The following is a 54,403-nucleotide window of genomic DNA, read 5'->3' on the forward strand; positions in this document are numbered from 1 at the left end:
ACGAGTGCGGGCCGCCGACACGTCCCTAGCTCACCGCCCGACCGTGCGACAGGTCCCTAGGTCACCGCCCAGGTGGGGGGAGGAGGGGCGGTCGCAGCGCGGTGTCGGGGTGGCGCACCTAGCCTCGAGGCATGACGATGCGCGTGTGGGCTCCCGAGGTCGAGCAGGTCCGGGTGCGCGTCGAGGGGGTCGACCACGAGCTCACCCGCGACGTCGGCGGCTGGTGGTCCGCGGACCTCCCCCTCCCGCACGGGACCGCCTACGCCTTCCTGCTCGACGACGACGAGACGCCGCTCCCCGATCCGCGCTCGCGGTGGCAGCCCGACGGCGTCCACGCGGCCTCCCGCGCCTACGACCACGACCGCTTCACGTGGACCGACGACGCCTGGCGGGGTCAGGCCGTGCGCGGCTCCCTGGTCTACGAGCTCCACGTCGGCACCTTCACGCCCGGCCGCACCTTCGACACCGCGATCGAGCGGCTCGACCACCTCGTCGACCTGGGCGTCGACCTCGTCGAGGTGCTGCCGGTCAACGCCTTCGACGGCCCGCACGGCTGGGGCTACGACGGCGTCCTGTGGGGCGCGGTGCACGAGCCCTACGGCGGACCCGACGGGTTCAAGCGGTTCGTCGACGCCTGCCACGCGCGCGGCCTCGGCGTCGTGCTCGACGTCGTCTACAACCACCTCGGCCCGTCGGGGGCCTACCTCGACCGCTTCGGGCCGTACTTCGCCGGCACGACCGACTGGGGTGCCGGCCTGAACCTCGACGGTCCGCAGTCCGACGAGGTGCAGCAGTACGTGCTCGACAACGCCCGCGACTGGTTCGAGCACTTCCACGTCGACGCGCTGCGGCTCGACGCCGTGCACGCGCTGCGCGACACGCGGGCCTACCCGCTCCTGGAGGCGCTGTCGGTCCAGACCGCGGAGCTCGCCGAGCGCCTCGGACGTCCGCTCTCGCTCGTGGCGGAGTCGGACCTCAACGACCCGCGCACCATCACCCCGCGCAACGTCAACGGGCTGGGCATGGACGCGCAGTGGTGCGACGACGTGCACCACGCGCTGCACGTGTGGCTGACCGGCGAGACGACCGGCTACTACGAGGACTTCGCCGCCGACGACGCCCTGACGAAGACCCTGCGGGGCGCGTTCTTCCACGACGGCACCTGGTCGTCGTTCCGCGAGCGCACGCACGGGCGCCGCGTCGACCGTCAGGCCGTGCCGGGCACCGCCTTCGTGACCTACGTGCAGGACCACGACCAGGTCGGCAACCGCGCGACGGGTGACCGCCTGTCCGCCACCGCGTCCCCCGGCCGTCAGGTCTGCGGCGCCGCGGTCGTGCTGCTCGGCCCGTTCACCCCGATGCTCTTCATGGGCGAGGAGTGGGCCGCCGACACCCCGTGGCAGTTCTTCGCCTCGTTCCCCGACCCCGAGCTCGCCGAGGCCGTGCGCACGGGCCGCCGCCGCGAGTTCGGGCGCCACGGCTGGGGCGAGTCCGACGTGCCCGACCCGATGGACGTCGCGACGCTCGAGCGCTCGACGCTGCGCTGGGAGGAGACGGAGGCACCCGGGCACGCGGAGGTCCTCGACGCCTACCGGTCGCTCGTGGCCCTGCGCCGCGCGCACCCCGAGCTGCGCGACCCGTCGCTGGCCGCCGTCGAGGTCGAGCACGACGGCCCTCGCCTGACGCTGCAGCGTGGGCCGTTCACCGTGGTGGTCGACCGCGACGCCGAGACGGTCGAGGTGCGCCGCGACGACGCGGTGGTCTGGTCGTTCTCGGGAGGCGGGCCATCGCCCGCGGGGGCAGAGTGAGTGCCATGACCGACATCCCGCAGGAGGACCCCCGGATCTCCGAGGATCCCGAGGACGACCCCAAGCACAAGACGACGGACCCCGGCACCGAGTCCGAGCCCGACGACCCGGACGCCCCTGCGCCGTTCACCGGCCCGTACGCCTGACACACCCCTGACACACCGTCCCTGACACACTGGGCGGATGGTCACCCAGGGGCACGAGACCCAGGTCCTCGCCGGTCGACCCTTCCCGCTCGGCGCCCACCCCGAGGCGGGTGGCGTGCGGTTCGCCGTGGCCAGTCGGGTCGCCGACCGCGTCGAGCTGTGCCTGGTCGACGACGACGGCAGCGAGCGGCGGATCGAGCTCACCGAGCGCACCTTCGGGGTCTGGCACGGCCTGGTGCCCGGGGTGCTCCCCGGTCAGCGCTACGGCTACCGCGTCCACGGGCCCTACGAGCCGCGGACCGGCCTGCGCTGCAACCCGCACAAGCTCCTGCTCGACCCGTACGCGCGCCGCATCAGCGGGTCGCTGACCGACCTCGACGCGGCGCTCGGCTACGCCGACGACCCGGAGGGCGAGGAGATGTCGACCGTCGACTCGCTCGGCTCGGTCCCGCTCGGTGTCGTGACCAGCCCCGGCGGCCCCGACACGGGGGTCAAGCCCGAGGTGCCGTTCGAGGAGACGGTCGTCCACGAGCTGCACGTGAAGGGCTTCACCCAGCAGCACCCTGACGTCCCCGAGCACCTGCGCGGCACCTACCTGGGCCTGGCGCACCCCGCCGTCGTGGAGCACCTGCTGCGGCTCGGCGTCACCGCGGTCGAGCTGCTGCCGGTCCAGGCGTTCAGCGACGAGCCGTCCCTGGTCCGAGCCGGTCGCCACAACTACTGGGGGTACTCGCCGCTGGGCTACTTCGCGCCGCACGCGGGGTACGCCAGCGAGCCCGGACGTGAGGTCGAGGAGTTCCGCACGATGGTGGCCGCGATGCACGCGGCGGGCATCGAGGTCATCGTCGACGTGGTCTACAACCACACGTGCGAGGGCGGGCCCGACGGACCGACGCTGAGCTTCCGCGGCTACGAGGCCCCGGCCTACTACCTGCACGACGAGGACGGCCACATGGCCGACATCACCGGCTGCGGCAACACGCTCGAGGCGTCGTCGCCCACCGTGATCCGCCTCGTGACCGACTCGCTGCGGTACTGGGCCACCGAGCTCGGCGTCGACGGGTTCCGCTTCGACCTGGCCAGCACGATGGGACGCCCGAACGGCGGCCCGTTCGACCGTGACTCGGCCCTGCTGACGGCCATCGCGACCGATCCGGTGCTCTCGCGCTGCAAGCTCATCGCCGAGCCGTGGGACGCGACGGGCGAGGGGTACAAGGTCGGCGACTTCGGCGCGCAGTGGGCCGAGTGGAACGGCATCTACCGCGACACGGTGCGCGACTTCTGGCGCGGGCGCTCGGGCGGCGTCGACGACCTCGCCTACCGCCTCTCCGGCTCCTCGGACCTCTACGACCACACCCTGCGCCGGCCGTGGCAGTCGATCAACTTCGTCAACGCCCACGACGGCTTCACGCTGCGCGACCTCGTCTCGTACGACCACAAGCACAACGAGGCCAACGGGGAGGAGAACCGCGACGGCACCGACGACAACCGGTCGTGGAACCACGGCGTCGAGGGCGAGACCGACGACCCCGCGATCCGCGAGCTCCGCGCCCGGCAGGCCCGCAACCTGCTCGCGACGCTGCTGCTCTCGACCGGCACGCCGATGTTCGTGGCGGGCGACGAGCGCTGGCGCACGCAGGGCGGCAACAACAACGCCTACTGCCTGGACGACCCGACCTCGTGGGTCGACTGGACCGCGACCGACGAGTCCGAGGCGTTCCTGGCGTTCGCCCGCCGCGTGATCCACCTGCGCGCCAAGAGCCCGGCGCTGCGGCAGGCGCAGTTCTTCGACGGTCGCACGACGCCGACCGGCCGACCCGACCTGATCTGGATCCGCCCCGACGGCCAGGAGATGACCGAGCCCGACTGGCTCGACGAGGGCCGCCAGACGCTCGGCATGTGGATCGACGGCTCGCACAGCCAGTCGCGCACCCGCGAGGGCGTGCTGATCAGCGACCACTCCTGGCTCCTGCTCCTGCACGCGGGCGCCGACCCGGTCGAGGTCGCCCTGCCCGGACCTGAGCTCGGCGAAAGCTTCCGACCCACGCTCGACACCGCTGCCCCCGACGGAGAACCCGCCTGGGAGGCCCCGCTGCCCGCCGGCAGCCTCCTGACCCTGGGCCCCCGGTCCCTCCTCCTGCTCAAGGCCCCCCGCTCCGACTGACGCCCCCAGATGTGCTGGGTCGGGGGTGCCGCTCGTCACCGTGTGGGGGTGGGGGCGCTGGGGAACACTGAGGGCGTGACCAACCGTGCCCGCCTGATCCCCGTCGCCGAGCCCCGTGACGCGGAGGCGGCCGTCCTGGTGCTCCACGGCGGCGCGAGCCGGCAGGGCAACCCGATGGTCAGCCCCACCCAGCTCTCGGTGCTGCGCATGATCCCCATCGCGCGGCGGGTCGCGCGCACCGGTCGCAAGCGGCTGGCGGTGTACCGCCTGCTGAACTCGACCCGCGGGTGGAACACCGACCACACCCCCGTCGACGACGCGCACTGGGCGATCGACCAGCTGCACGAGGGTCGTACCGAGCACCTGCCGGTCGGGCTCGTCGGCCACTCCCTCGGCGGCCGCGCCGCGCTGCTGGCGGGCGGTCGGCCCGAGGTCCGCAGCATCGTGGCGCTGAACCCGTGGGTCTACCCCACCGACGGTGGTCTCGACCTCTCCGGCCGTCGGGTGCTGATCGCCCACGGGACCGACGACCGCATCGCGATCCCGGCGAAGTCCGAGGCCGCTGCCCGGAACGTGGCCCGCACCGCCGACGTCACCTTCGTGCCGGTGGAGGGCGGGAAGCACGCGATGCTGCGGCACCACCGGACGTTCGACCGGCTCGCTGCCGACTTCACGGCGGCCACCCTGCTCGGCACGGGCGCGACCGGCCACCGCTGACGACCCGCTGGGATCGCGGTCTCCCCTGACTCTCGGTACGTTCGAGGGTGAGGGAACCGCCAGGCACGCTGCACCACCACCGAACGACGACATCGACGAACGGGGAGGCTCGCCCATGACCGCACGGATCGGGATCGACGACGTCAGGCCGGTCGCCGGCGACGGCACCCATCCCGCCAAGGCCGTGGCCGGGGAGCACGTGCCCGTCACCGCCACCGTCTGGCGCGAGGGCCACGACGCGGTCGCCGCCAACGTCGCCTGGCGCGGCCCGGGCGAGCGCCGCGACCGCACGACCCGCATGACCGAGATCGGCACGGGCCTGGACCGCTTCGGCGCCACGATCGTGCCCGACACGGAGGGCCTCTGGTCGTTCCGCGTCGACGCGTGGAGCGACCCCTGGGCCACGACGACGCACGCGATCGAGGTCAAGCTCGCTGCGGGCCAGGGCACCACCGAGCTCGCGAACGACCTCGAGCTCGCGGCCCGACTCCTCGAGCAGGTCGCCGCGCTCAAGGAGCGCCGCGCCGAGCAGCCCGCCCTGCAGGGGGCCGCCGACGCGCTCCGCCACGCCGACCTGCCCCTCGGAGCCCGCGTCGGCCCCGCCCTGTCGGACGAGGTCCGTGCCGTGATGCACGACCACCCCGTGCGCGAGCTCGTCACGAAGGGCCCGGTCCGCCGCGTCTGGGTCGATCGCCAGCGCGCCGCCTACGGCTCCTGGTACGAGTTCTTCCCTCGCTCCACCGGCGGCGTCGACGCCGCCGGCACACCCGTCCACGGCACGTTCGCGACCGCACGGAGCGAGCTCGAGCGCGCCGCGGCGATGCAGTTCGACGTCGTCTACCTCCCGCCGATCCACCCCATCGGCGAGGTCAACCGCAAGGGCCCGAACAACACGCTGACCCCCGGCCCCACCGACGTCGGCTCGCCGTGGGCCATCGGCGCGAGCACGGGCGGCCACGACGCCATCCACCCCGCCCTCGGCACCGACGAGGACTTCCGCGCCTTCGTCGCCCGCGCCGGCGAGCTGGGTCTCGAGGTCGCGCTCGACCTGGCGCTCCAGGCGGCGCCCGACCACCCCTGGGTGACCGAGCACCCCGAGCTCTTCACGACGCTGCCCGACGGCACGATCGCCTACGCGGAGAACCCGCCGAAGAAGTACCAGGACATCTACCCGATCAACTTCGACAACGACCCGGCGTCGGCGCAGGCCGAGATGCTGCGCGTCACGCTGCACTGGGTCGAGCGCGGCATCCGGATCTTCCGCGTCGACAACCCGCACACCAAGCCCCCGAGCTTCTGGGCGCAGCTCATCGCCGACGTCAAGGCCGAGCACCCCGACGTGCTGTTCCTCGCCGAGGCGTTCACGCGTCCCGCCCGGCTCTGGGGCCTGGCCCGCCTCGGCTTCACGCAGAGCTACACGTACTTCACGTGGCGCACGACCAAGGAGGAGCTCACGGAGTTCGGCGAGGACCTGCGCGAGCACTGGGACGAGGGCCGCGGCAACCTCTTCGTCAACACGCCCGACATCCTCCCCGAGCACCTCCAGGTCGGCGGACCGGGCATGTTCGCCCTGCGCGCCGCGCTCGCCGCCACGCTCTCGCCCACCTGGGGCGTGTACGCGGGCTACGAGCTGTACGAGCACGAGGCGGTGCGCCCCGGGAGCGAGGAGTACCTCGACTCCGAGAAGTACGAGCTGCGCCCTCGCGACTTCGCGGGTGCGCTGGCCGAGGGCCGCTCGCTCGAGCCGTGGCTGACCCGCCTGAACGAGATCCGCCGCGCGCACCCGGCGCTGCAGCAGATGCGCACCCTGCGCTTCCACGACGTCGACCACGACGCGCTGATCGCGTACTCCAAGCACGACCCCGCCAGCGACGACACCGTCGTCGTGGTGGTCTCGCTCGACCCGCACGAGACCCGCGAGGGCACGCTGTCGCTCGACCTGTCCGCCCTCGGGTTCGCCCCCGACGAGCAGCTCGTGGCTCACGACGAGGTGACCGGCGAGACCTACACGTGGGGCCCCCGCAACTACGTCCGGCTCGACCCGACGCGCGCCTGTGCGCACGTCGTGAGCCTGACCCGACGACTCGAGGAGCCGCCCGCATGACGACCCAGCACGAGGACACCGCGCCCGACCACGCGCTCGAGGGACTCGAGGACACGCCGCACACCGGCGAGGCGGTCGAGGCCGACGGCACGCTCGTCGAGCCCCAGGCCGACGACTTCGCGCACGCCGAGCAGGCGCCGAGCGATCCGGAGTGGTTCAAGCGCGCCGTCTTCTACGAGGTCCTGGTGCGGGCGTTCGCCGACTCCGACGGCGACGGCACGGGCGACCTGCGCGGCCTGGCCGGCAAGCTCGACTACCTCGAGTGGCTCGGCGTCGACTGCCTGTGGCTGCCGCCGTTCTACGCCAGCCCCCTGCGCGACGGCGGCTACGACATCAGCGACTTCCGCGCGGTCCTGCCCGAGTTCGGCACGGTCGACGACTTCGTGCACCTGCTCGAGGAGGCGCACAGCCGCGGCATCCGCGTCATCACCGACCTCGTGCTCAACCACACCTCGGACGCCCACCCGTGGTTCCAGGCGTCGCGCCAGGACCCGGACGGCCCGTACGGCGACTTCTACGTGTGGTCCGACGACGACTCCGCGTACAGCGACGCGCGCATCATCTTCGTCGACACCGAGTCGTCCAACTGGACCTACGACCCCGTGCGCGGACAGTTCTACTGGCACCGCTTCTTCAGCCACCAGCCCGACCTGAACTTCGAGAACCCGGCCGTGCGCGAGGCGATGCTCGACGTCCTGCGCTTCTGGCTCGACCTCGGCATCGACGGCTTCCGGCTCGACGCGGTGCCGTACCTGTTCGAGGAGGAGGGCACGAACTGCGAGAACCTCCCCCGCACGCACGAGTACCTGCGCGAGGTGCGGGCCACGATCGACCGCGAGTTCCCCGGCCGCGTGCTGCTGGCCGAGGCGAACCAGTGGCCGGCCGACGTCGTGGAGTACTTCGGCGACCCGGCCGTCGGCGGCGACGAGTGCCACATGGCGTTCCACTTCCCCCTGATGCCGCGCATCTTCATGGCGGTGCGGCGCGAGTCGCGCTTCCCGATCTCGGAGATCCTGGCGCAGACGCCGCCGATCCCCGACGGCACGCAGTGGGGCATCTTCCTGCGCAACCACGACGAGCTGACCCTCGAGATGGTCACCGACGACGAGCGCGACTACATGTACCGCGAGTACGCCAAGGACCCGCGGATGAAGGCCAACATCGGCATCCGCCGGCGGCTCGCGCCGCTGCTCGAGAACGACCGCAACCAGCTCGAGCTGTTCACCGCGATGCTGCTGAGCCTGCCGGGCTCGCCGGTGCTCTACTACGGCGACGAGATCGGCATGGGAGACAACATCTGGCTGGGCGACCGCGACGCGGTGCGCACGCCGATGCAGTGGTCGCCCGACCGCAACGCGGGCTTCTCGCGCTCCGACCCGGGCCGCGTGTACCTGCCGCCGATCATGGACCCGACGTACGGCTACGAGGCCATCAACGTCGAGTCGCAGCAGGGCAGCAGCGCCTCGCTGCTCAACTGGACGCGCCGCATGATCGCGGTGCGCAAGGAGCACCCGGCCTTCGCCGAGGGCGAGTTCGTCGACCTCGGCGGGTCCAACCCGAGCGTCCTGGCCTACGAGCGCCGACTCGTGCGCGAGGACGGCGAGCTCGACGTCGTGCTGTGCGTCAACAACCTGTCCCGGTTCCCCCAGCCGGTCGAGCTGAACCTGGCCGACCACGAGGGCCGCACCCCGGTCGAGCTGACCGGCCGCGTGCGGTTCCCCCGCGTGGGCGAGCTGCCGTACCTGCTGACCCTCCCGGGCCACGGCTTCTACTGGTTCCAGCTGGCCGAGACCGACGACGAGGGCGAACGGAGGAGCATGGCATGACCTCAGACATCACTCCCGGATCACCCGGCGTCGGATCACACCGCGCGGAGCCGGCCGGACCCCAGGACGACCTGGTCACCCAGATCGCCGCCGCCCTGCCGGAGTGGCTGCCCACGCAACGGTGGTTCGGCGGCAAGGACCGCGAGATCACGGCCGTCCGGCCGCTCGCGGCGACCGACCTGCCCGCCGGCGACGACGTGCTGCTCCTGCACCTGGTGGTCGAGGTCGAGCAGGGCGACCGTCGCGAGCCGTACCAGCTGCTGATCGGCCACCGCGACGACCAGGTGCCCGACGTGCCGGCGTCCGCCTCGATCCCTCTCCCCGACGGCCCGGCCGTCTACGAGGCGTCCGGCGACGCCGACCTGACGTGCCACCTGCTCGACCTCATCGCCGGCAGCACCACGGTCGACGGCCTGCACTTCGCGCCCGAGCCCGGCGCCGAGCTGGAGTCGGGGCTGCGCGGGCACCCGATCAGCACCGAGCAGAGCAACACCTCGATCGTCTACGGCGGCCAGTACATCCTCAAGCTGTTCCGGAGGCTGACCCCCGGGACCAACAAGGACCTGGTGCTGCACCGGGCCCTCCGCGAGGTCCAGTCCGCGCACATCGCCGACCCGCTCGGCTCGATCTCGGGCGAGCTCGCTGGCGACTCCGTGACGTTCGGCATGCTGCAGCGCTTCATGTCCGACGCTGCCGACGGCTGGGTCATGGCGACCACCAGCGTGCGCGACTTCCTGGCCGACGCGTCCGACCTGCCGCCGGGGGACCTCGGCGGCGACTTCTCGGGCGAGGCCTACCGTCTCGGCCGGGCCGTGGCCGACGTGCACGCCGACCTCGCGCGAGCGCTCGGAACGCGCGAGGCCGACGCGGCCGAGCTGGCCGCGACCGCCAGCGCGATGGTCGAGCGGCTCGAGCGCGTCGCCGCCAGCGTGCCCGAGCTCGCCCCCCACGCCGACGGGATCAGCGACGTGTTCCGCGCGGTGGCCGAGGTCCCGACCCCCGTCACGGCGCAGTCGGTCCACGGCGACCTGCACCTCGGCCAGGTGCTCCGCACGCTGCAGGGCTGGCTGCTCCTCGACTTCGAGGGCGAGCCCGCCGCCGACGTCGCGGAGCGCGCCACGCTCCGCTCCCCCCTGCGCGACGTGGCCGGCATGCTGCGCTCGTTCGACTACGCCGCCCAGCAGCTGCTCGTGGGCCAGGCCGAGGACGAGCGCGAGGCCGAGCGGGCCGCCGCCTGGGCCCGGCACAACCGCGCCGCCTTCTGCGACGGCTACGCCAAGGTCGCCGGCCACGACCCGCGGGACCAAGCCGCGCTCCTGCGAGCGTTCGAGCTCGACAAGGCGGTCTACGAGGTCGCGTACGAGCACGCCAACCGACCCGACTGGCTGCTCGTGCCGCTGGCCTCCATCGACCGACTCACCACCGAGGGGAGCTGACCACCGTGACCGGGATCGGCGATCTCGACCTCCACCTCTTCGCCGAGGGCCGCCACGAACGCCTCTGGGAGGTGCTCGGCGCGCACGTGCGCAGCACGGACGCCGGACCGGGCACGTCCTTCGCGGTCTGGGCCCCGCACGCGCAGGCCGTGCAGGTCGTGGGCGGGTTCAACGGCTGGGACGGCGGCGGCCACGCGCTGCAGGCCGTCGGCGGGCCCGGCGTGTGGGAGACCTTCGTGCCCGGCGTCGGCGCCGGGGAGGCCTACAAGTTCCGCATCCAGGGGCCCGACGGCTCGTGGCACGAGAAGGCCGACCCGATGGCCTTCGGCACCGAGGTGCCGCCCGCGACCGCGTCGATCGTGGTCGATCCGGCCCACGCGTGGCAGGACGCCGACTGGGTCGCGCAGCGCGACGCCACGACCTGGACCGACGCGCCGATGAGCATCTACGAGGTCCACCTCGGCTCCTGGAGGCAGGGGCTCGACTACCGCGAGCTCGCCGACGCGCTGGCCGACCACCTCGAGGCCACGGGCTTCACGCACGTCGAGCTGATGCCCGTCGCCGAGCACCCGTTCGGCGGGTCCTGGGGCTACCAGGTCACCTCGTACTACGCGCCCACGTCGCGCTTCGGCAGCCCCGACGACTTCCGCTGGTTCGTCGACCGTCTGCACCAGCGCGGCTTCGGCGTCATCGTCGACTGGGTGCCCGCGCACTTCCCGAAGGACGAGTGGGCGCTGGCGCGCTTCGACGGCACCGCCCTCTACGAGCACCCGGACCCGCGCCGCGGCGAGCAGCCCGACTGGGGCACGTACGTGTTCGACTTCGGCCAGCCGCAGGTGCGCAACTTCCTCGTGGCGAACGCGCTGTTCTGGCTCGAGGAGTTCCACCTCGACGGGCTGCGCGTCGACGCCGTCGCCTCGATGCTCTACCTCGACTACTCCCGCAACGACGGCGAGTGGGTGCCGAACGAGCACGGCGGGCGCGAGAACCTCGAGGCCGTGCAGCTGCTGCAGGAGCTCAACGCGACGGTCTACAAGCACCACCCCGGCGTGGTCATGGTGGCCGAGGAGTCGACCGCCTGGCCGGGGGTCAGCCGGCCCACCGAGGGCGGCGGTCTGGGCTTCGGCTTCAAGTGGAACATGGGCTGGATGCACGACACGCTGTCCTACCTCGGCAACGACCCGGTGCACCGCTCGTACCACCACGGCGAGATGACGTTCGCGATCGACTACGCGTTCACCGAGAACTTCGTGCTGCCGCTCTCGCACGACGAGGTCGTGCACGGCAAGGGCTCGCTGTGGGGGCGCATGCCGGGCGACGACTGGAACAAGGCCGCGGGCGTGCGCTCGCTGCTGGCGTTCATGTGGGCGCACCCGGGCAAGCAGATGCTCTTCATGGGCGGCGAGTTCGGGCAGGAGGGCGAGTGGGCCGAGTCGCGCTCGCTCGACTGGGCGCAGGCCGACGCGCCGCTGCACGCCGGGGTGCTCGCGCTGGTGTCGGACCTCAACGCGATCTACCGGGAGGCGCCCGCGCTGTACTCGGCCGACACCGTGCCCGAGGGCTTCGGCTGGATCGACGCCTCCGACACCGCGGGCAACGTGGTGCTGTTCCAGCGCATCGGTCGCGACGGGTCGCGGCTGGCGTGCCTCGCGAACTTCTCCGGCAGCCCGCACCACGACTACCGTGTCGGGCTCCCGCTCGCCGGGACGTGGCGCGAGGTGCTGAACACCGACGCCGAGCTCTACGGCGGCTCGGGCGTGGGCAACCTGGGCCTCGTCGAGGCCGAGAGCACTCCCTGGCACGGCCAGCCGGCCTCCGCGCTGGTGCAGCTGCCACCGGCCGGCGTGGTCTGGCTCGTGCCGGACACCCCCGAGCCCGGCAAGCGCCGCCGCACCCCCTGACCCCGCCCCATCCCGCCGTGGGCGGGGCAAACGGACGCTCACTCACCGACCCGGGCTAGCCTCGGAGGATGGGCACGCACGCACTCCTGATCGGCGCCGGGGACCTCGGGACCGACGTGGGGCTGCGGCTCGCGGCGCTCGGTCACGAGGTCACGGCCGTGCGCCGGCGCGGTGACCTCGTGCCGTCGCCGATGCGCGGCATCTCCGCCGACCTGACCCGGGAGCGCCCGGACCTCGCCGGGGTCGAGGCCGACCTGCTGGTCGTGGCCCTGACGGCACGCCCGCGCAGCGAGGAGGCGTACCGCGCGACCTACGTCGACGGCATGACCCGCGCCCTGGAGGCCCTCGCCGCGACGGGGCAGAGCCCGCGGCGCGCCGTCCTGGTCTCCTCGACGGGGGTCTACGGCGACGCCCCACCCGATCCGGTGCTCGACGAGGACTCGCCGGCGGTCCCAGCCGACGGCCCGGCCCGGATGCTGCTCGAGGCCGAGCGGACGTTCCACCGGCACCTGCCCCAGGGCACCGTCCTGCGGCTCTCGGGCCTGTACCGCGGCGAGACGGCTCGCCTCGTCGACCAGGTGCGCACCGGCACGTTCGACGACCCCCACCGCTGGACCAACCGCGTGCACCGCGACGACGCCGCCGCAGCCGTCGTGCACCTCCTGACGCGCGCGGAGCAGCCCGCGTCCCTCTACGTCGGCACCGACGACGAGCCGTCGCTCCTCGGTGACGTCGCGGCGCACGTCGCGCGTCAGCTCGACGTGCCGAGCCCCGAGCCTGCGGACCCGGCGCGCGGCCACGGCAAGCGGCTCTCCAACGCCCGGCTGCGGGCGAGCGGCTGGCGACCGGCGCACCCGACCTATCGCGAGGGCTACGTCGTCGAGCCGCGCGACTGACCGGACCGGGTTACGTTCGAGGCATGACCAGCACGCACGTGCCCAGCACCTCGGACCGCACCCAGATCCTGCCGTGGGCCGTGCTCGGCGCGGCGCTGCTCCAGGTCGTGGCACCCCTCGTCACGCTCCTCGGACCCGGCACCTCGCCCGGCGGCGGGTCCGGTCCCGACCTGCTGATCACGCCGGTCGGATGGGCGTTCTCGATCTGGGGCGTGATCTACACCCTCGCGATCGCCCAGGCGGTCGCCGAGCTGCGCGCCGGCACGACCGGCAGCTCGCCGCGGCGCCAGGTCGCCCAGGTGGTGCTGTACGTCGGCGGAGCCGTGTGGATCGGGCTCGCCGGGCTCGACAGCAGCGTCGCGACGGCCGCCGCCCTGCTCGTCATGGCCGGCGCCGCGCTCGTGGCCGTCGTCGCCGTGGTCCGCGAGCCGCTGGCCCCGCGCTGGTTCTCGCTCCTGACCCGCGCCTCGGTCGGCCTGTACGCGGGCTGGGTCACCGCTGCCCTGTTCCTGAACCTCTCGACCGCCGCGGTCGACGTCGCCGGGCTGGACGCCGGCCGGGCCTCGTGGCAGATCGCCGTGCTGGTGGTCGCGGCGGTGACTCTCGTCGGCTTCACGGTCGTGACCGGCGGCACGCTCGGCTACGTGCTCGCCGGGGTGTGGGCCCTGTTCGGCATCACCGTCACGGCACGGAGCGACGGCAGCGACGCGATCGCCTCGGCCGCCGTCGCGGGCGCCGTGGCGCTGGCCGCCGCCGCGCTGGTGACGAGGCTGACCGCCCCGCGCTCCCCCGCTCGCTCCTGACCTAGGAGGTCGGCACCACGCCGTCGGCGCGTGCCGCGCCTCGCGCGCGCAGGGCGATCGCGCCGATGACCGCCGAGCCGAGCACCCCGAGGGCGGCGGCGGCCAGCACCGCCAGGTGCCACCCGGCGAGGACGTCGCCCGACCCGCGCGTGCCGATCACGACGACGAGCGTGATGCCGCACGCCGCACCGAGGTAGCGCGCGGTGTTCGACGCTCCGCTGGCCATCGCGGCCTGGTCCAGCGGCACGCTGACGACCGCCTCCCGTCCGAGGACGGCGTTGAGGAGCCCGGTCGCGACACCGGCCAGCGCCATCGGCAGCACGAGCCCGACCGACGAGTCCGCCAGCAGCGCGAGCAGCATCGCCGCCGACTGCAGCAGGAGCAGGACGCTGATCGCGCCCGGGCCCTGGGGGCTGACCGGGAGCCGCCGCAGCAGGATCGCCGACAGCGTGCTGGCCACGGCCCACACGAACGGCGGGATGCTCGCGACCCTCAGCGAGTCGCCGTAGCCGGCCTGCGCGACGGTCGGGAGGAACGACGACATCGCGATGATCGAGAGCCCCACCGTCAGCGACCCGAGGATCGACGCGAGGAAGCGCGGCCTCTGGAGCAGGTCCGGGTCGACCAGGGGCTGGCGCGTGCGCCGCTCGGTCAACCCGAGCGCCACGAAGGCCACGACCGCGACACCGACCAGCAGGCTCGAGAGCGCGCCCCAGCCCGACCGCGCCTGCGTCAGGGCGCCGACCGCCGCGACCATCACGAGGGCCAGCAGGACCATGCCCGGGACGTCGAGGCGCCGCGGGGTGGCCGAGCGCGATTCCGGCACGATCCGCGCGGTCGGGAGCAGGAGCACCAGCCCGGCCACCGCCGTGACGACGTAGTTCTCGCGCCAGCTCGTGCCGATGTCGAGGGCCGCCGAGAGCAGCGCACCCCCGGCGATGCCGCCGCCGATGCTGGCGCCCCACGTGGCGGTCGCCCGCTGGAGCGCGGGTCCCGGCGGGTGCGCCTGGGCGAGGACCGCGAGACCACAGGCGAGGATCGCTCCGCCGCCGACGCCCTCGACCACGCGGGCCGTGATCATGACGCCCGGGTGCCAGGCGGCCGCGGCGAGCACGGCACCGACGACGAGTCCCGTGAGCCCCAGCAGGTAGATGCGGCGACGGCCGTAGCGGTCGCCGAGGACGCCGGTCGCGAGCATCCCGCCGGCCAGGCCGATGCTCATCGCGCTGAGGATCCACGCCTGCGCCGCACTGCCGCCACCCAGGTCGCGGATCGTCGGCGGCAACGTCGCCAGCGGGGTCACGTAGGTGACGAGCACCAGGGCGGTCCCGGCCGCGACGACCGGGAGGAGGCCGGCCCGAGGCGCCTGGCTCATCAGGACGCCTCGGCGGTGTCGAGGTGCATCGTCAGGTCGGCACTGCGGACCGCCTCGCCGCACGCCCGGCAGGTCAGGACGGGCTGGTAGTCGTGGCCGCAGGAGTGCTCGACGCGCAGCGGCGGACCGTCCTCGCCCGCGAGGTGGCGGTCGCCGAACTCGCGCAGCATCGTGAGGATCGGCCCGAGCCCGCGGCCGAGATCGGTCAGGTGGTACTCGAAGCGCGGCGGGTGGTCCTCGTACTGCACGCGCTCGACGAGGCCGTTGGCCTCGAGCTTGCGCAGGCGGTCGGTGAGGATGTCGCGCGGCGCACCGGTGTGCCGCACGATCTGGTCGAAGCGGTGGCTGCCGAGGTGGAGCTCGCGCACGACGAGCATCGTCCACTTGGCGCCGATGAGGTCGAGCGTCCGCGCGACGGAGCACTCGCGCACCTGGGAGGTCATGCTGGGCACGCTACCTCAGTTGGAAAATCCAACCAACTCCGGATGCGCTCACCGCCCCACCGATCCGTGCGACGCTGGGGCCGTGAGCCAGCTGCGCCGATCGGTCGTCTCCACGGGCGACCTCACGTTCGACACCGTCCAGACCGGCGACACCTCCGGGACGCCCGTGATCCTGCTCCACGGGTTCCCCGCGACCTCCGCCACCTGGGCCGAGGTGCTGCCCGCACTCGGCGAGGCGGGCTGCTGGGCGGTCGCACCCGACCAGCGCGGGTACTCCCCCGGCGCGCGCCCGACCGATACCGAGGACTACGCGACCGACCGGCTCGCTGCCGATGTCATCGGCCTCGCGGACGCCCTCGGCATCGACACGTTCCACCTCGTGGGCCACGACTGGGGCGCCAGCGTCGCCTGGGTGGTCGCCGCGACCCGCCCCGACCGGGTCCGGTCGCTCACCGCCGTCTCGGTGCCGCACCTGGGCGCCTACGGCCGAGCGGTGCGCGAGGATCCCGAGCAGCGCGCGATGTCGGCGTACTACGCCGAGTTCCGCCGCACGCCCGACATGGCCGAGGTGCTCCTGGCCGACGACGCCCGCCGACTCCGCGAGGTCTACGGCGACCTACCGGCGGGCCACGTCGAGACCTACCTGCAGCACCTGGGCGAGCCGGGAGCCCTCGACGCGGCGCTGCAGTGGTACCGCGCGATGGGTTCCGACCTCAGCACCCTGCCGCACGTCACGGTGCCGACGACGTTCGTCTGGAGCGACGCCGACGCCTTCATCGGACCCGTCGCGGCGGCCGGCTGTCCCGAGTTCGTCGACGGCCCGTTCCGCTACGTCGAGCTGACCGGGGTCTCGCACTGGGTGCCCGAGACCCGGCCCCACGTGGTCGCGACCGAGGTCCTGCGGCACGTCAGCGGTCGATGAGCCGCTGCATCGCCTCCGGGTAGCGGTCGCCCACGACGGTCACGGCGTCGGAGGCAGCAGCGAGATCGGCCAGGTCGGTCTCGCTCAGCTCCAGCGCCGCGCTCCCGAGGTTCTCGTCGAGCCGGGAGAGGCGACGGGTGCCCGGGATCGGGACGATCCAGGGCTGCTGGGCCAGCAGCCACGCGAGCGCGACCTGGCCCGTCGTCGCTCCGAGGCGCTCGGCGACCGCCGCGACCCGGTCGACCAGCTCGAGGTTGGCCGCGAGCGCCTCGGCCTCGAAGCGGGGCATCGTCGCGCGGATGTCGCCCTCGCCGAAGCTCGACTCGCGCGTGACGGCGCCCGTGAGGAAGCCGCGCCCGAGCGGGCTGAACGGGACGAAGCCGATGCCGAGCTCGGCCAGGAGCGGCAGGATCTCCTGCTCGGGCTCGCGCCAGAACAGCGAGTACTCGCTCTGGAGCGCCGTGACGGGCTGCACCGCGTGGGCGCGGCGGATCGTCTCGGTGCCCGCCTCCGACAGGCCGAAGTGCCTCACCTTGCCGGCCTCGATCAGCGCGGCGACGGTGCCCGCGACGCCCTCGATCGGCACGTCCGGGTCGACCCGGTGCTGGTACAGCAGGTCGATCGTCTCGATGCCGAGGCGGCCGAGCGAGCCGTCGACAGCAGCGCGGATGTCGTCCGGGCGGCTCGTGAGCCCGCTCTGCTTCCCCTCGGCGTCGAACGCGAAGCCGAACTTCGTGGCGATCACGACCTCGTCGCGCACGGGGGCGAGCGCAGCGCCGACGAGCTCCTCGTTGTGGAACGGCCCGTAGACCTCGGCGGTGTCGAAGAACGTCACGCCGTGCTCGACGGCCTCCCGCAGGAACCCGATCATCTCGTCGCGCGGCGGCAGCGCTCCGAAGCTCTGGCTCATGCCCATGCAGCCGAGACCGAGCGCCGAGACCTGCAGGCCGCTCTCGCCGAGCGTGCGTGTCGTGGGTGTGGTCATGTCAGGCCTCCGGGATCTCGCGGCCGAACCGTTCGAGGGTCACGACGTCCGGGTCGGGACCGCCGCGCTGGCCGGTGTCGAGGCGGTCGATCGCCGCGAGCTGGTCGGTCGTGAGGTCGAAGCCGAGGACGTCGAGGTTCTCGACGATGCGCGACGGCGTGACCGACTTCGGGATGACCTGGCGACCCTGCTGCAGGTGCCAGCGCAGCATGACCTGGGCCGGCGAGCGCCCGTGCGCCTCGGCGATGCCGCCGATGATCGGGTCGTCCAGGACGCTGCGCCGCTCGTCACCGAAGCCGGGGTAGAACGTGATGCCGCCGATCGGCGACCACGCCTGGTTGAGGATCCCGCGCTCGTCGTCGTAGGCGAGCAGCTCGGACTGGCGGAAGTACGGGTGCACCTCGATCTGGTTGACCGCCGGCACGACCGAGGTCTCCGCGAGCAGCTTCTCGAGGTGCTCGGGCATGAAGTTGCTGACGCCGATCGCGCGCACCTTGCCGGCCTCGAGCAGCTCCTCCAGGGCGCGGTAGGCGCCGATCGTCAGGTCGTAGCGGCTCGGCAGCGCCTGGTGCAGGATCAGCAGGTCGATCTGGTCGACGCCGAGCTTGCCGGCGCTCTTGTCGAAGGCGTGCAGCGTCTCGGCATGGCCGAAGTCGCTGATCCAGATCTTCGTCTCGACGAAGATCTCCGAGCGGTCGACGTCGGACTCCGCGATCGCCTCGCCGACCTCGCGCTCGTTGAAGTACCCCGCAGCCGTGTCGATGTGTCGGTATCCGGCGTCCAGCGCCGCGTGCACCGCGGCCTTGGTCTCGTCCGGCGGCGTCTGGAAGACGCCGAGCCCGACGGCCGGGATGGTGACGCCGTTGTTCAGGGTGAAGGTGTCCATGGGTCGAGCCTCTCTCGCAGGTGGTGGGATCAGGGGGTCACGAGGACCTCGAGGGCCTCGCGGTCCTGCATCGCGGCGTACCCGGCGGGGACGTCGTCCAGGCCGACCGTGCTGTTCCGTCAGCGCTGGGCGCGCAGTCCGCCCGCTCGCCGCCGGAGTGAGGCGCGGCAGGTAGAGGACAGAGGCTGTCCTCTACGTGGAGGAGGCTGGTTCGACCAGCGACCGCCGGTCGTCGGACCGACCGAAAGGCCCCTCATGTTCTCCGTCCTCCCCGACCTCAGCTGGACCGGTTTCGCCCTCGCCACCGTGGCCTCGATCGCGCTCGCGGGGCTGTGGTTCGCCGTCGTCATCGCCAAGCCGTACCTGGTGGCCCTCGGCCGCACGGCCGACGAGCCGCCGGCGGGCCAGGTCCACCCGCTCGTGACGAACGCCGGGCCGCTCGTGTGCCTGGTGCTCGTCACGTTCACGAGCGCGGTGCTGCTCGAGGCGCTCGGCGTCACGACGGTCGCGGACGCCGTGACGTTCGGGCTGGTCGTCGGTGTCGGCTACCTGGCGGCGATGACCTTCCAGATCGCGATCAACCCGAGCTTCCCGCGACCGCTGATGTACGGCCTGCTCAACGCACCCTTCTTCATCGCGAGCAGCGTGCTGAGCGCCGTCATCATCACGGCCTTCGCCTGAGCGACTGATCCGTCGACCGGCACCTCCGGACGCGCCGTGCCAGAGTGGCGCCATGAGCACCGAGCGACGGACGGCGGTGCTCGCCGCGGCCTGCTGGATCGTCGCCGGCGTCGTCTACCTGGCCACCGAGGCCGTCGCCGCTGCGGCGTTCGACGGCTACTCGTACGCGACGAACTACATCAGCGACCTCGGCATCCCGGAGGTCGGGACGTCGGGCGGGCGGGCGATCGACTCGCCGCTGGCGTGGGTCATGAACACGGGCTTCATCGCGCACGGCGTGCTGTTCGCGGCGGCTGCCGCGCTGTTCGCACCGCGGGTCACGACGACCCTGCGGCGCTGGTTCGTCGCTCTCGCGGTGACGCACGGGATCGGCAACGTGCTCGTCGGGCTCGTGCACAGCGGGACGACGAGCGCCGACACCTCGTACGGGTTCCTGCACGGGGTCGGCGCGGGGATGGCGATCGTCGGCGGCAACCTCACGATCGTCGTGGTCGGGCTGTCGCTGCGACGCGCACCGGCCGAGCGGAGCCTCGGCACCGTGTGCCTGCTCCTCGGCGTGGTCGGCCTGCTGGCCGTGACCGCCCTGCTGGTCGACGGTGGATCGAGCAGCGTCGACGTCCTGCCCGACGGCGTCTGGGAGCGCATCTCGGTCTACACGATCACCGCCGCCGAGCTCCTCCTCGGCGTCGTCACGCTGGTCGGCGCACGGCGACTCAGCCGAAGCTGACGCCCGTCAGCTCCTGCGAGACCTCCCACAGGCGGGCGGCGTCGTCGGTGCTCCGCAGCGGTTTCCACGGCTCCTGCGCACCCGGTCGGCCTCCCGTGCCGCCGACACCCTGCGGCCCATAGAGCTCGGTGCCCGTCGCGTCAGCCGCGGTGGCGGCCAGCAGCGCCGGGAGGCGGGCCGAGTCGACCGTGCCCACGAGGATGCCGCGCGCCGAGAGCCACCGGATCAGCCGCACCTCGCGGGTGTCCTCCGTGCGGCCCATCTCGGGTCGCGCCGACAGGAGGCCGGTCGGGGCGACGCCGGGATGCGACACGACGCTGGTGACCCCCCATCCCGCCGCCTGCGATCGACGCTGCAGCTCGTAGCCGAACAGACCCGTCGCGAGCTTCGACTGGCCGTACGCCTTCATCGCGTCGTACGAGCGATCCGAGCCGAGGTCGTCCCACGCGATCGACGCGCGCCGCGCAGCGACGCTCGTCTGCGTCGTGACCCGCCCGCCCGCGGCCCGCAGGAGCGGGAGCAGCTGCGCCGTGAGTGCGAAGGGTCCGAGGTGGTTCGTGCCGAGCTGCAGCTCGACGCCGTCGGCCGTCGCCTGCCGCTCGGGCGGGTGCATGACGCCGGCGTTGTTCACGAGGTGGTCGATCGGTGTGCCCTCCGCCCGCAGGGTCTCGCCCAGCGCTGCGATCGAGGCGAGCGAGGACAGGTCGAGGTCGCGCAGCTCGAGGCGGGCGCCAGGCACCTGCTCGCGGATGCGCGCCACGGCTGCGTCGCCCTTGGTGCGGTTGCGGACCGGCATCACCACCTCGGCACCCGCGCCGGCCAGGGCCGCCGCGATGCCGAGGCCGATGCCGTCGCTGGCTCCGGTGACGACGGCGCGTCGTCCGGCGAGGTCGGGAAGGGTCAGGTCGTGCTGTCGTCGAGGCATGTCACCACCCTGACCGGCCCCGCGCCGTCTATCCACGGCCTGACGATCCGTGGCTGAGCAAGGCGGTACGCGCCAGACTGTTCGCATGATCGATCGCGCGGGGCTCGCCGAGTTCCTCCGCCTGCGCCGTGAGGCCCTGCAGCCGGAGGACGTCGGGATGCCTCGTGGTCAGCGGCGCCGCACGAGCGGCCTCCGGCGTGAGGAGGTCGCGGCGCTGTGCCACATGTCGACCGACTACTACGCCCGCATCGAGCGACAGCGCGGGCCGCAGCCGTCGGAGCAGATGATCGCCTCGATCGCCCAGGGGCTGCACCTCTCGGTCGACGAGCGGGACCACCTGTTCCGACTCGCGGGGCACCAGGCTCCACCGCGGGGCGCGGGCAGCGACCACGTCGGCCCCGGCATGCTCCGGATCTTCGACCGCCTCACCGACACGCCCGCCGAGATCGTGACCGAGCTCGGCGAGACGCTGCGGCAGACGGCCCAGGGGGTCGCGCTGTTCGGCGACCTGACCCGCCACACCGGTCCCGCCCGGAGCATCGGCTACCGGTGGTTCACCGACCCCGCGGCCCGTGCGCTCCACCCGCCCGAGGACCACTCCTACTACTCCCGGCTCTACGCCTCGGGACTGCGAGGCGTGCTGTCGCTGCGCGGACCGCGGTCGAGGGCCGCGCACCTGACCGAGCTCCTCCTGGAGTCGAGCGAGGAGTTCCGGGCCGTGTGGAAGGAGCACGAGGTCGGGGTCCTGCCGCGCGAGCTCAAGCGCTACCAGCACCCCGAGGTCGGGCTGATCGAGCTGAGCTGCCAGATCCTGCACGACCCGGCCCAGGCACACCACCTGCTCGTCTACACCGCGGTCCCGGGCAGCGAGAGCCACGAGAAGCTCCAGCTCCTGTCGGTCCTCGCGGCGCGCACCTGACCGACGACGCTCAGGCGTCGACGGTGCGGCCGCGGACCAGCTCGTGCAGGCGAGCGTCGAACGAGGCCACCGCCTCGCGCAGGATCTCGGCGACGGTCTCGAGCGAGTCGATCCGGCCGGCCACCTGGCCCGCCTGCAGCAGGGACGCGTCGAGGTCCCCGTCGTGGTACGTCTCGGTGATGCGGGCGAGCAACGGGCGGACGTCCTGACCGTCGGCCAGCTCCGACGTCGCGGTGCGCAGCACCCGCATGGGTCGGCCGACCGTGCGGTTGAGCATGAAGGTGTCGGCCTCCGAGGCCCCGAGGATCGCGTCCTTGACCGCGGCGTGCACCGACGACTCGCGCGAGGCGAGCATCCGCGTGCCCATCTGCACGCCCTCCGCGCCGAGCACCATCGCCGCGAGCATCGTGCGCCCGTCGGCGATCCCGCCGGCGGCGACGATCGGGACGTCGAAACGGTCGGCGAGCAGCGGGACGAGCACCATCGTGGAGACCTCGGCCGGGTTCTTGAACCCGCCACCCTCGCTGCCCTCGACGACGAGTCCGTCGACGCCCGCCGCGATCGCCTTCTCGGCAGTCGCGAGCGTCGGGACGACGTGGAACACGGTCACGCCGATCTCCTTCAGCGGCTCGATGAACCGCGCCGGGGATCCTGCCGAGGTCGTGACGAACCGGACTCCGGCGTCGGCGATCAGGCCGACGATCGCCGGGTCCTGCGCGAAGGCGATGGGGATGTTGACCCCGAACGGCCGGTCGGTCAGCGACCGGACCTCCGCGAGGTCGGCCTCGATCGTGGCGAGGTCGAGCGATCCGGGCACGAGGCCCAGGCCGCCGGCCTCGGAGACGGCCGCCACGAGGGGGGCCCGAGCGACCCACCCCATCGGCGCCGACAGCACCGGGACGGTGATGCCCAGCTGCTCGGTCAGTCGGTTGCGGAACGGTGCTGCGGACATGGGGCGTCCTCCTGGGTCCCCCGACGTCTACCAGTGATTTGACATCGGCGTCAATTATTCGTCCTGATTCCCCGATCTCGTGCGGATCCGGCGCGCCGGTGCCATTCTCGACGCACCACGAGAAGAGGACACCACCATGGTCGGACGCGGGGCACGGGTACTGACCAGGATCGTGACGGCGCTGCTCGTCGGAGCACTGCTGACGGCAGGCTCCGGCGGCAGCGCCAGCGGCCAGACGACCCGCTTCACCGACGTCTCGCCGAACCACGTCTTCGCCGCCGAGATCGCCTGGCTCGCGGACCAGGGCATCTCCACCGGGTACGCGGGCCCCAGCGGACCGTCCTTCCAGCCCGCGGCCCCCGTGCTGCGGGAGCAGATGGCCGCGTTCCTCTACCGCTTCGCCGGGTCCCCGGCCGTCAACGGCGTGCCGACGACCTCGCCCTACGTCGACGTCCCCACGACGCACGTGTTCTTCAAGGAGATCGTCTGGCTCCAGCGCGAGGGCATCACGACCGGCTACGCCGACGGGACCTTCCGTCCCGGCCAGCCGGTCCTGCGCGAGCAGATGGCCGCCTTCATCAACCGCCTGGCCGAGGGCCCCGTCCCTCCCCTGCCGGCCCAGCTCCCGTTCGTCGACGTGCCGGTCTCGCACGTGTTCTTCAGCCAGATCCAGTGGCTCTCGGAGCAGGGCATCTCGACCGGCTACGGAACGGCACCGAACCGCACGTTCGCACCCTCGGCCCCGGTCCTGCGCGAGCAGATGGCCGCGTTCCTGTTCCGGGCCGACGGGGTGCTGCAGACACCCGATCCGATGGAGCCCGTCGTCGTCGGCGTGGTGGCTCCCGGACGCACGGTGGCGGTCGACGTCGGCAGCGACCCCGACGACGCCGTCGCGGTGCAGTGGCTGATCGACGGCCAGCCCGTCGCCGGCGCCACCACGCGGTCGTACACGGTGCGCGCCGCCGACGTGGGTCACCAGCTCGCCGTGCAGGTGCGGCGGACAAGTCCCGACGCCGGCGAGCCCGAGACCAGCGCACCGGTGCTGGTCGAGGCGACGAGCACCACGCTGCGCGTCGCCGGGACGATCGACGAGGACACCACGTGGGGGACCGACGGGATCGACACGATCGCCGTCGGTCGCGACGTGCTGGTCGCCGAGGACGTCACGCTGACGATCGCTCCGGGCACGGACCTGGTGGTGGAGATCCAGCGGGCGATCGAGGTCGCCGGCAGCCTGGTCGCGCTCGGCACGGCCGAGCAGCCCATCGGCGCGCGCATCCCGTTCGAGGGCGACCAGGACGGGTTCTGGCGCGGGGTGCGGGTGCTGCCCGGCGGCTCGATCGACGCCTCACACCTGAGCTTCGGCTCGGCCGAGATCGGCGTCGCGGGGGTCTTCCCGGGGCCCGTCGCGTCGTTCTCGGTGCAGGACTCGCTGCTCGACGACATGCGCGACCACGCGATCTACCTGGCCGACTCGGTGACGCCACCCGTGGTGCGCAACATCAACGGCTCCACCGGGCTGTCGCCCGTCGTGGTGCGGTCGTCGAACCTCGATCCGTCACTCATCCGCGTGAACCGGGTCTCGACCTCGCGCGACCCCATCCTGATCGGCGGGACCGTCACGACGAGCGGGTCCTTCGAGAACGGGGTCGTCGGGCTCGGCGTCGGCCCTGCCTCCGGCGACCTCACCGTGGCGGCCGGCGCGACGCTCACGATGCCCGCGGGCCAGTACTGGGTGAACCTCGGGCAGTCGATCGTGGTCGAGGGGAAGCTCGTCGCCACGGGGGCCTCGGGCCTGCCCGTGACGCTGTCGAGCGTCCTGGACCGCAACGGCCATCCCGTCAGGCCGACCGACTCCGACTGGGGCGGGGTCGTGGTGCGCGACGGCGGCGAGCTGGACCTGACCCGCACGGTCATCCGCTGGGCCTCGACCGGCATCACCGGCGACGACGCCGGCCGCATCTCCGTCGTCGACTCCCTGATCCGCACCGCTCACCAGGCCGTCGAGCTGCGCGACGGCTCCCCGCTGGACGGTCCGTGGCCGGAGCACACGTTCGTCCGCACGTCGTTCGAGCAGATCACCGACACCGCGATCACGGTGGAGCGCGCCCGGCTGCTGACGAGCGAGGTCCACTTCGAGGTCGTGCCGTCCCTGCTCGAGGCCGACCACGCCTCGGTCGTCCTCGCCGGCACGGCCGCCCAGGTCCGACTGCCCGTGTGGGTCCGAGCGGTGGGCACCGACCCGGCGCGTCACCTGGTCGACGTGACGAGGCTGGAGCAGTCCAACGACGTGCCCATGCTCCCGGAGAAGGCCTGCGGCTTCGTCACGACGGGAGCCGGACCCGCACCGGCCTGCTGACGACGGCGAGCGCCGTCAGGCTCGCGAGCGCTCCACGACGCCGCGCACCGCGGACGCGACCCGCTCGTGCACGTCGGGGTGGAAGACGCTCGGGATGATGTAGTTCGGGCCCAGCTCCTCGGCGGTCACGGTCGACGCGATCGCCTCGGCGGCGGCCACGAGCACGTCCATGTCGATGCCGCGGCTCTGCGCGTCGAGCAGACCGCGGAAGATGCCGGGGAACGCCAGCACGTTGTTGATCTGGTTGGGGTAGTCCGACCGGCCCGTCGCGACGACCGCCGCGTGGCGTCGGGCGAGCCCCGGGTCGATCTCCGGGTCGGGGTTGGCCAGGGCGAACACGATCGCGTCGTCGGCCATCGTCTCGACGTCGGCGGCCCCCAGGATGTTGGGCGCCGAGACGCCGATGAAGACGTCGGCGCCGGGCAGGGCGTCGCGCAGGGTGCCGGTCAGGCGAGCCGCGTTGGTGTGCTCGGCCGTCCAGGCCAGCGACGGGTCCAGGCCCGGCCGGTCCGGGTGCACGATGCCCTCGACGTCGCAGACCACGACGTCGGCCGCGCCCGCGTGGACGAGCGTCTTGAGGACCGCCGTCCCGGCCGCGCCGGCTCCGACGAGCACCAGGCGGGCCGAGTCGAGCCGCTTGCCGACGACCCGCAGCGCGTTCTCGAGCGCCGCCAGCACGACGATCGCCGTGCCGTGCTGGTCGTCGTGGAACACCGGGATGTCGAGGCGCTCGCGCAGGCGCGCCTCGATCTCGAAGCAGCGGGGGGCCGAGATGTCCTCCAGGTTGATGCCCGCGAACCCCGGCGAGATCGCCGCAACCGTCTCGATGATCTGCTCGGTGTCCTGGGTGTCGAGGCAGATCGGCCAGGCGTCGATGTCGCCGAAGGACTTGAACAGCGCGGCCTTGCCCTCCATGACCGGCAGCGCGGCGTGCGGGCCGATGTTGCCCAGGCCCAGCACCGCCGAGCCGTCGGTCACGACCGCGACGCTGTTGCGCTTGATCGTCAGGCGTCGGGCGTCCTCCTTGTCCTTCGCGATCGCCTGCGAGATCCGCGCGACGCCGGGGGTGTAGATCATCGACAGGTCGTCGCGGTTGCGCAGCGGGTGCTTCGTCGCGACCTCGATGACGCCACCGAGGTGCATCAGGAACGTGCGGTCGGAGACCTTCTTGACCGCGACGTCGGAGACGGCCTCCAGCGCCTCGACGATCGCGTCGGCGTGGTCGGTGTCCGACGTCGCCGCCGTCAGGTCGATGCGCAGGTGGTCGACCCCGGACGGCGCGACGTCGAGCGCGGTCACGAGTCCCCCGGCGGACTCGACGGTCGAGGTCAGCTCACCCACCGCCGAGGCTCCGGCCGGCACCTCGAGGCGCACCGTGATCGAGTAGGAGACGCTGGGCGTCTTCGGATGGGGCTGGGTCTCGTCGCTCACCCGTCCATCCCATGCGGTCCCGGAGCGCGTGTCCACCCCTACCCACGGGTCACCTCGGACTTAACCTTCCCCTGTGACGGACGATCAGCAGCGCACCGTGCTCGTGATCGCGATCCTGGCGTCGTTCGTGGCATTCCTGGACGGCTCGATCGTCAACGTCGCCCTGCCGGCGATCGAGGACGAGCTCGGCGGCGGGGTCACGCTGCAGCAGTGGGTCGTCGACGGCTACCTGCTGACCCTCGGCTCCCTCATGCTGGTCGCCGGTTCCCTCTCGGACACCTTCGGGCGGCTGCGGATCCTGACCGCCGGGCTCCTCGGCTTCGCGGCGACCTCGCTGCTGGCGGCCCTGGCCCCGACCGGCGAGACGCTGATCGCCGCTCGCGCGCTGCAGGGCGTGGCCGGTGCTCTGCTCGTGCCGTCGAGCCTCGCGCTCATCACCTCGACGTTCACGGGCCCCGCGATGCCCCGCGCGATCGGCACCTGGACGGCGTGGACCGGCGTCGCGTTCCTGATCGGACCGCTGGCCGGCGGCGGACTCGTCGACACGGTCGGGTGGCGCTGGGTCTTCGGCATCGTCATCGTGCCGGTGGTCGTGACCCTCGCCCTGGTGGCCCGGTTGCCGCGCGACGCGCACCACGGCACCGACGGCGAGGCCCACGTGGACGCGGTCGGCGCGGTCCTGGCCGCGCTCGGTCTCGCGGGCCCCGTGTTCGCCCTGATCGAGGGCCAGCGCATCGGCTTCGACCACCCGCTCGCCGTCACGGCGCTGGTCGGCGGGCTCGTGTGCCTGGGCGCGTTCGTCGCGTGGGAGGCTCGAGCGCCGCACCCGATGATGCCGCTGCGGCTGTTCCGCGTGCGGGCCTTCGCGGTCGGCAACCTCGCGACGGTCGGCATCTACGCCGCCCTCGGGCTCGGCACCCTCGTGATCCCGCTCGTGATCCAGGAGGTCGGCGGTCTCTCGGCGACCGTGTCCGGGCTGATCATGGTGCCGACGACCCTGATCTCGCTCGCGCTGTCGAGCCGCGTGGGCTCGCTCGCCGGCCGGTTCGGCCCCCGCCCCTTCATGACCGTCGGCCCGCTCCTCGTGGCGGCCGGCTTCCTCTGGATGCTCACCGCGAGCGAGCCGCTCGACGTGTGGTGGCAGATCCTGCCCGGCGTCATCCTGTTCGGACTCGGCATCACCACGACCGTGACGCCGCTGACGTCGACCGTCCTGGCCGAGATCCACCCGGGCGAGTCCGGCATCGCCTCGGCCGTCAACAACGCGATCGCCCGGGTCGCGGGCCTGGTGGCGGTCGCCTTCGTCGGCGTGATCACCGGCGGGGTGCTGGACATCGCGGGATTCCACCGCGTCGTGGTCGTGACGGCGGCCCTGCTCGTGCTCAGCGCCGTGGTCTCCGGGGTCGGCCTGCGGTCCGACAGGTTGCGCACGGCCACAGCCGTGAGACCGTGAGATCTCCTGGTTCAGCAGTCAGCCGGGCGCACCGTCGTCCGGAGGACCCATGCCCGCACCACCCGCCCGCACCGTCCTGACTCACGAGGACCTGCTGCCGCACACCGCCGAGCCGTGGCCCCAGCCCGGTGCGGGAAGGACGGCCGACCGCTGGACGGCCCTCCGCGACCTCGCGACTCGCGACCTCCCCCTGGTCAAGCTGGTCGAGCCGCACCACGACGCTGCCGCGATCCTGCAGGACCTCGGCCTGCCCGGTCCCGCCGCTGACGAGATCTGGGCCGTGTGGGCGGCCGAGCCGCCGTTCGCCGTCCTCACCGCGACCCAGCACGACGACGGATGGACGCTGTCCGGCACCAAGGCGTTCTGCTCGGGCGCCTCGCTCGTGACACACGCCCTCGTGACCGCCGAGACCGATGACGGCAGCCGCCTCTTCGCCGTCGACGTCGGCGCCGAGGGCATCCACCCCGACGGCGGGGCGAGGCCGTGGACCGGCGCCGGCATGCGGCGCGCCGGCACCGCGACCCTGACCTTCGAGCGCGTGGCCGCCCGACCTGTCGGTGCAGCCGGTGCCTACGTCGACCGGCCAGGCTTCTGGCTCGGCGCGATCGGCATCGCGGTGTGCTGGATCGGCGGCGCGTGCGGCGTCGCCGCGACGCTCGAGGCCGCCGCCGACCGCCTCGACCCCCACGGCCGCGCCCACCTGGGAGCGACGAGATCCGCGCTCGACACGGCCTGGTTGGCGATCCGGGGCGCCGCCGACCTGGTCGACGACGAGGACCTCGACGGCGTGCGGGCCGAGCGCCTCGCCCAGTCGCTGCGCGCCCACGCCGCCGACGTCGCGGCGACCGTCGTGGAACACGTCGACCGCGCTCTCGGCCCCGGACCTCTGGCCTTCGACGCCGCGCACGCCGAGCACGTGCACGACCTGCAGGTCTTCGTCCGGCAGCACCACGCCGAGCGCGACCTGGCCCGGCTCGGCTCCCTGGAGGTGATCCGCGATGCCTGAGGACTGGCGCACGACCTTGACGACCCTGCCGCTCTTCCCGGCCGACGACCCGGGTGGACGGGTTCTCGTGCTGTCCGCGCACCCCGACGACGAGGTCCTGGCCGTCGGCGGCTGGCTCGCCGGGCAGGTCGACCGCCCGGTCACGTTCGTGACCGCGACGGACGGCGAGGCCTCGCACCCCGACAGCACCGCCATCTCCGCCGAGGAGCTGCGCGCGCGTCGCCCGGGGGAGCTCCAGGACGCACTCGCCCGGCTCGGGTTCGAGGACCCGACGATCTACCGCCTCGGCCTGCCGGACGGCGGGCTGACCGCTGCGCGCGACGAGCTGCGCGCACTCCTGCAGCCGATGGTCGGTGCCGCCGACCTCGTGCTCGCCCCGTTCGAGGCCGACGGGCACCCGGACCACGACGCCCTCGGCGAGGTCGCCGTGGAGCTGTGCGCCGACGGTCCGACCCTCTGGCGCTTCCCGATCTGGACCTGGGTCTGGACCCGGCCGGACGCCCAGGAGTGGCTGCCGTCGGCCCGTCGCCTCGCGTTCGGCGCGGACGCCGAGCGGCGCAAGTGCGCAGCCCTCGCGGCGTTCGCCACCCAGGTGAGTCCTGTCGGCGACGCAGCCGCCGACGCAGCGATCGTCGAGGAGGCGCTCCTGCGCCACGCGATCGAGGCCCCCGAGGTCGTGATCGCGTGACCGCCGCGGAGTACTTCGAGCAGATGTACGCGAGCTCGTCCGACCCGTGGCACCTCGCCGAGCGACCGTACGAGCAGCGCAAGTACGAGGTCACCGTCGCGAGCCTTCCCCGCGGGCGCTATCGCCGGGCGTTCGAGCCCGGCTGCTCGATCGGGCTGCTCACCGCACTCCTGGCGCCGCGGTGCGACGAGCTGATCGCGACCGACACCGTCGCCGCCCCGCTGGCGACGGCGCGAGCCGCTGTCCCGTCCGAGCACGTCACCTTCGCGGAGGCCACGGTGCCGGACGCCTGGCCCGCCGGCGAGCTCGACCTCGTGGTGCTCTCGGAGATCCTGTACTTCCTCTCGGCCGAGGACCGAGCAGGGGTTCTGGCCCGCGTCCTCGAGAGCCTGAGCCCCGACGGCCACCTCGTCCTGGTGCACTGGCGCCACCCGTTCGCCGAGGCCGCGTGCACGGGCGATCACGCCCACGCCGAGGTGGCGGCCGCCAGCGGTCTGGTCACGCTGGTGCAGCACCTCGAGGACGACTTCCGGCTGGAGGTGCTGGGTCGTGGCTGAGCACCAGGTCGACCACGTCGTGGTCGTGATCCCGGCCCGCGACGAGGCGCTGACGATCGGCGCCGCGGTCGATTCCGTCCTGACCGCGGCCGTGAACCTCCCGGCTCCGACGACGGTCGAGGTCGTCGTCGTGGCGGACGGCTGTTCCGACCTCACCGCCGAGCTCGCGACCGCAGCGGGCGCACACGTCCTGGTCGTCAGCGAGGGAAACGTCGGGGCCGCGCGGGCGATCGGCTGCGCGTGGGCGCTGGACCGCACGCACGACGCCGGCGGCCTCTGGCTCGCCCTCACCGACGCCGACAGCCTCGTGCCACCGCGGTGGCTCCTGCGCCAGGTCCAGGAGGCTGCCGGTGGTGCCGACCTGGTCCTCGGCACCGTCGCGCTGTCGCCGGACGACGCGCGGCGTCATCCCCGCTGGCTGCGCCGGTACCGGCAGCGTCGCCCGACCGGCCACGACCACGGGCACGTGCACGGGGCCAACCTCGGCGTGCGCGCGACGTCCTACGTCGAGGTCGGCGGGTTCCACGACCTGCCGCTGCACGAGGACGTCGACCTCGTGACCCGGCTGCTCGACGGCGGCGCGACAGCGGTCTGGCTCGAGGACGTCGCCGTCACGACGTCTGCCCGGCACCTGTCGCGGGTCGACGGCGGGGTCGCGGCCGACCTCGCCGACGAGGGCCGCACCGAGGAGCACCACGTCGTGGCGTAGACCCGACTCACGCGGCCCGTCGCCGCTGGGCGCGGGGTCAGCCCGCGCCGGTGCGGATGCGGACCTCGCGCTCCATCCGCTTCTCGTGGCGCTCGCGCCCCTTGACCGCCTCGCGCTCCCGGCTCTTCGGCGGCGCCTTGGTCACGAGGTCGTCGAGCAGGCGGCGCGTGGCCGCGGCGATCTCGTCGATCGCACGCTCGAACGGCTCGGCGTTCGCCTGCGAGGGCCGGGTCGACCCGCTGACCTTGCGCACGAACTGCAGCGCGGCCTCACGGACCTCGTCGTCGGTCGTCGGCGGGTCGAAGTTGTGAAGGACTCGGATGTTCCGGCACATGCTCCGACGGTAACCCTCCTCAGCCGTGCAGGCGTCGTGTCAGGAGACCCAGGCCCGGTCCCGCGAGCCCCCGAATCGCGGCGGGGCGACCGGCGGCGACCATAAGGAGGTCGATCGCCGGACCATGGACCTCGGGTCCGGTGCCGATCACGAGCTCCGCGTCGGTCGCCACGAGGGTCAGGCCGCCGACACGACGCGGCCCGCCCATGAAGCGGTTGGCCGCCACGTACGCGAGGGAGACGCGCACCCGGTCGAGCGGCGCGACCAGCGGGACGCCGAGGGGCCGCGCGACGTCCTGCTGGTGGATGACCAGGTCCATCAGCGGATCCATCGGGGCGCTGCCCGCGATGCGGCGGGTCGACCGTGCGCTCTCGCGGAGCTGCTCGACGATCTCGTCGGCCCCGAAGCGGGCGGAGCGCTCACGGGCGACGGTCGACTCCATGCGGTCGAAGCTCCCCCGCGCGCGGACGATCTCGCGCACGAGGAAGGGGATCGTGGCGCGGGTCGTGGTGGTCAGGTGCGCGGCCACGTCGCGGACGGTCCACTCGGTGCACAGCGAGCGGACCGCCCACTGGTCGGCACTCAGGTCGTCCAGGTAGTCGGCAAGCCTCAGCCGTTCCTCGCCCACCGCACGAGCGATGCGGTGACGGTCCCATCCGGCGCCGTCCGCGGCGGCGCTCATCGCGCCGACCCGGCGCGCTGGCCCTTCGGCGGCAGACGTCGCTCGAGGCGCACCGTGACGGTGTCGCCGAGCTCCTTGCCGAGCCGCTGCCTCACCTTCGCGCTGAGGGACAGCATGTGGCCGCCGCGGCCCGTCACCATCAGCCCCATGTCGCTGATGCGGACGTCGTCGACCGTCGCGTCAACCCGGACGGCCCGCCGGGTGCCGAGCAGCTCGGCGGAACCCGGCACCTCGACGCACGGCCAGAGGTCGCCTCTCACCTCCACCCCGATCGGCGCGGTGAAGACGTGGTCGAGGAGGTCGGAGCTCTCGGTCATGGTCGGTCCTCTCGTGAGGGTCTGCGGCGGCGAGACGTTCTCGTCACCAGGTCAGACCGGCCGGGCCTGCCAGAATCGTCGCCATGGCGAGAACTTTCTCTCCCGCGAGCTCGACCGACGACGCCAGCGACCTGCAGCAGGCACGCTCTGGCGACCATGGCGCGTTCAGTCGACTCGTCGGGCCGCTGTCACCGGAGCTCCGGGCTCACTGCTACCGGATGCTCGGCTCGTTCGACGACGCGGAGGACGCCCTGCAGGACACGCTCGTCCGCGCCTGGCGAGCGATCGGCCGGTTCGAGGGACGCAGCTCAGTCCGCACGTGGCTGTACTCCATCGCCACACGGGTGTGCCTCGACGGGCGCTCAGCACGGGCGCGCCGTGCCCTCCCGATGGACCTCGGTCCGTCGAGCGCCCACGCGGTCCTGGAGTCGGCGCCCGCGGTCGACACGGCGTGGCTGGGCCCGATGCCGGACGACCCCGGCGACCAGGCCCTCGCGCGCGAGGCCGTCGACCTGGCGTTCGTCGCCGCGCTGCAGCACCTGCCGGGCAACCAGCGCGCGGCCCTGCTGCTGTTCGAGGTCATCGGCCTCAGCGCGGCAGAGATCGCCGACGTCATGGACACCACGACAGCATCGGTCAACTCGGCTCTCGCGCGTGCTCGTCGAGCACTCGCCCAAGCCCTCCCCGAGCGTGACGCGTCACAAGCGGACTCAGCCGAGCAGCTCGCGCTCGCCCAGGAGTTCGCCACCGCCCTGCAGGCCGCCGACCTCGACCGCTTCACCGCGCTCCTCACCGACGACGTCACGTGGTCGATGCCACCCCTCCCCGACTGGTACCGCGGCCGCGCGGCCGTCACCGACTTCACCCGACACGTGCCGATGGGCTCGTGCGGTGAGTGGCAGTGGCTCCCTGTCATCGCCAACGGCACACCCGCGATCGCGCTCTACCTCCGGCCGGAGGGCGCCGCCACGCACACGCCGTGGTCGATCAACGTGCTCGCCACGCGCGGCAGCCGGATCAGCACGATCACGAGCTTCCTCGAACCTGAGGCGTTCGCCCGCTTCGGCCTGCCTCCGACCCTGGGCTGAGCGGGACCCGCTTAGGGGGCCGTGGCGTCGACCTGGGTCGCCAGGATCGTCGCCTCGCGCACCGGCCGGCGGTTCGACTCCAGGAAGTCCGGTGCCGCGTTGAGGAACAGCGTGTGGCCGTCGGCCCCGCCGAGCGCGCAGGCGAAGACACCGGTCGTCGCGGTGATCTCCTCGACGATCTCGCCGCCCTCGCGCACCCGCACGACGCGACCGCCGATCGCGTCGGCGATCCAGAGGTGTCCCTCGTCGTCGATGGCACACCCGTCGGGCGCGATCACGAGGCCCGCCAGAGCGGTCTCGAGCGGGGCCTCGACCGGTTCCGGGCCGAAGCTGGCCCAGGTCCGCCGGTCGGTCAGCGAGCCGTCGGCCGCGATCGCGAAGGACGTCACGCGGTTGCCGAAGGTCTCGTTGACCAGGAGCCGGCCGTCGGCCGTGATCGCCATCCCGTTGGGGAACCACAGCTCGTCGGCGACGGGCGTGACGGTGCCGTCGGGGTCGACCCGGATCAGGCTCGACGAGGTCACCGCGTCGCCCCCCATCAGGTCGAACCCGAAGTTGCCGACGAACGCGCGACCCTCGGCGTCGACGACCATGTCGTTGAGGTGGGCCGTCACCAGGGACGACAGGTCGGCGTGGGTCACGAGCGTGCCGTCGGGCTCGCGGCGCAGGACCAGGTGGTCGTGCTGCGAGACGATCAGCAGGCGCCCGTCGGGCAGCCACCCGAGCCCCGACGGCTGGCCCGGCACCTCCGCCTCGAGCCGCAGGTCGGAGCCGTCCTCGCGCACCGACTGGACGAGCAGCGTGTAGAAGTCGGAGAACCACAGGCGGCCCTCGTGCCACCGCGGCGCCTCGGTGAACGACTGCCCGCTGACGATCTCGGTGAAGCTCCGCTCCATGGCGCACGTGCCCTTCGGTCGCTGGGCGGCCCCGCACTCCGGAGCCGGTGCCGTCGACCCTACGTCGGGGCGTGTGGCGCCGGTCACGCCGGCGGCTGGCCGCCGATGCCGTCGGCGGCCTGCACACCGAGGTCGACCATGTGGGCGACGAGCTCGTCACGGCTCAGGTCGAGGCGACCCTGGAGCCAGAGGGCCACGACGTGGGTCGCCCCGGAGACGAGGAGGTGGCCCGTGACCTGGTCGGACGGCCGAAGCTCGCCTCCCCCGGCAACCAGGGCGAGAAGCTGGTCGACGAAGCCGTCGACGGCCCGGTCCCGCGTCGCCAGCAGCGCGGCGTTCCCGGCCGACTCCAGGTACAGGCGGGCGATGCGGGGGTCGTCCATCGCGTCGATCGCCCCTCCGACCGCCGCGACGAGCAGGTCGCGGGCCGTGGCTCCCGCCTCGAGGCTGGTCGAGGCGACCGCGGCGCCGACCCGGTCGAACACCTCCTGCAGGGTCGCCGAGAGCAGGTCGTCCATCGAGGCGAAGCTCTCGTAGAAGTACCGCTTCGCCACGCCCGCCTGGCTGCACACCGAGCCGACCGTGAGCGCGACGACGCCGTCCGACCCCACGAGGTCGAGGGCGGCCGCGACGAGCCGGTCGCGACGATCGGTGCGGCGTTCGGCCTCGGGGACGCCGCCGTAGGTCCTCGGCGGTCCCGGGGTGGCAGGCATGCGCCCATCTTGACAGTCGACAGGGCCGCGTGCCACGTTGAACAGGAACTGCTACGACACAGTTCCTGATTGGAGACACCATGCTCTGCTGCGTCGCCGCCATCGCGGTCCTGGCTGCCGTGGGCCGACTCCTCCGGGCTCCGCGGCAGTGGATCCGCGGGGAGAGCGGTGGTCGGCTCGACGCCGAGATGCCCCCGCCCGCGCACTACGAGGTCCCCGGCGGTGCGCGATGACCAGCACCCACCCGTCGTCCTCCGACCTCCGGACCGAGCCCGTCCGCGCCCCTCTCCTCGACGACCACGCGCCGGCGCTCCCGCCGGTCACCCGCCGGGTCATGGCTCGGGTGCTCGGCGCCTACACCGGCCTCTGGGCCGTCGCGACCGCCCTGGTCCTGACCGGGCACGAGCGGCTGACCGAGGTCGGCGCGAGCCTCTACGTCCCCGGCGGCGCGCACCTGGCCCACGGCCACGTCCTGCACGGCGCGATCGTGCTGGCGAGCTTCGCCGTCTGCGTGCTCCTGTGGTGGATGATCGGCGCGTTCGCCGCGCCGATCGCCGTCTGGGTCCTCGACGTGATCGCGATCCTCGCGTTCGGTCACGGCACGCCCGACCCGACCGGACTCGTCGTGACCGCTGCCATCGTCCCGGCGCTGCTCGCGCTGGCTCTCGTCGCGCACCTGGTCCGGCACCGCCGCCGGCTGCGCCGGGCCGCTCGCCTCAACACCGCACTGGCCACGCAGGAGTTCGCCGTGACCGCGCTCCCCTCCCGGCCGAACCTGCCGGTCGGCGAGGCCTCGCCCGACGACCTCGCGCACCTGCGGTTCGCGCTCGACCTCGCGCTCCAGCCGCTCGAGGACTTCGCGGGCTTCGACCGCCGCGACCAGTTCCGCGAGGCCGCCCTGCGCTACCAGCTCTGCATCCTCGGCTACGCGCTGTCGATCTACCAGTTCACCCACGCGCCCGCGTTCGCCGGCTACCTCACCGAGGCGCACGCCCGGTCGATCGCCAAGATGAGCGACCGCCGCGTCTGGGGGTACTGGGCGGTCGAGAACGCGTGGGGCCGGTTCGCCCTCGGGCGCGATCCGGTCGACAACGACGACAACATCATGCTGACGGGCTGGCAGGGCGTCTCCGTCGGGATGTTCGAGACCCTGTCGGACGACCGCTTCTCACGCCCCGGTGCGCTGACGTACCGGTGGGACGACGGCGAGCAGTACCCGTACGAGTTCGGCTCGCTGACGTCGTCGATCCAGCGCAACATGGAGCGCTCGGCGTACACCCTCTACTCCTGCGAGCCCCGCTGGATCTACCCGGTGTGCAACACGTTCGGCGTCAACACCCTGGCGCTGCACGACCGCCTGCACGGGTCGTCGATGCTCCCCGGCCTGGAGGAGCGCATCCGGCGCGCGTACGTCGAGGAGTTCCACCGCCCCGACGGGCGCATCATCGGCGTGCGGTCCGAGACGCTCGGCCTGTCGTGGAGTCCGTGGTCCGGTGACGGTGTCTGGCTGCCGACGACCTACTGGATGCACCCGACGATGCCGGACCTCGCCCACCGCTCGTGGTGGCTGATGCGCGAGACGGTCCTGCAGGAGACGGACGGCCACTACGCGCTCCCGCCCAGCCTCGCCAACCGGTGCGACTCGGGCTCGTACGCGTTCGGACGCCCGACCTTCGGCCAGGTGCTGCTCGCGATGGCCGCCCGCGAGATCGGGGACGAGCAGGTCGCCAGCAGCGTGCTCGCCGACCTGGACCGGACCGAGACGGTCGAGCGCGAGGGTGGCGCCGCTCGCTACGCCGGGCTCTCGACCCAGGGCAACCTCTACGCGCTCATGGCGCGGTTCGGGCGGCAGTCCGGTCTGCGCGACCTCGTCGGCCACGGAACCCCGGAGTCCTGGCGCACCGGCCCGCGCCTGGCCGAGGCCGCCTACCCGGAGGTCCTCGTGGCCCGGGCCTTCACCGACGGCCGGGCCCTGGAGTGCGTCCTCCGCCCGGGCGACGGGCCCGTGCGGACCCGGGTGCAGGTGGACCGCCTCCGTCCAGGAGGCCGCTACGCGATCGTCGGGGCCACCTGCAGCGAGTCGACCGCTGACGTCGACGGCGTGCTGCACCTCGAGGTCGACCTCGGCGGCCGGACCGAGCTCCGGGTGGAGCCGACGTGGTGAGGCGGGTGCCGGGCCGGTCGGTCCAGCGCCAGATCGCCGCACTCGATCCCGTCGCCGACGCCGACGAGGTCGCGCGCCTGTCGCTCGTGACGCTGCACGGCTACACGCCCTTGGTGTACTCGCTGTTCACGGTCGCGTTCCTCAAGCAGGTCGCCGTGCCGACGATGGCGCGCACGCTCTACCGCCACGGCACGGGCGACATCGTGCGCGAGACGATCCGCCGCAACGACGACACGATCGTCTTCTTCGGCCAGCTGCTCGACCACGGCCCGGGCTCGCCGACGGGGCGGCAGTGGATCGAGCGCCTCAACCGCATCCACGCGCACTTCCCGCTGCGCAACGAGGACTCGCTGTACACGCTGGCCACCCTCGCGCTCGACCCGGAGGCGCTCACGGGCCGCCTCGGGGCGTCGCTGTTCACCCCGACCGAGCTGGAGTCGCACTGGCTGTTCTGGAGGTCGGTCGCCGAGCTGCAGCACATCACCGACATCCCGGAGAGCCGTGACGAGCTGCGCACGTGGGCGCACGCCTACGAGCAGCGCGAGTACGACGCGAGCCACGAGGGCCGCGGCGTCGCCGATGCGCTCGTGACGGCGTTCGGCCAGCGGTGCCTGCCACGGCCGATCCAGCGCTGGGACCGGCACGTCGTCGCGGCCCTGTGCCCACCCGAGCTCCGCGAGGTGCACGGCCTGCCCGAGCCGTCGGCCGGCATCGTGCCGCTGGTCAGCCGCACGCTGGGGACCTACGCGCGGACCGTCGGCCCCCGCCCCGTGCCGCTCGACCGCTCGCTCGTGACGAGCTTCGGCACCGCCCGCTACGGCGAGCGGCCGATCGAGGACGTCGGCTACCAGGGGCCGCGGGGGAGGTCGGCCGGCCTCAGCGACTGACGGCGAGGGAGTCGCGGTGGGCGCGGTTCGTCGTGATCATGCGGTCGAGTGCCTCCCGCGTGCGCACGAGGTCGTCGATCTGCCGGTCGACGCGATCGCGCTCCTGCAGCAGGCGGTCGAACGCGGCGTCGGAGGTTCTGGTGCTGGGGTCGTAGGCGCACGGGAGGAGCTCGAGGATCGTGGCGCTCGTCAGTCCGGCGGCGTAGAGCCGCTGCAGGAAGAGGACACGGTCGACGTCGGACTCGACGTACGTGCGCTGGCCGCTCGGCGTGCGGGTGCTGGCCAGCAGGTCCTGCTCCTCGTAGTAGCGCAGGGAGCGCACGCTCGCTCCGGTTCGTCTGGCCAGCTCGCCGATCCGCATCCGTGTGACTCCGCTCTCAAGACTTGCCTCTTACGTCAGTGTCAGGGTTTAGCGTAGCAAGCATGACCGATCGCACTCTCTTCGACCGTTTCCGTCTCGCCGACCTCGACCTGCCCAACCGGGTCGTGATGGCACCCATGACCCGCGTCCGCGCCGCCGGCGACGGACTCGCGACGCCCTCGATGGCCACCTACTACGCCCAGCGCGCCAGCGCGGGGCTCATCGTGTCCGAGGGCGTGCAGCCCAGCCTCGTCGGCCAGTCCAACCCCGGCACACCCGGCCTCTACACCGACGCGCAGGTCGCGTCGTGGCGCCCCGTGACCGAGGCCGTCCACGTCAACGGCGGTCGCATCTTCGCCCAGCTCATGCACGGCGGCCGCGTCTCCCACCCCGAGACGACCGGGGTCCAGCCGGTCGGGCCGTCGGCCGTGCCGGTCGGCGCCGACGTCTTCACGCCGACCGGCATGAAGCCCGGCCCCGAGCCGCGCGCGCTCGCCCTGGCCGAGATCCCCGAGCACGTCACCTCCTACGCCGACGCGGCCAGGCGTGGCATCGAGGCCGGCTTCGACGGCGTCGAGCTGCACGGGGCCAACGGCTACCTCATCTCGCAGTTCCTGTCGTCCAGCGCGAACCTGCGCACCGACTCGTACGGCGGCTCGATCAGCAATCGGATCCGGTTCGCCGTCGAGGCGGTCGGCGCGACGGTCGACGCGGTCGGCGGGTCCCGCACCGGCATCCGCCTCTCGCCCGGCGCCGGCATCTGGAACGCCCACGAGACCGAGGTGCCAGAGCTGTACGCCGCGCTGCTGACCGAGCTCGCTCGGTTCGACCTCGCGTACGTCCACCTCGAGGCCACGACCGACGAGGAGGTCCTGATCGCACTGCGCGACGCCTGGAAGGGCACGATGATCGTGAACCCGGTCTTCCCGGGTGGCCCGTCGAAGGCCGACCGCAAGGCCGCCGACCACTGGCTCGACCTCGGTGCCGACCTGATCAGCTTCGGACGCTCGTTCATCGCGAACCCCGACCTCGTCGAGCGACTGCGGGTCGACCTGCCGATCGCCGACGACGACGAGGCCACCTGGTACGCCGGCGGCGACCAGGGCTACATCACCTACCCGGCCTACGCCCACGGCGCCTGAGCCGGGACGCGGCGCCTCAGGGACTCGTCGGCTCGAGCGCCTCGACGTCGGCCAGCGTCTCGCGGACCAGCTCGACGACGGTGTCGACCGCCGCCTCCGCGCCGGTCCGACGGGCGAGCCGCCGCAGCACGACCCGGCGGGTGCCGAGGCCGGGCAGGTCGACCGTCTCGACCCCCGGCTCGACGAGCCCCTGGAGCGCGAGCAGCGGCAGCACCGTGACGCCCTCGCCCGCCGCGACGAGCGAGAGCGCGGTCTGGGTCTCGCGGTAGTGGTGCACGACGCGGCCGTGCATGCCGGCGGCCCGCTGCAGCCGCTCGACCGCTGCCGCGCTCGCGCTCGTCGGGTCGGTGCCGAGCCAGGGCTCCGACATCAGACGCAGCTCCTCGAGGCTGTGCGGCACGAGCGTGCCCGACGGCACGACGAGTCGCCACGGCTCGTCGAGCAGGGGCTCCTCGACGAACGTCTTCGGCAGCGGCAGCTCGCTGCCGGCGTCGAACTCCAGCACCGCCGCGTCGACGTTGCCGCGCCGCATCTCGCGCATGAGCTGGGCCGGGGGCTCCTCGCTGACCCGGATCGTCAGCTGCGGGTAGCGCTCACGCCACTCGCCGAGCCGCGGCACCAGCACGGCCCGGAGGAAGCTCGTGAAGCCTCCGATCACGACGGTGCCGTCGAGCGCGGCGTCGGCGCTCGTCAGGCGGGAGCGCGCCACCTCGAGGCTGCGCTCGATCTCGTCGGCGGCCTCCGCGACGATGCGTCCGGCCGACGTCAGCACCGACCCGGACGGGGTCCGGCGCAGCAGCGGCTGACCGACCTCGCGCTCGAGCTTGCTGATCTGCTGCGACACCGCCGAGGCCGTCTGACGCAGCTCGTCGGCGGCCGCGAGGACCCCGCCGTAGCGGGCGACGGCGAGCAGGATCTGCACGCGGCGGGGATCGATCTCCATGTTCAGAAACTCTAAACCCCAGGTGAATCCGAATTCAATTGTTCTGAATGCGACGTGCGGTCACGATTGATTCGTGATCGCAGGAATGTTGGGGTGGCTCGGTGCCGGAGGCACCTTCGTCGCCTACGTGCTGGTGGCCCGCGGCCGCCTGTCGGTGGACTCGTGGCGCTACGCCGCCCTGAACGCCGTCGGCGGCACGATGGGGTGTCTGGCCAGCGCCGTCTACGGGGCCTGGGGCAGCGCGTTCTCGAACGCCGTCTGGGCCGCCGTCGGACTGCACGCTCTCGTGACGATCGCCGCCGCGCGCCGGCGCCAGCGCGAGGTCCCGGTCACGGTGGAGTCGCAGGACTCGGTCGCCCTCTGCAGCTGACCCCCACCGGGAGCGGTGAGCCAGCAACCGTCACTCGCCCGGGTAGACGAGTCCGATCTGTCGACGGACCTCGTCGAGGGTCTCCATGATCGCGACGCTCTCGTGCGGCGGCAACGCGTCGGACGCGGAGCGCCCCTCGCGCACGAGCCGCTCGAGCTCGAGCGCCTGGAACTGCATGCCCCGGCCCGGCACGGACCCGTCGAAGGTCTCGAGGACCCGACGGTCCGAGGCCACGAGTCGCAGCGAGGTCGGCTGGTAGAACGTCGGGTCGATCTCGACGCGCGCCTCGGTGCCCAGCACCACGGCGTCGTTGCGACCGGCGACGTCGAGCGCCGAGTGGGTCACGGCGTGCTGACCGCCGGCGTACGTGAGGACCACCGACGTCTGTGCGTCGACCCCCGTGGCCGTCGGCACCGACCGCGCCGTGACCGAGGTCGGTGCCCCGAGCACGTCCCACGCGAACGACACGGGGTAGATCCCCAGGTCGAGCAGGGCGCCGCCGCCGAGCGCCGGGTCCTGCAACCGGTGACCCGGATCGGAGGGCAGCCGCTGGCTGTGGTCGGCCGTCAGCGCCCGCACCTCGCCGAGCGCTCCGGCGGCGACCAGCTCGCGCAGCCGCACCATGTGCGGGAGGAACCGGGTCCACATCGCCTCGAGCACGACGAGCCCGCGCGCGTCGGCCTCCGCGACGACCTCGCGCGCCTGCGCTGCGTTGAGCGTGAACGGCTTCTCGACCAGCACGTGCTTGCCCGCCCGGAGCGCCAGGAGCGCGTGCTCGGCGTGGAACGGGTGAGGCGTGCCGACGTAGACGACGTCGACCGTCGGGTCGTCGACCAGCGCGGCGTAGCTGCCGTGGGCCCGTGGGGCACCGACCTCGGCGGCGAAGCGGTCGGCCGACTCCTGGGCGCGTGACCCCACGGCCGCGAGGTCCAGCCCCGCCACCCGCAGGTCGGCGGCGAACTTCCGCGAGATCCCGCCGAGCCCGAGGAGCCCCCAGCGCAGTGTCGTCATGGAGCCACGGTACGGGGACGCAGCCTCACCCTGACCGGCGTCCGACGAGCCTGCCCCGACCTCACGGGTCGGCGCGCTCGGCGTCGCCGTCGGGCACGCCGACGAAGGCGAGGACGTGCGCCGCCACGACGTCGGGCTGCTCGACCTGGAGGAAGTGCCCCGCGTCCGGGACGGTCTCGACCCGGCTCCCCGGCGGCAGGACGGACAGCGTGCGATCGCTCCAGTCCCGCAGGATGCATCCGTCGTCGACCCCGTGCAGGTAGAGCACCGGGACGACCGGACGGCGCGCCACCCCGGCCTGGGCCGCCCGGTACCGGCGCGGGACCCTGCTCCACGGAGCCGCGTGCCGGTAGTACCGGAGCACCTCGGAGCGGCGGTCCCGGATCGCCTCCCACGCGGCGTCCACCTCGACGCCGGACCGCAGGCCCGGCGACCACCGTCGCCAGAGCAGGGGCACGAGCCGGTCGAGCGAGCGCTCCGAGAGCACCGGCACCTGCTGGAAGGCCATGTACCAGCTCAGGAGCACCTGTCTCCCGACGCGGCCCAGCCACGCGAGGCGACCGTCGTCGTGGGCCAGCATCGCGCCGAGCGGCGGCACGGACATCGCGACGATGCGACGGAACGGCTGCCCGTCCGTGCCGGCGACCGCGTGCGCGGCCACGGCCCCCCAGTCGTGCCCGACCAGCACCGCGCGCCCGTCACCGCCGAGCACACGGTGGAGCTCACGAGCGTCGTGCGCCAGGGCTCCGATGTGGAAGGACCCGTCCCGAGGCACGTCCGACGGGGCATAGCCGCGGGTCCACGGCGCGACCACGCGGTACCCCTGGGCCGCCAGCTGCTCGGCCACCGCTCGCCACGAGTGGGGCGAGTCCGGGTACCCGTGCAGGAGCAGCGCGAGCGGGCCGGACGACGGGCCCCACGCCAGCGCGGCGAGCTCCAGGTCGTCGGTGCGGACCGTGAGCCGATCGATGCCGGTGGCCTCGCTCATGGGTGGGCTCCTCGGGGCTGACGGAAAAGGTGCGCCCCCAGTCTCGACCGAGGTGGCGTCGGGCGCAGACCGAGGTGCGGGCTCAGGCCGACGTCCGTAGCGTCGAGCCATGAAGAAGCCGAGCTACAGCACGATCCTGTCCGCGGCGACGGCCGGCTACGCCGTGTTCGCGCTCGCCAAGCCGCGCCACCTCGGCGCTGCCCTGACCAGCAGCCCTCTCAAGCAGCCCGAGTACGACGTGGTGGCCCGCTTGTTCGGGCCCCGCGACCTGGCGATCAGCGGCCTGGCGCTGCTCGCCCCGTCGACGCGCGCCCGCGAGCAGGCGATGGTGGCCCGCGTCGCGCTCGACCTCTCCGACGCGGTGCTGCTGAGCCGTGAGGCGACGAGCGCGGCCGGCAGGGCGAAGGTCCTCGGCGCGACGCTCACCTGGGCGAGCCTGAACGTCGCCGCCGTCCTGGCCGACCGCAAGGCGTGAGGCGGGGACGGTCCGACGTGGGGGCGCTCGGCGTGGTCGTGGGACCGTAGGAGTCCGCGAGGCACCAGGCGCCACCACCGACGAAGGGCCCACCCCATGAGCGACATCCAGGTCGTCCACGACCCCGACCGCAAGCGCTACCGCGCCGAGATCGACGGCGAGAGCGCCGGCTTCGCGGAGTACATCCTGACCGACGACCTCATCGTGTTCACCCACACCGAGGTCGACCGGCGCTTCGAGGGCAAGGGTGTCGGCTCCGCCATCGTGCGGGTCTCGCTCGACGAGGTCCGCAGCGAGGGCCGCCGCAAGGTGCTCCCGCTGTGCCCCTTCTACAAGGGGTGGATCGGCCGCCACCAGGAGTACGTGCCCCTCGTCTACGGCGTGCCGGAGTCGACCGCCACGGACTGAGCCCGCCGCCGACGAAGTGTCGCGTACCGCGCCGCACTACGTCACGGTGTCGGACGCTGGCCGGCCGCGCGCGGACATGCTCGACGGGTGACCACCGACCTCGCACCCCAGGCCTCCCCCGTCCTCCTCGACGCCCTCGAGCAGCTGGGCGACGCGGTCGACCTGCTCGGACTCGGCGAGGGCGTGCGCCAGAGCCTCGCTCAGCCGCGCCGCGAGGTCACCGTCAGCATCCCGCTGCGCCGCGACGACGGCTCGGTCGAGGTCCTGACCGGCCACCGCGTCCAGCACAACCTCACGCGAGGTCCGGCCAAGGGCGGCGTGCGGTTCGCCGCGGACGTGACGCTCGACGAGGTCCGTGCCCTGGCGATGTGGATGACCTGGAAGTGCGCCCTCGTCGACGTCCCGTACGGCGGCGGCAAGGGCGGCGTGCGGTTTGACCCGGCGCGGTACTCGCGCGCCGAGGTCGAGCGGGTGACACGCCGCTACACCAGCGAGATCGCACCGCTGATCGGCCCGGACCGCGACATCCCCGCGCCCGACCTCGGCACCGACGAGCAGGTCATGGCCTGGATGATGGACACCTTCTCGGCGGGAGCGGGGCACACCGCGCTCGGCGTCGTGACGGGAAAGCCGCTGTCGCTCGGCGGCTCGCTGGGGCGCCAGACCGCGACGTCACGAGGGGTCACGCACGTCGCCATCGACGCGCTCGCGTCGCGCGGCATCGCCGTGGCGGGGTCCCGAGCCGCGGTGCAGGGCTTCGGCAAGGTCGGGCGCTACACGGCCCGCTTCCTCGCGGAGGCCGGGGCGCGGGTCGTGGCCGTGAGCGACGAGCACGGTGCGATCCACGACGGTGCCGGACTCGACGTGCCCGCCCTGGAGGCCCACGTCGACACGACCGGGTCGGTCGTGGGCTTCGCCCGCAGCGAGCCGCTCCAGCACGGGGACGACCTGCTCACCCTGCCCGTCGACCTGCTCGTGCCGGCCGCGGTCGAGGCGGTCATCCACGACGGCAACGCCCACCAGGTGCTCGCCCGGGTCGTGGTCGAGGGCGCGAACGGGCCCACGACCCGCCAGGCCGACGCCGTCCTGGCTGACCGCGACGTGCTCGTCGTGCCCGACATCCTCGCCAACGCCGGCGGGGTCGTCGTCTCCTACTTCGAGTGGGTCCAGGCGAACCAGGCCTTCTGGTGGACCGAGGCCGAGGTGGAGGGTCGTCTCGCCGCCCGGATGTCGGCCGCCTGGCGTCGCACGAACGAGGTCGCGACGAGCCGCGGCGTGACGCTCCGCTCGGCCGCGACGTGCCTGGCCGTCGGTGCCGTGGCCGACGCCCACCGCCTGCGGGGCCTCTACCCGTAGGTCCCGCGCCCGTCGACGGCGTCGCCGAGCAGCTGGGCGGCGACCAGCGCCACGTGCAGGGAGACCCGGACGTCCGGGTCCTGGAGCTCGACGCCGAGGAGGCGCTCGATCCGGGCGACCCGGTCATAGAAAACCGGCCGCGACAGGTGCACGCTCGCGGCGGCGTCCGACTTGCTCGTGGGGTGCGTGAGCAGGGCTTCCAGCACGGCGGCGAAGCCGGTGCCGTGCTGGCGGTCGTGGTCCCACACGGGCCCGAGCTCGCGCTGGACGAACAGGCGCAACCGGTCGTCGTCACCGAGGAGCGCCAGCAAGCCCCGCAGGTGCACGTCCTCGAGGCGGTGGACGAGCTGGGTGTCCGGGCGCCGGACGGACGACAGCACGTGGGCGCTCTCGCGCAGCGTGCGGTCGACCTCGCCGATGGTCGGCACGGGGCGACCCGCGGCGACGACCGAGGGGCGCCGCCGCTGGATCGCCTCGGCCACCTGCTCGACGACCGGCTCGACCGCGGCTCCCGGTCCGGCGGCCAGCAGCACGCGCACCGTGCCGTCGACCTCGCACACCAGCGCGGGCGTCCGCGCCGTGTGGGCGGCGTGCACCGCTGCGGCCACGACGTCGTCGACGACGTGGGGCAGGGACTGGCTGCCGTCGGCCAGCGGACGGACGGCGAGGGCCACGAGCTGCCGGCGGACGATCGGGAACCCGACCGCCTCGCACCGCCCCAGGACCTGCGGGTCGGTCGGGTCGTGGATCAGCCCGAGCACGAGCTCGTGGTGGGAGCGGCGGACCTGGCTGTCGCGCTGGCGATCGTGCAGACGGTGCATCGCCAGGGCCGAGGCGCCGCGCTCGACGACGGCGACGAGCCGCTGCGACGGCCGGCCCGGCGACTGGACGACCAGGCGGCCCCATCCGCGCTCGCGCCGCCCGAGTCGCGTGACGAGCCATCCGTGCCGACGGTCCCAGGTCGTGCGCGCGTCCATCACGACCGAGCGCGACCGATCGGTCCAGTTGTCGAGGAAGTCCCGCACGCCCGAGGGTCCCGCGCGGAAGTCCACGACCTGGTGATCGCTGTTCTCGAGCACCACGGCGGCACCCGCCAGCTGCTGGACCGCCTCGAGGATCCGCTCCGGGCTGGCCTCGCCGATGCTCAGCTCGGTGAACGTGTCGTGGACCTCGTGCGCCTCCCGCAGCTCGCCGAGGCGCTGGTCGACGATGCGTTCGCCGATCGCCTGGGTCACGGCAGCGAAGCGCACCTCGTGGTGCAGGACGACGAGGGGAAGGCCCAGCCGCTCACAGGCGTCGACGAGGGCGGCAGGCACCTCGGCCCAGCGACGACCGAGCTCGATCACGACGCCCGCGACGCCGCCGGCGTCCAGGCTCGACGCGAACGCGACGAGCTCGTCCTCGGAGTCGGGCAGCGCGATGCCGGTGCTCAGCAGCAGGTCGCCCTCGCGCAGGAGGGGAGCGATGTCGGCGAGCTCGGTGGAGTGGACCCACCGGACCGGACGGCCCAGTCCGGCGGCTCCCGCGACGACCTCCGGGCCCGCGTGGCGGAGCACGTCGAGCTCGAGGGTGCCGGCGACGGTCAGCGGCGTCATCACGGATCGGACCCTACACATCGGTTGGTACGTGGCCCGATCCTGACAATCTGTCGCTCCGCGTCGGGTCCCGGCCGCCCCACGATGAGGGGGACGAAAGGGAAGACACATGACCAACCTGATCCAGCACTGGGTCGACGGCGCGCCGTTCCGCGGCACGTCCACCGCCACGGCCGACGTCACCAACCCCGCGACGGGCCAGGTCACCGGCCAGGTCGTCCTGGCCGACGCGGCCGACGCCGCTGCCGTCATCGCCTCGGCGAAGGCGGCCTCGGTCGGCTGGGGCGCGACCTCGATCGCCCGTCGGACCCAGGTGGTCTTCGCCTTCCGCGAGCTGCTCAACGCCCGCAAGGACGAGCTCGCCGCGATCATCACGGCCGAGCACGGCAAGGTGCACTCCGACGCGCTCGGGGAGATCGCCCGCGGCCAGGAGGTCGTGGAGTTCGCGTGCGGCATCCCGCACCTGCTCAAGGGCGGCCACTCCGAGAGCGCCGCGACCGGGGTCGACGTGCACTCCAAGCGCGACCCGCTCGGCGTCGTCGGCGTGATCAGCCCCTTCAACTTCCCGGCCATGGTGCCGATGTGGTTCTTCCCCATCGCCCTGGCCGCCGGCAACGCCGTCGTGCTGAAGCCGTCGGAGAAGGATCCGTCCGCCGCGCTCTGGATCGCCGCTCTCTGGAAGGAGGCCGGACTGCCGGACGGGGTCTTGACCGTGCTGCAGGGCGACAAGGTCGCGGTCGACGCGCTCCTGCAGAGCCCGGACGTGGCGGCGATCAGCTTCGTCGGCTCGACGCCGATCGCCGAGTACGTCTACCGCGAGGCGAGCGCGCACGGCAAGCGGGTCCAGGCGCTCGGTGGCGCGAAGAACCACATGGTCGTCCTGCCGGACGCCGACCTCGACCTCGCGGCCGACGCCGCGGTCAACGCCGGGTTCGGCTCCGCCGGTGAGCGGTGCATGGCGATCAGCGTCCTCGTCGCGGTCGAGCCCGTCGCCGACGACCTCGTCGCCCGCATCGCGGAGCGCACCCGCACCCTCCGCACGGGCGACGGCCGCCGGAGCGAGGGTCCCGAGGTCGACATGGGACCGCTCGTCACGCAGGCGCACCGCGACCGGGTCGCGGGCTTCGTCGAGTCCGGCGAGAGCGCCGGAGCGAAGCTCGTGGTCGACGGACGCGACGTGCGGCCCGTCGGCGAGACCGGGGGCTTCTGGCTCGGCCCCACGCTCTTCGACCACGTGACGCCCGACATGGAGGTGTACCGCGAGGAGATCTTCGGCCCGGTCCTCTCGGTCGTGCGGGTCGCCTCGTACGCCGAGGCGCTGGCGCTCGTCAACGACCACGAGTACGGCAACGGCACGGCGATCTTCACCAACGACGGCGGGGCCGCTCGCCGGTTCGAGGCCGACGTGAAGGTCGGCATGATCGGCGTCAACGTGCCGATCCCCGTCCCGGTCGCCTACTACTCCTTCGGCGGGTGGAAGCGGTCGCTGCTCGGCGACACCCACGCCCACGGCACCGAGGGCGTGCACTTCTTCACGCGGGGCAAGGTCGTCACGTCCCGCTGGCCGGACCCCGCGCAGCGTCGCGAGGGCGGTCTCGAGCTGGGGTTCCCCCGCAATGACTGAGCTCACGCGCACCGACGCCCAGCGCACCTTCGACCTCGACCGCGCGCACGTGTTCCACTCCTGGTCGGCGCAGGATCAGATCCGTCCGATGGTGGTCACCCGGGCGGAGGGGTCGTTCCTCTGGGACGGTGACGGCAACAAGTACCTCGACTTCACCTCGCAGCTCGTGTTCACGAACCTGGGGCACCAGCACCCGCGCATCGTGGAGGCGATCCAGCGGCAGGCCGGCGAGCTGTGCACGATCGCGCCGGCGCACGCCAACGGCGCCCGCTCCGAGGCGGCCCGGCTGATCGCCGAGCGCACGCCCGGCGACCTCGACCACGTGTTCTTCACCAACGGTGGCGCCGACGCGAACGAGCACGCGGTGCGCATGGCCCGTCTGCACACGGGGCGGCACAAGGTGCTCTCGCGGTACCGGTCGTACCACGGCGGGACGCACCTGGCGATCAACCTCACGGGCGACCCCCGTCGCTGGCCGAGCGACCACGCGAGTGACGGCGTCGTGCACTTCTTCGGCCCGTTCCTCTACCGCAGCGCGTTCTCGGCGACGACCGAGACCGAGGAGTGCGAGCGGGCGCTGGCGCACCTCGAGCAGGTCATCGCGCTCGAGGGTCCGTCGACGATCGCCGCGATCGTGCTGGAGTCGATCCCCGGCACCGCCGGCATCATGGTGCCGCCGCCGGGCTACCTGGCGGGCGTGCGCGAGCTCTGCGACCGCTTCGGCATCGTGCTGATCGCCGACGAGGTCATGTCGGGGTTCGGGCGTGCCGGTCGGTGGTTCGCGATCGACCATGCCGACGTCGTGCCCGACCTGCTGACGTTCGCGAAGGGCGTTAACTCCGGCTACGTGCCGCTCGGCGGAGTCGCGATCAGCGACGCGATCCACGCGACGTTCGCCGACCGCGCCTACCCCGGCGGTCTGACGTACTCCGGCCATCCGCTCGCCTGCGCGGCGGCGGTGGCGACGATCGAGGCGATGGAGGACGAGCGCATCGTCCAGCACGCCGCCCGGCTCGGCGAGGAGGTCTTCGGTCCCGGGCTGCGCGACCTGGCCGCACGCCACGACTGGATCGGCGAGGTCCGCGGCACGGGCGCGTTCTGGGCGATCGAGCTCGTGCGCGACCCCGTGACGCGTGAGCCGCTGGCACCGTACGGCGGGTCGAGCCCGGAGATGGCCGCGGTGCTGGCCGCTGCGCAACGACGCGGGTTGCTGCCGTTCGCGAACTTCAACCGCATCCACGTCGTGCCGCCGCTGACCATCAGCGAGAACTACGCCCGGGTCGGGCTGCAGATCCTCGACGAGGCGCTGCACGAGGCGGCGGTCGCGTCGCGGTGACGCACCGCTCCCGGTCGGCGGGTGGGCGAGGTGCTGGAGCCGGCGACCGCCGCGGACGTCACGCCAGGTGAGCCGCCGCCTCCGCCGATGCGGAGTCGCCCTCGACCTCCACCTCGAAGAGCACCGCCCCGAGCGGCACCTGCTGACCGGCGCGGGCGCCGATCGTGCTGACGCGTCCCGAGCGGGGTGCCCGCAGCGACAGCTCCATCTTCATGGCCTCGATCGTGCCGAGGACGTCACCCTCGGCGACCTCCGCACCCTCCGCGACGCGCACGTCGAGCACGGTGCCGGGCATCGGGGCGACGACGCGTCCGTCGTCGAGGCCGGCGGCCGCGCCGGCCGTCGGGTCGAGCGGCCGCAGCAGGAACCGCTGCCCCTCGAGGACGACCTCCGCACCGCCCGACCGGAGCAGGCGGACGTGGCCGACGACGCGTCGCCCCTCGAGAGACGCCTCGATGCGGACGATGCCGTCGACCTCGTGCAGGGACGGTCGCCGCAACGCGCGGCCGCCGACCGTCGAGCCCTGCGGGTCGACCCGGACGTCCTCGTCGAGCCCGACCCGGAGCGCCGTCGGCGACCCCGCGATGCGGAAGCCGTCCGGGGCGAACGGGCCCGTCGTGCTCTCGAGCCATGCCACGGACTGCACCCACGCGGCCAGGGCACGGGCGTCCTCGACCGGCGGCGGCGCGACCTCGTGGACGTCGAGCCAGGCGGTGTCGATCCGGCAGTCGCGGAACTCGTCGCTGGCCGCCAGCGCCCGCAGGAACCCCGTGTTGGTCGTGAGCCCCAGGACCACGGTCTCGTCGAGGGCGTCGACGAGGGCAGACCGCGCGGCCTCCCGGTCGCTGCCGCTCGCGATGACCTTGCCGAGCATCGGGTCGTAGCTCGTCGAGACGCTCTGCCCCGAGAACAGGGCGTGGTCGACCCGCACTGCCTCGGGCCACGACACGTGGCTGGCCGTGCCCGCCTGCGGGAGGAAGCCGCCGAAGGCGTCCTCGGCGTACACGCGAGCCTCGATCGCCCAGCCGTCGCGCCGCACCTCCGACTGGCTCATCGACAGGTGCTCACCGGCAGCGACCCGCAGCTGCAGCTCCACGAGGTCGAGGCCGGTGATGGCCTCGGTGACGGGGTGCTCGACCTGGAGCCGGGTGTTCATCTCGAGGAAGTAGAACTCGCCGGTCGCGTTGTCGAGGAGGAACTCGACCGTGCCCGCACCGACGTACCCGACCTCGTGGGCCAGGTCGACGGCCGACTGCGTCAGCCGGGTGCGGGTGGCCTCGTCGATCGTGGGCGCCGGAGCCTCCTCCAGCACCTTCTGGTGGCGGCGCTGCGTCGAGCAGTCGCGCTCCCACAGGTGCAGCACGGTGCCGTGGGTGTCGGCCATGACCTGCACCTCGAGGTGCCGGCCGGACTCGACGTACTTCTCGACCAGCAGCGTGTCGTCGCCGAACGAGCTGGCGGCCTCCCGGCCCGCCGCAGCGGCTGCCTCGGCGAAGTCCGCCGCACCGCGGACGACCCGCATGCCCTTGCCGCCGCCGCCAGCAGCGGCCTTGACCATGACCGGGTAGGCGAACGTCGTCGGGTCGTCGTCGATCCCGTACGACGGGACGACCGGCACCCCGGCCGCCGTCGCGACCTCGCGCGCGGCGTCCTTGCGGCCCATCTGCTCCATGACCGACGCGCTCGGGCCGGCCAGGGCGATCCCGGCACCGGCCAGGGCGGCCGCGAACGAGGCGCGCTCGGACAGGAACCCGTAGCCCGGGTGCACGACGTCGGCCCCGACCTGTCGGGCCGCGGCCACGACGGCGTCGACGTCGAGGTAGCTGGGCACGGCCACGGCGACGTCGGCCGCGAGGACGTGCGGCGCGTCCGCGTCGACGTCGGTGTGGATCGCGACGGTCCGCAAGCCCATCGCCTGGGCCGTGCGGAACACGCGCAGGGCGATCTCGCCCCGGTTCGCCACGAGGACGGTGGTCGTCTGCTCGCTCATCGTCATCACATCCGGAAGACGCCGTAGGACGGCGCCGGGATCGGGGCGTTGGCCGAGGTCGCCAGCGCCATGCCGAGCACGCGGCGGGTGTCGACCGGGTCGATGATCCCGTCGTCCCACAGGCGAGCGGTGGAGTAGTAGGCCGAGCCCTGGGTCTCGTACTGCTCACGGATCGGGGCCTTGAACGCCTCGACCTGCTCCTCGGTCTCCAGGTCGGAGCGCACCGTCGCCAGGACCGACGCCGCCTGCTCGCCGCCCATGACCGAGATGCGGGCGTTGGGCCACATCCAGAGGAAGCGCGGGTCGTAGGCGCGCCCGCACATGCCGTAGTTGCCGGCACCGAACGAACCGCCGATCACGACCGTGAACTTCGGGACCACCGAGCACGCCACGGCGGTGACGAGCTTGGCGCCGTCCTTGGCGATGCCGCGGTTCTCGTACTCCTTGCCAACCATGAAGCCCGAGATGTTCTGCAGGAACACCAGCGGGATCCCGCGCTGGTTGCACAGCTCGATGAAGTGGGCGCCCTTGAGCGCCGACTCGCTGAACAGGATGCCGTTGTTCGCGACGATGCCGACCGGATAGCCGTGGATCCGCGCAAACGCGCACACGAGGGTCTCGCCGTAGAGCGCCTTGAACTCCTGCATCTGGGAGCCGTCGACGACGCGCCGGATCACGTCGCGCACGTCGTACGGCGTGCGCGTGTCCGCGGGGACGATGTCGTAGAGGTCGCTCGGGTCGTCCACCGGCTCCTCGACGGGCGCCGCCTCGATCGAGCGCGCCGACGGCCGCTCGAACGTGCCGACGATGCCGCGGACGATGTCCAGCGCGTGCGCGTCGTCGTTCGCCAGGTGGTCGACCACGCCCGAGGTGCGTGCGTGGACGTCGCCGCCGCCGAGCTCCTCGGCTGTGACGACCTCGCCCGTCGCGGCCTTCACGAGCGGCGGACCGCCCAGGAAGATCGTGCCCTGGTCCTTCACGATGACGGTCTCGTCGGACATCGCCGGGACGTAGGCACCGCCGGCGGTGCACGAGCCCATGACCGCCGCGACCTGCGGCACGCCCCGGGCCGACATCTGCGCCTGGTTGAAGAAGATGCGCCCGAAGTGCTCGCGGTCGGGGAACACGTCGTCCTGCATCGGCAGGAACGCGCCGCCGCTGTCGACCAGTGCGATGCAGGGCAGGCGGTTCTCGGCCGCGACCGCCTGCGCGCGGAGGTGCTTCTTGACCGTCAGCGGGTAGTAGGTACCGCCCTTCACGGTCGCGTCGTTGGCGATGACCATGACCTCGCGCCCTGCGACCCGGCCGATGCCGGTCACGATCCCGGCGCTCGGCACCGCGAAGTCGTCGCCCGGCCTGCCGTACATCCCGAAGCCCGCCAGGGCGCTGAGCTCGAGGAACGGGCTGCCGGGGTCGAGCAGCCGGTCCACCCGGTCGCGCACCAGGAGCTTGCCGCGGTCGGTGTGCTTGGCGCGGGCGGCTTCGCTGCCGCCGGCCCGTCCGTCGCGCACGCGAGCGAGGTGCTCGCGCAGCTCGGCGGTGTGGTCGGCGAGGCTCTTCGCCATCACTCCACCGCCAGTCCGAGGCCGCGGGCGATCAGCATGCGCTGGACCTCGCTGGTGCCCTCGCCGATCTCGAGGATCTTGGCGTCGCGGTAGAAGCGGGCGACGGGGTACTCCTCCATGAAGCCGTACCCGCCGAACACCTGGGTCGCGATCCGGGTCGCCGTGACGGCCGACTCCGACGAGTACAGCTTGGCGACCGACGCGGCCTGCTTGAACTCGGCGCGGGTCGGGGCGCCGGTGGCGCCGCGGGTCATCGCGTCCTTCATCTCGGCCGCCCGGTAGGTCAGCAGGCGTGAGGCCTGCAGCATGACCTCGAGGTCGGCGATCTGGAACGCGACGCCCTGCTTGCGCCCGATCGGCCCGCCGAACGTCTGGCGCTCGCCCGCGTAGGCGACCGCCATGTCGAGGCACGCCTGGAGGCAGCCGACCGCGAGGGCGGCGATCGCGACGCGGCCGTCGTCGAGGGTGCTGAGGAACTGCGCATAACCGCGCCCGCGCTCGCCGAGCAGGTGGTCGGTCGGCACGCGGCAGTCGGTGAACGACAGCGGGTGGGTGTCGGAGATGTGCCAGCCGAGCTTGTCGTAGGCCTTCTCGGCGACGAAGCCGGGCGTCCCGGCCGGGACCATGATCGTGCTGATCTCGGGAGACCCGTCGTCGCGCTGGCCCGTACGGGCCGTGACGGTCACGAGCGAGGTGATCGCCGAGCCGGAGTTGGTGATGAACTGCTTGGCGCCGTTGAGGACCCAGGAGTCACCGTCGACCTCGGCCCGGGTCCGGGTGGCCCCGGCGTCCGAACCTGCGCCGGGCTCGGTCAGCCCGAAGCCGGCGAGGGCACGACCCGCGATGAGGTCGGGGAGCCACCGCTCCTGCTGCTCGGGCGTGCCGAAGGTCAGGATCGGGTTGATGCCGAGGCCGACCGCCGCCTCCAGCGTGATGCCGAGCGACTGGTCGACGCGACCGATCTCCTCGATCGCGAGGCACAGCGAGACGAAGTCGCCGTCATCACCGGCACCGCCCAGCTCCTCGGGGGACGTGAGACCCATGAGGCCCAGGTCGCCCATCGTCTGCACGACCTCGACCGGGAAGTGGTGGTCGCGGTCCCACTGGGCGACGTGTGGCGCGATCTCCTTCGCGGCGAAGTCGCGCACGGAGGACCGGAAGGCCTCGTGCTCGGGGCTGAGGTTCAGCATGGGGGCTCCCGTGGTCGGCGGCGACGATCTGGTTAATGGTGGTTAACCACTGGTAAGGTTAACGATCATTAACCACCCTGGCAACAGGGTGCACCCCCCAGCGAGGAGGCGTCATGACCCCTCCGACCCGCCCGCGCGAGGTCGGCGGG

Annotated in this window: 49 protein-coding genes and 1 pseudogene; 30 read left to right on the plus strand and 20 right to left on the minus strand. The window is 72.9% G+C overall.

What is annotated here, in order from left to right; genetic code table 11:
* Positions 1 to 131: 131 nt before the first annotated feature.
* The 10 genes from treZ to ABD127_RS16045 all read left to right on the plus strand — a co-directional run bounded on the left by treZ (position 132) and on the right by ABD127_RS16045 (position 13,801).
* Positions 132 to 1,808 (plus strand): malto-oligosyltrehalose trehalohydrolase, encoded by a 1,677-nt coding sequence (gene treZ / locus ABD127_RS16000; RefSeq protein WP_344203293.1) that lies wholly within the window; start codon positions 132 to 134, stop codon positions 1,806 to 1,808.
* Positions 1,809 to 1,813: 5 nt separating this feature from the next.
* A complete protein-coding gene (locus tag ABD127_RS16005; protein ID WP_344203295.1) occupies positions 1,814 to 1,954 on the plus strand; it encodes a hypothetical protein in 141 nt (46 codons plus the stop codon).
* A gap of 37 nt (positions 1,955 to 1,991) precedes the next feature.
* Positions 1,992 to 4,118, plus strand: coding sequence for a glycogen debranching protein GlgX (gene glgX, locus ABD127_RS16010; protein ID WP_344203297.1), 2,127 nt, complete (start codon positions 1,992 to 1,994; stop codon positions 4,116 to 4,118).
* A gap of 75 nt (positions 4,119 to 4,193) precedes the next feature.
* Positions 4,194 to 4,835, plus strand: a complete 642-nt coding sequence (locus ABD127_RS16015) for an alpha/beta hydrolase (protein WP_344203299.1) — start codon at positions 4,194 to 4,196, stop codon at positions 4,833 to 4,835.
* Positions 4,836 to 4,950: 115 nt separating this feature from the next.
* Entirely contained in the window at positions 4,951 to 6,939 is a 1,989-nt protein-coding gene (locus ABD127_RS16020; protein WP_344203301.1) for a maltotransferase domain-containing protein, read from the plus strand.
* Positions 6,936 to 8,765 (plus strand): maltose alpha-D-glucosyltransferase, encoded by a 1,830-nt coding sequence (treS, locus tag ABD127_RS16025; protein ID WP_344203303.1) that lies wholly within the window; start codon positions 6,936 to 6,938, stop codon positions 8,763 to 8,765. The genes ABD127_RS16020 and treS overlap by 4 nt, the downstream gene beginning before the upstream one ends.
* On the plus strand, positions 8,762 to 10,201 hold the full coding sequence (locus tag ABD127_RS16030; protein ID WP_344203305.1) for a maltokinase N-terminal cap-like domain-containing protein: 1,440 nt from the start codon (positions 8,762 to 8,764) through the stop codon (positions 10,199 to 10,201). The genes treS and ABD127_RS16030 overlap by 4 nt, the downstream gene beginning before the upstream one ends.
* Positions 10,202 to 10,206: 5 nt before the next feature.
* Positions 10,207 to 12,102: a 1,4-alpha-glucan branching protein GlgB gene (glgB, locus tag ABD127_RS16035; protein ID WP_344203306.1), complete on the plus strand. Its 1,896-nt coding sequence runs from the start codon at positions 10,207 to 10,209 to the stop codon at positions 12,100 to 12,102.
* 68 nt (positions 12,103 to 12,170) lie between these two features.
* Positions 12,171 to 12,998 carry an NAD-dependent epimerase/dehydratase family protein gene (locus ABD127_RS16040; RefSeq protein WP_344203308.1) on the plus strand — a complete coding sequence of 276 codons (828 nt, stop codon included), beginning with the start codon at positions 12,171 to 12,173 and terminating at the stop codon, positions 12,996 to 12,998.
* A 23-nt stretch (positions 12,999 to 13,021) separates the two neighbouring features.
* Positions 13,022 to 13,801, plus strand: a complete 780-nt coding sequence (locus ABD127_RS16045) for a hypothetical protein (protein ID WP_344203309.1) — start codon at positions 13,022 to 13,024, stop codon at positions 13,799 to 13,801.
* A 1-nt stretch (position 13,802) separates the two neighbouring features.
* Here the strand turns inward: ABD127_RS16045 and ABD127_RS16050 are convergent, their stop codons facing one another.
* Together ABD127_RS16050 and ABD127_RS16055 are read right to left on the minus strand one after the other, a co-directional pair.
* Positions 13,803 to 15,176, minus strand: coding sequence for an MFS transporter (locus tag ABD127_RS16050; RefSeq protein WP_344203311.1), 1,374 nt, complete (start codon positions 15,174 to 15,176; stop codon positions 13,803 to 13,805).
* Positions 15,176 to 15,619, minus strand: coding sequence for a winged helix-turn-helix transcriptional regulator (locus ABD127_RS16055; RefSeq protein WP_344203314.1), 444 nt, complete (start codon positions 15,617 to 15,619; stop codon positions 15,176 to 15,178). Before ABD127_RS16055 ends, ABD127_RS16050 begins: the two co-directional genes overlap by 1 nt.
* An 82-nt stretch (positions 15,620 to 15,701) precedes the next feature.
* Here ABD127_RS16055 and ABD127_RS16060 point away from each other — a divergent pair, with 82 nt between their 5' ends.
* Complete coding sequence (locus tag ABD127_RS16060) at positions 15,702 to 16,541, plus strand: alpha/beta fold hydrolase (RefSeq protein WP_344203316.1); 840 nt, start codon at positions 15,702 to 15,704, stop codon at positions 16,539 to 16,541.
* Here ABD127_RS16060 and ABD127_RS16065 read toward each other — a convergent pair.
* Both ABD127_RS16065 and ABD127_RS16070 read right to left on the minus strand, forming a co-directional pair.
* Complete coding sequence (locus ABD127_RS16065) at positions 16,528 to 17,526, minus strand: aldo/keto reductase (protein WP_344203318.1); 999 nt, start codon at positions 17,524 to 17,526, stop codon at positions 16,528 to 16,530. The genes ABD127_RS16060 and ABD127_RS16065 overlap by 14 nt on opposite strands.
* A 1-nt stretch (position 17,527) precedes the next feature.
* Complete coding sequence (locus ABD127_RS16070; protein WP_344203319.1) at positions 17,528 to 18,412, minus strand: aldo/keto reductase; 885 nt, start codon at positions 18,410 to 18,412, stop codon at positions 17,528 to 17,530.
* 255 nt (positions 18,413 to 18,667) lie between these two features.
* Here ABD127_RS16070 and ABD127_RS16075 point away from each other — a divergent pair, with 255 nt between their 5' ends.
* Entirely contained in the window at positions 18,668 to 19,093 is a 426-nt protein-coding gene (locus tag ABD127_RS16075; protein WP_344203322.1) for a DUF1761 domain-containing protein, read from the plus strand.
* Positions 19,094 to 19,145: 52 nt separating this feature from the next.
* The gene (locus tag ABD127_RS16080) at positions 19,146 to 19,820 is read left to right on the plus strand and encodes a DUF998 domain-containing protein (RefSeq protein WP_344203325.1); all 675 of its coding nucleotides are present in this window, start codon (positions 19,146 to 19,148) and stop codon (positions 19,818 to 19,820) included.
* On the opposite strand, the gene ABD127_RS16085 is transcribed toward ABD127_RS16080, so the two are convergent.
* Positions 19,807 to 20,745: an SDR family oxidoreductase gene (locus ABD127_RS16085; RefSeq protein ID WP_344203328.1), complete on the minus strand. Its 939-nt coding sequence runs from the start codon at positions 20,743 to 20,745 to the stop codon at positions 19,807 to 19,809. The two genes, ABD127_RS16080 and ABD127_RS16085, sit on opposite strands and share 14 nt — an antisense overlap.
* Positions 20,746 to 20,830: 85 nt before the next feature.
* Here ABD127_RS16085 and ABD127_RS16090 point away from each other — a divergent pair, with 85 nt between their 5' ends.
* Positions 20,831 to 21,664 (plus strand): helix-turn-helix transcriptional regulator, encoded by an 834-nt coding sequence (locus ABD127_RS16090; RefSeq protein WP_344203329.1) that lies wholly within the window; start codon positions 20,831 to 20,833, stop codon positions 21,662 to 21,664.
* A gap of 10 nt (positions 21,665 to 21,674) precedes the next feature.
* Here the strand turns inward: ABD127_RS16090 and ABD127_RS16095 are convergent, their stop codons facing one another.
* Positions 21,675 to 22,616, minus strand: coding sequence for an NAD(P)H-dependent flavin oxidoreductase (locus ABD127_RS16095; RefSeq protein ID WP_344203331.1), 942 nt, complete (start codon positions 22,614 to 22,616; stop codon positions 21,675 to 21,677).
* Between the two features lie 136 nt (positions 22,617 to 22,752).
* Here ABD127_RS16095 and ABD127_RS16100 point away from each other — a divergent pair, with 136 nt between their 5' ends.
* A complete protein-coding gene (locus ABD127_RS16100; RefSeq protein WP_344203334.1) occupies positions 22,753 to 24,975 on the plus strand; it encodes an S-layer homology domain-containing protein in 2,223 nt (740 codons plus the stop codon).
* A 15-nt stretch (positions 24,976 to 24,990) separates the two neighbouring features.
* Here the strand turns inward: ABD127_RS16100 and ABD127_RS16105 are convergent, their stop codons facing one another.
* Entirely contained in the window at positions 24,991 to 26,406 is a 1,416-nt protein-coding gene (locus ABD127_RS16105) for an NAD-dependent malic enzyme (protein WP_344203337.1), read from the minus strand.
* Positions 26,407 to 26,479: 73 nt separating this feature from the next.
* On the opposite strand from ABD127_RS16105, the gene ABD127_RS16110 reads away from it, so the two are divergent.
* From ABD127_RS16110 to ABD127_RS16130, 5 genes are read left to right on the plus strand one after another with little or no spacing between them, the layout of a single operon-like run.
* Positions 26,480 to 27,859 (plus strand): MFS transporter, encoded by a 1,380-nt coding sequence (locus ABD127_RS16110; RefSeq protein ID WP_344203340.1) that lies wholly within the window; start codon positions 26,480 to 26,482, stop codon positions 27,857 to 27,859.
* Between the two features lie 49 nt (positions 27,860 to 27,908).
* Positions 27,909 to 28,865, plus strand: coding sequence for an acyl-CoA dehydrogenase family protein (locus ABD127_RS16115; RefSeq protein ID WP_344203343.1), 957 nt, complete (start codon positions 27,909 to 27,911; stop codon positions 28,863 to 28,865).
* On the plus strand, positions 28,858 to 29,553 hold the full coding sequence (locus ABD127_RS16120; RefSeq protein WP_344203346.1) for a PIG-L deacetylase family protein: 696 nt from the start codon (positions 28,858 to 28,860) through the stop codon (positions 29,551 to 29,553). The genes ABD127_RS16115 and ABD127_RS16120 overlap by 8 nt, the downstream gene beginning before the upstream one ends.
* Positions 29,550 to 30,110, plus strand: a complete 561-nt coding sequence (locus ABD127_RS16125) for an SAM-dependent methyltransferase (RefSeq protein WP_344203348.1) — start codon at positions 29,550 to 29,552, stop codon at positions 30,108 to 30,110. The genes ABD127_RS16120 and ABD127_RS16125 overlap by 4 nt, the downstream gene beginning before the upstream one ends.
* Complete coding sequence (locus ABD127_RS16130; RefSeq protein ID WP_344203351.1) at positions 30,103 to 30,819, plus strand: glycosyltransferase family 2 protein; 717 nt, start codon at positions 30,103 to 30,105, stop codon at positions 30,817 to 30,819. Before ABD127_RS16125 ends, ABD127_RS16130 begins: the two co-directional genes overlap by 8 nt.
* A gap of 37 nt (positions 30,820 to 30,856) precedes the next feature.
* On the opposite strand, the gene ABD127_RS16135 is transcribed toward ABD127_RS16130, so the two are convergent.
* The 3 genes from ABD127_RS16135 to ABD127_RS16145 are packed head-to-tail and all read right to left on the minus strand — an operon-like array spanning position 30,857 to position 32,152.
* Positions 30,857 to 31,153: a DUF2277 domain-containing protein gene (locus ABD127_RS16135; RefSeq protein WP_344203354.1), complete on the minus strand. Its 297-nt coding sequence runs from the start codon at positions 31,151 to 31,153 to the stop codon at positions 30,857 to 30,859.
* A 19-nt stretch (positions 31,154 to 31,172) separates the two neighbouring features.
* Entirely contained in the window at positions 31,173 to 31,835 is a 663-nt protein-coding gene (locus tag ABD127_RS16140; RefSeq protein ID WP_344203357.1) for a maleylpyruvate isomerase family mycothiol-dependent enzyme, read from the minus strand.
* Positions 31,832 to 32,152 (minus strand): DUF1905 domain-containing protein, encoded by a 321-nt coding sequence (locus ABD127_RS16145; protein WP_344203359.1) that lies wholly within the window; start codon positions 32,150 to 32,152, stop codon positions 31,832 to 31,834. The genes ABD127_RS16140 and ABD127_RS16145 overlap by 4 nt, the downstream gene beginning before the upstream one ends.
* A gap of 83 nt (positions 32,153 to 32,235) precedes the next feature.
* On the opposite strand from ABD127_RS16145, the gene ABD127_RS16150 reads away from it, so the two are divergent.
* Positions 32,236 to 33,240, plus strand: coding sequence for a sigma-70 family RNA polymerase sigma factor (locus ABD127_RS16150; RefSeq protein WP_344203362.1), 1,005 nt, complete (start codon positions 32,236 to 32,238; stop codon positions 33,238 to 33,240).
* An 11-nt stretch (positions 33,241 to 33,251) separates the two neighbouring features.
* Here the strand turns inward: ABD127_RS16150 and ABD127_RS16155 are convergent, their stop codons facing one another.
* Both ABD127_RS16155 and ABD127_RS16160 read right to left on the minus strand, forming a co-directional pair.
* Positions 33,252 to 34,136: an SMP-30/gluconolactonase/LRE family protein gene (locus ABD127_RS16155; RefSeq protein WP_344203364.1), complete on the minus strand. Its 885-nt coding sequence runs from the start codon at positions 34,134 to 34,136 to the stop codon at positions 33,252 to 33,254.
* A gap of 83 nt (positions 34,137 to 34,219) precedes the next feature.
* Entirely contained in the window at positions 34,220 to 34,849 is a 630-nt protein-coding gene (locus ABD127_RS16160) for a TetR/AcrR family transcriptional regulator (RefSeq protein WP_344203366.1), read from the minus strand.
* 229 nt (positions 34,850 to 35,078) lie between these two features.
* On the opposite strand from ABD127_RS16160, the gene ABD127_RS16165 reads away from it, so the two are divergent.
* Positions 35,079 to 37,013: a linalool dehydratase/isomerase domain-containing protein gene (locus ABD127_RS16165; protein WP_344203368.1), complete on the plus strand. Its 1,935-nt coding sequence runs from the start codon at positions 35,079 to 35,081 to the stop codon at positions 37,011 to 37,013.
* Entirely contained in the window at positions 37,007 to 37,900 is an 894-nt protein-coding gene (locus ABD127_RS16170; protein WP_344203369.1) for an oxygenase MpaB family protein, read from the plus strand. The genes ABD127_RS16165 and ABD127_RS16170 overlap by 7 nt, the downstream gene beginning before the upstream one ends.
* On the opposite strand, the gene ABD127_RS16175 is transcribed toward ABD127_RS16170, so the two are convergent.
* Positions 37,890 to 38,261 (minus strand): MerR family transcriptional regulator, encoded by a 372-nt coding sequence (locus tag ABD127_RS16175; protein WP_344203371.1) that lies wholly within the window; start codon positions 38,259 to 38,261, stop codon positions 37,890 to 37,892. The genes ABD127_RS16170 and ABD127_RS16175 overlap by 11 nt on opposite strands.
* A gap of 62 nt (positions 38,262 to 38,323) precedes the next feature.
* Between ABD127_RS16175 and ABD127_RS16180 the strand changes: the two genes are divergently transcribed.
* Positions 38,324 to 39,403 (plus strand): alkene reductase, encoded by a 1,080-nt coding sequence (locus tag ABD127_RS16180; RefSeq protein WP_344203372.1) that lies wholly within the window; start codon positions 38,324 to 38,326, stop codon positions 39,401 to 39,403.
* Between the two features lie 16 nt (positions 39,404 to 39,419).
* Here the strand turns inward: ABD127_RS16180 and ABD127_RS16185 are convergent, their stop codons facing one another.
* A complete protein-coding gene (locus ABD127_RS16185; RefSeq protein ID WP_344203374.1) occupies positions 39,420 to 40,346 on the minus strand; it encodes a LysR family transcriptional regulator in 927 nt (308 codons plus the stop codon).
* A 73-nt stretch (positions 40,347 to 40,419) separates the two neighbouring features.
* On the opposite strand from ABD127_RS16185, the gene ABD127_RS16190 reads away from it, so the two are divergent.
* Positions 40,420 to 40,716: a CBU_0592 family membrane protein gene (locus tag ABD127_RS16190; protein WP_344203376.1), complete on the plus strand. Its 297-nt coding sequence runs from the start codon at positions 40,420 to 40,422 to the stop codon at positions 40,714 to 40,716.
* 30 nt (positions 40,717 to 40,746) lie between these two features.
* Here ABD127_RS16190 and ABD127_RS16195 read toward each other — a convergent pair whose 3' ends face one another.
* The gene (locus ABD127_RS16195; RefSeq protein ID WP_344203379.1) at positions 40,747 to 41,727 is read right to left on the minus strand and encodes a Gfo/Idh/MocA family protein; all 981 of its coding nucleotides are present in this window, start codon (positions 41,725 to 41,727) and stop codon (positions 40,747 to 40,749) included.
* A 61-nt stretch (positions 41,728 to 41,788) separates the two neighbouring features.
* Positions 41,789 to 42,715, minus strand: coding sequence for an alpha/beta fold hydrolase (locus tag ABD127_RS16200; protein WP_344203381.1), 927 nt, complete (start codon positions 42,713 to 42,715; stop codon positions 41,789 to 41,791).
* 109 nt (positions 42,716 to 42,824) lie between these two features.
* On the opposite strand from ABD127_RS16200, the gene ABD127_RS16205 reads away from it, so the two are divergent.
* From ABD127_RS16205 to ABD127_RS16215, 3 genes and pseudogenes are all read left to right on the plus strand, one after another.
* Positions 42,825 to 43,190 (plus strand): hypothetical protein, encoded by a 366-nt coding sequence (locus tag ABD127_RS16205; protein WP_344203383.1) that lies wholly within the window; start codon positions 42,825 to 42,827, stop codon positions 43,188 to 43,190.
* A 51-nt stretch (positions 43,191 to 43,241) separates the two neighbouring features.
* Positions 43,242 to 43,598 (plus strand): annotated as a pseudogene (locus ABD127_RS16210) (GNAT family N-acetyltransferase); the annotation flags it as partial.
* 87 nt (positions 43,599 to 43,685) lie between these two features.
* Positions 43,686 to 44,954: a Glu/Leu/Phe/Val family dehydrogenase gene (locus ABD127_RS16215; protein WP_344203385.1), complete on the plus strand. Its 1,269-nt coding sequence runs from the start codon at positions 43,686 to 43,688 to the stop codon at positions 44,952 to 44,954.
* Here the strand turns inward: ABD127_RS16215 and ABD127_RS16220 are convergent.
* Positions 44,945 to 46,549, minus strand: a complete 1,605-nt coding sequence (locus tag ABD127_RS16220) for a PucR family transcriptional regulator (protein ID WP_344203700.1) — start codon at positions 46,547 to 46,549, stop codon at positions 44,945 to 44,947. The genes ABD127_RS16215 and ABD127_RS16220 overlap by 10 nt on opposite strands.
* A 109-nt stretch (positions 46,550 to 46,658) precedes the next feature.
* On the opposite strand from ABD127_RS16220, the gene ABD127_RS16225 reads away from it, so the two are divergent.
* A complete protein-coding gene (locus ABD127_RS16225) occupies positions 46,659 to 48,173 on the plus strand; it encodes a CoA-acylating methylmalonate-semialdehyde dehydrogenase (protein WP_344203387.1) in 1,515 nt (504 codons plus the stop codon).
* On the plus strand, positions 48,166 to 49,509 hold the full coding sequence (locus tag ABD127_RS16230; protein ID WP_344203389.1) for an aspartate aminotransferase family protein: 1,344 nt from the start codon (positions 48,166 to 48,168) through the stop codon (positions 49,507 to 49,509). The genes ABD127_RS16225 and ABD127_RS16230 overlap by 8 nt, the downstream gene beginning before the upstream one ends.
* Positions 49,510 to 49,567: 58 nt before the next feature.
* Here ABD127_RS16230 and ABD127_RS16235 read toward each other — a convergent pair whose 3' ends face one another.
* From ABD127_RS16235 to ABD127_RS16245, 3 genes are read right to left on the minus strand one after another with little or no spacing between them, the layout of a single operon-like run.
* Complete coding sequence (locus tag ABD127_RS16235) at positions 49,568 to 51,499, minus strand: acetyl/propionyl/methylcrotonyl-CoA carboxylase subunit alpha (RefSeq protein ID WP_344203391.1); 1,932 nt, start codon at positions 51,497 to 51,499, stop codon at positions 49,568 to 49,570.
* A 5-nt stretch (positions 51,500 to 51,504) separates the two neighbouring features.
* Positions 51,505 to 53,064: a carboxyl transferase domain-containing protein gene (locus ABD127_RS16240; protein ID WP_344203393.1), complete on the minus strand. Its 1,560-nt coding sequence runs from the start codon at positions 53,062 to 53,064 to the stop codon at positions 51,505 to 51,507.
* Complete coding sequence (locus ABD127_RS16245) at positions 53,064 to 54,254, minus strand: acyl-CoA dehydrogenase family protein (protein WP_344203394.1); 1,191 nt, start codon at positions 54,252 to 54,254, stop codon at positions 53,064 to 53,066. Before ABD127_RS16245 ends, ABD127_RS16240 begins: the two co-directional genes overlap by 1 nt.
* Between the last annotated feature and the right edge of the window lie 149 nt (positions 54,255 to 54,403).

The organism is Aeromicrobium alkaliterrae, from assembly GCF_039529015.1.
Lineage (GTDB): Bacteria > Actinomycetota > Actinomycetes > Propionibacteriales > Nocardioidaceae > Aeromicrobium > Aeromicrobium alkaliterrae.

What these genes read in the sequence shown, in the direction of transcription:
- treZ (WP_344203293.1), top strand. Translation starts at nt 132, where the DNA reads ATGACGATGCGCGTGTGGGCTCCCGAGGTCGAGCAGGTCCGGGTGCGC.
- ABD127_RS16005 (WP_344203295.1), top strand. Translation starts at nt 1,814, where the DNA reads ATGACCGACATCCCGCAGGAGGACCCCCGGATCTCCGAGGATCCCGAG.
- glgX (WP_344203297.1), top strand. Translation starts at nt 1,992, where the DNA reads ATGGTCACCCAGGGGCACGAGACCCAGGTCCTCGCCGGTCGACCCTTC.
- ABD127_RS16020 (WP_344203301.1), top strand. Translation starts at nt 4,951, where the DNA reads ATGACCGCACGGATCGGGATCGACGACGTCAGGCCGGTCGCCGGCGAC.
- treS (WP_344203303.1), top strand. Translation starts at nt 6,936, where the DNA reads ATGACGACCCAGCACGAGGACACCGCGCCCGACCACGCGCTCGAGGGA.
- ABD127_RS16030 (WP_344203305.1), top strand. Translation starts at nt 8,762, where the DNA reads ATGACCTCAGACATCACTCCCGGATCACCCGGCGTCGGATCACACCGC.
- ABD127_RS16040 (WP_344203308.1), top strand. Translation starts at nt 12,171, where the DNA reads ATGGGCACGCACGCACTCCTGATCGGCGCCGGGGACCTCGGGACCGAC.
- ABD127_RS16045 (WP_344203309.1), top strand. Translation starts at nt 13,022, where the DNA reads ATGACCAGCACGCACGTGCCCAGCACCTCGGACCGCACCCAGATCCTG.
- ABD127_RS16050 (WP_344203311.1), bottom strand. Translation starts at nt 15,176, where the DNA reads ATGAGCCAGGCGCCTCGGGCCGGCCTCCTCCCGGTCGTCGCGGCCGGG.
- ABD127_RS16055 (WP_344203314.1), bottom strand. Translation starts at nt 15,619, where the DNA reads ATGACCTCCCAGGTGCGCGAGTGCTCCGTCGCGCGGACGCTCGACCTC.
- ABD127_RS16065 (WP_344203318.1), bottom strand. Translation starts at nt 17,526, where the DNA reads ATGACCACACCCACGACACGCACGCTCGGCGAGAGCGGCCTGCAGGTC.
- ABD127_RS16070 (WP_344203319.1), bottom strand. Translation starts at nt 18,412, where the DNA reads ATGGACACCTTCACCCTGAACAACGGCGTCACCATCCCGGCCGTCGGG.
- ABD127_RS16075 (WP_344203322.1), top strand. Translation starts at nt 18,668, where the DNA reads ATGTTCTCCGTCCTCCCCGACCTCAGCTGGACCGGTTTCGCCCTCGCC.
- ABD127_RS16080 (WP_344203325.1), top strand. Translation starts at nt 19,146, where the DNA reads ATGAGCACCGAGCGACGGACGGCGGTGCTCGCCGCGGCCTGCTGGATC.
- ABD127_RS16085 (WP_344203328.1), bottom strand. Translation starts at nt 20,745, where the DNA reads ATGCCTCGACGACAGCACGACCTGACCCTTCCCGACCTCGCCGGACGA.
- ABD127_RS16090 (WP_344203329.1), top strand. Translation starts at nt 20,831, where the DNA reads ATGATCGATCGCGCGGGGCTCGCCGAGTTCCTCCGCCTGCGCCGTGAG.
- ABD127_RS16095 (WP_344203331.1), bottom strand. Translation starts at nt 22,616, where the DNA reads ATGTCCGCAGCACCGTTCCGCAACCGACTGACCGAGCAGCTGGGCATC.
- ABD127_RS16100 (WP_344203334.1), top strand. Translation starts at nt 22,753, where the DNA reads ATGGTCGGACGCGGGGCACGGGTACTGACCAGGATCGTGACGGCGCTG.
- ABD127_RS16115 (WP_344203343.1), top strand. Translation starts at nt 27,909, where the DNA reads ATGCCCGCACCACCCGCCCGCACCGTCCTGACTCACGAGGACCTGCTG.
- ABD127_RS16120 (WP_344203346.1), top strand. Translation starts at nt 28,858, where the DNA reads ATGCCTGAGGACTGGCGCACGACCTTGACGACCCTGCCGCTCTTCCCG.
- ABD127_RS16135 (WP_344203354.1), bottom strand. Translation starts at nt 31,153, where the DNA reads ATGTGCCGGAACATCCGAGTCCTTCACAACTTCGACCCGCCGACGACC.
- ABD127_RS16140 (WP_344203357.1), bottom strand. Translation starts at nt 31,835, where the DNA reads ATGAGCGCCGCCGCGGACGGCGCCGGATGGGACCGTCACCGCATCGCT.
- ABD127_RS16145 (WP_344203359.1), bottom strand. Translation starts at nt 32,152, where the DNA reads ATGACCGAGAGCTCCGACCTCCTCGACCACGTCTTCACCGCGCCGATC.
- ABD127_RS16150 (WP_344203362.1), top strand. Translation starts at nt 32,236, where the DNA reads ATGGCGAGAACTTTCTCTCCCGCGAGCTCGACCGACGACGCCAGCGAC.
- ABD127_RS16155 (WP_344203364.1), bottom strand. Translation starts at nt 34,136, where the DNA reads ATGGAGCGGAGCTTCACCGAGATCGTCAGCGGGCAGTCGTTCACCGAG.
- ABD127_RS16160 (WP_344203366.1), bottom strand. Translation starts at nt 34,849, where the DNA reads ATGCCTGCCACCCCGGGACCGCCGAGGACCTACGGCGGCGTCCCCGAG.
- ABD127_RS16165 (WP_344203368.1), top strand. Translation starts at nt 35,079, where the DNA reads ATGACCAGCACCCACCCGTCGTCCTCCGACCTCCGGACCGAGCCCGTC.
- ABD127_RS16175 (WP_344203371.1), bottom strand. Translation starts at nt 38,261, where the DNA reads ATGCGGATCGGCGAGCTGGCCAGACGAACCGGAGCGAGCGTGCGCTCC.
- ABD127_RS16180 (WP_344203372.1), top strand. Translation starts at nt 38,324, where the DNA reads ATGACCGATCGCACTCTCTTCGACCGTTTCCGTCTCGCCGACCTCGAC.
- ABD127_RS16185 (WP_344203374.1), bottom strand. Translation starts at nt 40,346, where the DNA reads ATGGAGATCGATCCCCGCCGCGTGCAGATCCTGCTCGCCGTCGCCCGC.
- ABD127_RS16195 (WP_344203379.1), bottom strand. Translation starts at nt 41,727, where the DNA reads ATGACGACACTGCGCTGGGGGCTCCTCGGGCTCGGCGGGATCTCGCGG.
- ABD127_RS16200 (WP_344203381.1), bottom strand. Translation starts at nt 42,715, where the DNA reads ATGAGCGAGGCCACCGGCATCGATCGGCTCACGGTCCGCACCGACGAC.
- ABD127_RS16205 (WP_344203383.1), top strand. Translation starts at nt 42,825, where the DNA reads ATGAAGAAGCCGAGCTACAGCACGATCCTGTCCGCGGCGACGGCCGGC.
- ABD127_RS16220 (WP_344203700.1), bottom strand. Translation starts at nt 46,549, where the DNA reads ATGACGCCGCTGACCGTCGCCGGCACCCTCGAGCTCGACGTGCTCCGC.
- ABD127_RS16225 (WP_344203387.1), top strand. Translation starts at nt 46,659, where the DNA reads ATGACCAACCTGATCCAGCACTGGGTCGACGGCGCGCCGTTCCGCGGC.
- ABD127_RS16230 (WP_344203389.1), top strand. Translation starts at nt 48,166, where the DNA reads ATGACTGAGCTCACGCGCACCGACGCCCAGCGCACCTTCGACCTCGAC.
- ABD127_RS16235 (WP_344203391.1), bottom strand. Translation starts at nt 51,499, where the DNA reads ATGAGCGAGCAGACGACCACCGTCCTCGTGGCGAACCGGGGCGAGATC.
- ABD127_RS16240 (WP_344203393.1), bottom strand. Translation starts at nt 53,064, where the DNA reads ATGGCGAAGAGCCTCGCCGACCACACCGCCGAGCTGCGCGAGCACCTC.
- ABD127_RS16245 (WP_344203394.1), bottom strand. Translation starts at nt 54,254, where the DNA reads ATGCTGAACCTCAGCCCCGAGCACGAGGCCTTCCGGTCCTCCGTGCGC.